The sequence below is a fragment of the Pseudanabaena sp. UWO311 genome (assembly GCF_006937785.1).
Taxonomy (GTDB): domain Bacteria; phylum Cyanobacteriota; class Cyanobacteriia; order Pseudanabaenales; family Pseudanabaenaceae; genus Pseudanabaena.
The window spans coordinates 113945-170326 of sequence record NZ_SJEE01000002.1 but is presented as its reverse complement, the minus strand read 5'-3'; the positions used below and the strand labels follow the sequence as shown (position 1 = coordinate 170326).

The 56382-nt window shown below is 42.5% G+C and carries 60 protein-coding genes (2 of these 60 only partly in view); 33 read left to right on the top strand and 27 right to left on the bottom strand.

Going from position 1 to position 56382, the window contains the following annotated elements:
* From PseudUWO311_RS02575 to PseudUWO311_RS02565, 3 genes are all read left to right on the top strand, one after another.
* Window positions 1-333: the final stretch of a DUF3386 domain-containing protein gene (locus PseudUWO311_RS02575; RefSeq protein ID WP_142653524.1), read on the top strand. It extends 384 nt beyond the left edge of the window; only the last 333 of its 717 coding nucleotides appear in the window; its start codon lies off the left edge, out of view; the stop codon is at window positions 331-333.
* Window positions 334-428: 95 nt separating this feature from the next.
* Window positions 429-1265, top strand: a complete 837-nt coding sequence (locus PseudUWO311_RS02570; RefSeq protein ID WP_142653523.1) for a hypothetical protein — start codon at window positions 429-431, stop codon at window positions 1263-1265.
* Between the two features lie 98 nt (window positions 1266-1363).
* Entirely contained in the window at window positions 1364-1654 is a 291-nt protein-coding gene (locus PseudUWO311_RS02565; RefSeq protein WP_142653522.1) for a hypothetical protein, read from the top strand.
* A gap of 40 nt (window positions 1655-1694) precedes the next feature.
* Here the strand turns inward: PseudUWO311_RS02565 and PseudUWO311_RS02560 are convergent, their stop codons facing one another.
* On the bottom strand, window positions 1695-3590 hold the full coding sequence (locus PseudUWO311_RS02560) for an AAA family ATPase (RefSeq protein ID WP_142653521.1): 1896 nt from the start codon (window positions 3588-3590) through the stop codon (window positions 1695-1697).
* A gap of 144 nt (window positions 3591-3734) precedes the next feature.
* Between PseudUWO311_RS02560 and PseudUWO311_RS02555 the strand changes: the two genes are divergently transcribed.
* Window positions 3735-4157, top strand: a complete 423-nt coding sequence (locus tag PseudUWO311_RS02555) for a gamma-glutamylcyclotransferase (RefSeq protein ID WP_142653520.1) — start codon at window positions 3735-3737, stop codon at window positions 4155-4157.
* 38 nt (window positions 4158-4195) lie between these two features.
* Here the strand turns inward: PseudUWO311_RS02555 and ilvD are convergent, their stop codons facing one another.
* Window positions 4196-5881 carry a dihydroxy-acid dehydratase gene (ilvD, locus tag PseudUWO311_RS02550; protein ID WP_142653519.1) on the bottom strand — a complete coding sequence of 562 codons (1686 nt, stop codon included), beginning with the start codon at window positions 5879-5881 and terminating at the stop codon, window positions 4196-4198.
* Window positions 5882-5973: 92 nt separating this feature from the next.
* On the opposite strand from ilvD, the gene PseudUWO311_RS02545 reads away from it, so the two are divergent.
* Window positions 5974-6435 (top strand): hypothetical protein, encoded by a 462-nt coding sequence (locus PseudUWO311_RS02545; RefSeq protein WP_142653518.1) that lies wholly within the window; start codon window positions 5974-5976, stop codon window positions 6433-6435.
* 44 nt (window positions 6436-6479) lie between these two features.
* On the opposite strand, the gene PseudUWO311_RS02540 is transcribed toward PseudUWO311_RS02545, so the two are convergent.
* On the bottom strand, window positions 6480-7508 hold the full coding sequence (locus tag PseudUWO311_RS02540; RefSeq protein ID WP_142653517.1) for a DUF6709 family protein: 1029 nt from the start codon (window positions 7506-7508) through the stop codon (window positions 6480-6482).
* Between the two features lie 272 nt (window positions 7509-7780).
* Window positions 7781-8257 carry a nucleoside deaminase gene (locus PseudUWO311_RS02535; protein ID WP_190303368.1) on the bottom strand — a complete coding sequence of 159 codons (477 nt, stop codon included), beginning with the start codon at window positions 8255-8257 and terminating at the stop codon, window positions 7781-7783.
* A gap of 125 nt (window positions 8258-8382) precedes the next feature.
* Here PseudUWO311_RS02535 and metG point away from each other — a divergent pair, with 125 nt between their 5' ends.
* Both metG and PseudUWO311_RS02525 read left to right on the top strand, forming a co-directional pair.
* Window positions 8383-9951, top strand: coding sequence for a methionine--tRNA ligase (gene metG / locus PseudUWO311_RS02530; protein WP_142653516.1), 1569 nt, complete (start codon window positions 8383-8385; stop codon window positions 9949-9951).
* A gap of 436 nt (window positions 9952-10387) precedes the next feature.
* A complete protein-coding gene (locus PseudUWO311_RS02525) occupies window positions 10388-11032 on the top strand; it encodes an NYN domain-containing protein (protein ID WP_142653515.1) in 645 nt (214 codons plus the stop codon).
* Between the two features lie 119 nt (window positions 11033-11151).
* Here PseudUWO311_RS02525 and PseudUWO311_RS23870 read toward each other — a convergent pair whose 3' ends face one another.
* The gene (locus tag PseudUWO311_RS23870; protein ID WP_190303367.1) at window positions 11152-11304 is read right to left on the bottom strand and encodes a hypothetical protein; all 153 of its coding nucleotides are present in this window, start codon (window positions 11302-11304) and stop codon (window positions 11152-11154) included.
* A gap of 36 nt (window positions 11305-11340) precedes the next feature.
* On the opposite strand from PseudUWO311_RS23870, the gene rpsM reads away from it, so the two are divergent.
* The 7 genes from rpsM to rpsI all read left to right on the top strand — a co-directional run bounded on the left by rpsM (window position 11341) and on the right by rpsI (window position 15588).
* Complete coding sequence (gene rpsM, locus PseudUWO311_RS02520; RefSeq protein ID WP_009628987.1) at window positions 11341-11724, top strand: 30S ribosomal protein S13; 384 nt, start codon at window positions 11341-11343, stop codon at window positions 11722-11724.
* Between the two features lie 21 nt (window positions 11725-11745).
* A complete protein-coding gene (gene rpsK, locus PseudUWO311_RS02515) occupies window positions 11746-12141 on the top strand; it encodes a 30S ribosomal protein S11 (protein ID WP_009628986.1) in 396 nt (131 codons plus the stop codon).
* Window positions 12142-12275: 134 nt separating this feature from the next.
* Window positions 12276-13229 carry a DNA-directed RNA polymerase subunit alpha gene (locus tag PseudUWO311_RS02510; RefSeq protein ID WP_103669337.1) on the top strand — a complete coding sequence of 318 codons (954 nt, stop codon included), beginning with the start codon at window positions 12276-12278 and terminating at the stop codon, window positions 13227-13229.
* 64 nt (window positions 13230-13293) lie between these two features.
* Window positions 13294-13728, top strand: a complete 435-nt coding sequence (gene rplQ, locus PseudUWO311_RS02505) for a 50S ribosomal protein L17 (RefSeq protein WP_103669336.1) — start codon at window positions 13294-13296, stop codon at window positions 13726-13728.
* 21 nt (window positions 13729-13749) lie between these two features.
* A complete protein-coding gene (truA, locus tag PseudUWO311_RS02500; protein WP_142653514.1) occupies window positions 13750-14589 on the top strand; it encodes a tRNA pseudouridine(38-40) synthase TruA in 840 nt (279 codons plus the stop codon).
* Window positions 14590-14694: 105 nt separating this feature from the next.
* The gene (rplM, locus tag PseudUWO311_RS02495) at window positions 14695-15162 is read left to right on the top strand and encodes a 50S ribosomal protein L13 (RefSeq protein ID WP_142653513.1); all 468 of its coding nucleotides are present in this window, start codon (window positions 14695-14697) and stop codon (window positions 15160-15162) included.
* Between the two features lie 12 nt (window positions 15163-15174).
* Complete coding sequence (rpsI, locus tag PseudUWO311_RS02490; RefSeq protein WP_103669333.1) at window positions 15175-15588, top strand: 30S ribosomal protein S9; 414 nt, start codon at window positions 15175-15177, stop codon at window positions 15586-15588.
* A gap of 89 nt (window positions 15589-15677) precedes the next feature.
* Here the strand turns inward: rpsI and PseudUWO311_RS02485 are convergent, their stop codons facing one another.
* Both PseudUWO311_RS02485 and PseudUWO311_RS02480 read right to left on the bottom strand, forming a co-directional pair.
* Entirely contained in the window at window positions 15678-16211 is a 534-nt protein-coding gene (locus PseudUWO311_RS02485; protein ID WP_142653512.1) for a hypothetical protein, read from the bottom strand.
* A 401-nt stretch (window positions 16212-16612) separates the two neighbouring features.
* Window positions 16613-16975: an Hpt domain-containing protein gene (locus tag PseudUWO311_RS02480; RefSeq protein WP_142653511.1), complete on the bottom strand. Its 363-nt coding sequence runs from the start codon at window positions 16973-16975 to the stop codon at window positions 16613-16615.
* A gap of 308 nt (window positions 16976-17283) precedes the next feature.
* Between PseudUWO311_RS02480 and PseudUWO311_RS02475 the strand changes: the two genes are divergently transcribed.
* Complete coding sequence (locus tag PseudUWO311_RS02475) at window positions 17284-18465, top strand: TRC40/GET3/ArsA family transport-energizing ATPase (protein WP_142653510.1); 1182 nt, start codon at window positions 17284-17286, stop codon at window positions 18463-18465.
* A 41-nt stretch (window positions 18466-18506) separates the two neighbouring features.
* On the opposite strand, the gene PseudUWO311_RS02470 is transcribed toward PseudUWO311_RS02475, so the two are convergent.
* The 5 genes from PseudUWO311_RS02470 to PseudUWO311_RS02445 form a co-directional block, all read right to left on the bottom strand.
* Window positions 18507-19715, bottom strand: coding sequence for an EcsC family protein (locus PseudUWO311_RS02470; RefSeq protein WP_142653509.1), 1209 nt, complete (start codon window positions 19713-19715; stop codon window positions 18507-18509).
* Between the two features lie 707 nt (window positions 19716-20422).
* Complete coding sequence (locus PseudUWO311_RS02465) at window positions 20423-20839, bottom strand: cupin domain-containing protein (protein ID WP_142653508.1); 417 nt, start codon at window positions 20837-20839, stop codon at window positions 20423-20425.
* 188 nt (window positions 20840-21027) lie between these two features.
* Complete coding sequence (gene pstS / locus PseudUWO311_RS02460) at window positions 21028-22149, bottom strand: phosphate ABC transporter substrate-binding protein PstS (protein ID WP_223807419.1); 1122 nt, start codon at window positions 22147-22149, stop codon at window positions 21028-21030.
* Between the two features lie 37 nt (window positions 22150-22186).
* Entirely contained in the window at window positions 22187-24118 is a 1932-nt protein-coding gene (gene pstA / locus PseudUWO311_RS24305) for a phosphate ABC transporter permease PstA (RefSeq protein WP_223807418.1), read from the bottom strand.
* Window positions 24111-25352, bottom strand: coding sequence for a metallophosphoesterase family protein (locus tag PseudUWO311_RS02445; protein WP_142653506.1), 1242 nt, complete (start codon window positions 25350-25352; stop codon window positions 24111-24113). The genes pstA and PseudUWO311_RS02445 overlap by 8 nt, the downstream gene beginning before the upstream one ends.
* Before the next feature lie 354 nt (window positions 25353-25706).
* Here PseudUWO311_RS02445 and PseudUWO311_RS02440 point away from each other — a divergent pair, with 354 nt between their 5' ends.
* From PseudUWO311_RS02440 to PseudUWO311_RS02430, 3 genes are all read left to right on the top strand, one after another.
* Window positions 25707-26438, top strand: a complete 732-nt coding sequence (locus tag PseudUWO311_RS02440) for an SIMPL domain-containing protein (protein ID WP_142653505.1) — start codon at window positions 25707-25709, stop codon at window positions 26436-26438.
* A gap of 171 nt (window positions 26439-26609) precedes the next feature.
* The gene (locus PseudUWO311_RS02435) at window positions 26610-27239 is read left to right on the top strand and encodes a precorrin-8X methylmutase (RefSeq protein ID WP_142653504.1); all 630 of its coding nucleotides are present in this window, start codon (window positions 26610-26612) and stop codon (window positions 27237-27239) included.
* A gap of 122 nt (window positions 27240-27361) precedes the next feature.
* Window positions 27362-28066 (top strand): precorrin-2 C(20)-methyltransferase, encoded by a 705-nt coding sequence (locus PseudUWO311_RS02430; RefSeq protein ID WP_190303387.1) that lies wholly within the window; start codon window positions 27362-27364, stop codon window positions 28064-28066.
* A gap of 44 nt (window positions 28067-28110) precedes the next feature.
* Here PseudUWO311_RS02430 and PseudUWO311_RS02425 read toward each other — a convergent pair whose 3' ends face one another.
* The 4 genes from PseudUWO311_RS02425 to PseudUWO311_RS24725 form a co-directional block, all read right to left on the bottom strand.
* The gene (locus PseudUWO311_RS02425) at window positions 28111-28584 is read right to left on the bottom strand and encodes a hypothetical protein (RefSeq protein ID WP_142653502.1); all 474 of its coding nucleotides are present in this window, start codon (window positions 28582-28584) and stop codon (window positions 28111-28113) included.
* A 168-nt stretch (window positions 28585-28752) separates the two neighbouring features.
* Entirely contained in the window at window positions 28753-28998 is a 246-nt protein-coding gene (locus PseudUWO311_RS02420; RefSeq protein ID WP_142653501.1) for a GlsB/YeaQ/YmgE family stress response membrane protein, read from the bottom strand.
* Window positions 28999-29097: 99 nt separating this feature from the next.
* Window positions 29098-29583, bottom strand: a complete 486-nt coding sequence (locus PseudUWO311_RS02415) for a CsbD family protein (RefSeq protein ID WP_142653500.1) — start codon at window positions 29581-29583, stop codon at window positions 29098-29100.
* A 166-nt stretch (window positions 29584-29749) separates the two neighbouring features.
* Window positions 29750-30040 (bottom strand): CsbD family protein, encoded by a 291-nt coding sequence (locus PseudUWO311_RS24725; protein WP_142653499.1) that lies wholly within the window; start codon window positions 30038-30040, stop codon window positions 29750-29752.
* Between the two features lie 243 nt (window positions 30041-30283).
* On the opposite strand from PseudUWO311_RS24725, the gene PseudUWO311_RS02405 reads away from it, so the two are divergent.
* Both PseudUWO311_RS02405 and PseudUWO311_RS02400 read left to right on the top strand, forming a co-directional pair.
* Window positions 30284-31759: an alpha-amylase gene (locus PseudUWO311_RS02405; protein WP_142653498.1), complete on the top strand. Its 1476-nt coding sequence runs from the start codon at window positions 30284-30286 to the stop codon at window positions 31757-31759.
* 231 nt (window positions 31760-31990) lie between these two features.
* The gene (locus PseudUWO311_RS02400) at window positions 31991-32425 is read left to right on the top strand and encodes a BLUF domain-containing protein (protein WP_142653497.1); all 435 of its coding nucleotides are present in this window, start codon (window positions 31991-31993) and stop codon (window positions 32423-32425) included.
* A 55-nt stretch (window positions 32426-32480) separates the two neighbouring features.
* Here the strand turns inward: PseudUWO311_RS02400 and PseudUWO311_RS02395 are convergent, their stop codons facing one another.
* Window positions 32481-32993 carry a dihydrofolate reductase family protein gene (locus tag PseudUWO311_RS02395; protein ID WP_142653496.1) on the bottom strand — a complete coding sequence of 171 codons (513 nt, stop codon included), beginning with the start codon at window positions 32991-32993 and terminating at the stop codon, window positions 32481-32483.
* Between the two features lie 362 nt (window positions 32994-33355).
* Between PseudUWO311_RS02395 and atpD the strand changes: the two genes are divergently transcribed.
* Together atpD and atpC are read left to right on the top strand one after the other, a co-directional pair.
* Window positions 33356-34789 (top strand): F0F1 ATP synthase subunit beta, encoded by a 1434-nt coding sequence (atpD, locus tag PseudUWO311_RS02390; RefSeq protein ID WP_142653495.1) that lies wholly within the window; start codon window positions 33356-33358, stop codon window positions 34787-34789.
* Window positions 34790-34792: 3 nt separating this feature from the next.
* A complete protein-coding gene (atpC, locus tag PseudUWO311_RS02385) occupies window positions 34793-35197 on the top strand; it encodes an ATP synthase F1 subunit epsilon (RefSeq protein ID WP_142653494.1) in 405 nt (134 codons plus the stop codon).
* Between the two features lie 49 nt (window positions 35198-35246).
* Here the strand turns inward: atpC and PseudUWO311_RS24720 are convergent, their stop codons facing one another.
* Both PseudUWO311_RS24720 and glp read right to left on the bottom strand, forming a co-directional pair.
* Complete coding sequence (locus PseudUWO311_RS24720) at window positions 35247-36521, bottom strand: RNA polymerase sigma factor SigF (RefSeq protein WP_223807417.1); 1275 nt, start codon at window positions 36519-36521, stop codon at window positions 35247-35249.
* Between the two features lie 323 nt (window positions 36522-36844).
* Entirely contained in the window at window positions 36845-38098 is a 1254-nt protein-coding gene (gene glp / locus PseudUWO311_RS02375; protein ID WP_142653493.1) for a gephyrin-like molybdotransferase Glp, read from the bottom strand.
* Between the two features lie 59 nt (window positions 38099-38157).
* Between glp and trmD the strand changes: the two genes are divergently transcribed.
* Complete coding sequence (trmD, locus tag PseudUWO311_RS02370) at window positions 38158-38826, top strand: tRNA (guanosine(37)-N1)-methyltransferase TrmD (protein WP_142653492.1); 669 nt, start codon at window positions 38158-38160, stop codon at window positions 38824-38826.
* Between the two features lie 144 nt (window positions 38827-38970).
* The gene (locus tag PseudUWO311_RS02365) at window positions 38971-39954 is read left to right on the top strand and encodes an SDR family NAD(P)-dependent oxidoreductase (RefSeq protein WP_142653491.1); all 984 of its coding nucleotides are present in this window, start codon (window positions 38971-38973) and stop codon (window positions 39952-39954) included.
* A 208-nt stretch (window positions 39955-40162) separates the two neighbouring features.
* On the opposite strand, the gene PseudUWO311_RS02360 is transcribed toward PseudUWO311_RS02365, so the two are convergent.
* On the bottom strand, window positions 40163-40858 hold the full coding sequence (locus PseudUWO311_RS02360; protein WP_142653490.1) for a DUF305 domain-containing protein: 696 nt from the start codon (window positions 40856-40858) through the stop codon (window positions 40163-40165).
* A gap of 121 nt (window positions 40859-40979) precedes the next feature.
* Window positions 40980-41702, bottom strand: coding sequence for a DUF305 domain-containing protein (locus PseudUWO311_RS02355; protein ID WP_142653489.1), 723 nt, complete (start codon window positions 41700-41702; stop codon window positions 40980-40982).
* Between the two features lie 256 nt (window positions 41703-41958).
* Between PseudUWO311_RS02355 and PseudUWO311_RS02350 the strand changes: the two genes are divergently transcribed.
* On the top strand, window positions 41959-42765 hold the full coding sequence (locus tag PseudUWO311_RS02350; RefSeq protein WP_411729371.1) for a Uma2 family endonuclease: 807 nt from the start codon (window positions 41959-41961) through the stop codon (window positions 42763-42765).
* A gap of 90 nt (window positions 42766-42855) precedes the next feature.
* Here the strand turns inward: PseudUWO311_RS02350 and PseudUWO311_RS02345 are convergent, their stop codons facing one another.
* Window positions 42856-44511 carry an NB-ARC domain-containing protein gene (locus PseudUWO311_RS02345; RefSeq protein ID WP_142653488.1) on the bottom strand — a complete coding sequence of 552 codons (1656 nt, stop codon included), beginning with the start codon at window positions 44509-44511 and terminating at the stop codon, window positions 42856-42858.
* 180 nt (window positions 44512-44691) lie between these two features.
* Between PseudUWO311_RS02345 and PseudUWO311_RS02340 the strand changes: the two genes are divergently transcribed.
* Entirely contained in the window at window positions 44692-45177 is a 486-nt protein-coding gene (locus tag PseudUWO311_RS02340) for a phycobilisome protein (RefSeq protein WP_142653487.1), read from the top strand.
* Between the two features lie 200 nt (window positions 45178-45377).
* A complete protein-coding gene (locus PseudUWO311_RS02335) occupies window positions 45378-46589 on the top strand; it encodes a glycoside hydrolase family 10 protein (protein ID WP_223807416.1) in 1212 nt (403 codons plus the stop codon).
* 212 nt (window positions 46590-46801) lie between these two features.
* Here the strand turns inward: PseudUWO311_RS02335 and menH are convergent, their stop codons facing one another.
* Complete coding sequence (menH, locus tag PseudUWO311_RS02330; RefSeq protein WP_190303365.1) at window positions 46802-47626, bottom strand: 2-succinyl-6-hydroxy-2,4-cyclohexadiene-1-carboxylate synthase; 825 nt, start codon at window positions 47624-47626, stop codon at window positions 46802-46804.
* 23 nt (window positions 47627-47649) lie between these two features.
* On the opposite strand from menH, the gene PseudUWO311_RS02325 reads away from it, so the two are divergent.
* On the top strand, window positions 47650-48402 hold the full coding sequence (locus PseudUWO311_RS02325; protein ID WP_142653485.1) for a leucine-rich repeat domain-containing protein: 753 nt from the start codon (window positions 47650-47652) through the stop codon (window positions 48400-48402).
* 375 nt (window positions 48403-48777) lie between these two features.
* Here the strand turns inward: PseudUWO311_RS02325 and PseudUWO311_RS02320 are convergent, their stop codons facing one another.
* Complete coding sequence (locus PseudUWO311_RS02320; protein ID WP_223807415.1) at window positions 48778-48966, bottom strand: hypothetical protein; 189 nt, start codon at window positions 48964-48966, stop codon at window positions 48778-48780.
* Window positions 48967-49186: 220 nt separating this feature from the next.
* On the opposite strand from PseudUWO311_RS02320, the gene queA reads away from it, so the two are divergent.
* Complete coding sequence (queA, locus tag PseudUWO311_RS02315) at window positions 49187-50245, top strand: tRNA preQ1(34) S-adenosylmethionine ribosyltransferase-isomerase QueA (protein ID WP_142653483.1); 1059 nt, start codon at window positions 49187-49189, stop codon at window positions 50243-50245.
* Window positions 50246-50290: 45 nt separating this feature from the next.
* Here the strand turns inward: queA and PseudUWO311_RS02310 are convergent, their stop codons facing one another.
* Window positions 50291-51085: a DALR anticodon-binding domain-containing protein gene (locus PseudUWO311_RS02310; RefSeq protein WP_142653482.1), complete on the bottom strand. Its 795-nt coding sequence runs from the start codon at window positions 51083-51085 to the stop codon at window positions 50291-50293.
* A 52-nt stretch (window positions 51086-51137) separates the two neighbouring features.
* Entirely contained in the window at window positions 51138-52241 is a 1104-nt protein-coding gene (locus PseudUWO311_RS02305) for a potassium channel family protein (RefSeq protein WP_142653481.1), read from the bottom strand.
* Window positions 52242-52411: 170 nt separating this feature from the next.
* Between PseudUWO311_RS02305 and PseudUWO311_RS02300 the strand changes: the two genes are divergently transcribed.
* From PseudUWO311_RS02300 to PseudUWO311_RS02285, 4 genes are all read left to right on the top strand, one after another.
* Window positions 52412-52954, top strand: coding sequence for a hypothetical protein (locus PseudUWO311_RS02300; RefSeq protein WP_142653480.1), 543 nt, complete (start codon window positions 52412-52414; stop codon window positions 52952-52954).
* Window positions 52955-53199: 245 nt separating this feature from the next.
* On the top strand, window positions 53200-53736 hold the full coding sequence (gene rsmD / locus PseudUWO311_RS02295; RefSeq protein WP_142653479.1) for a 16S rRNA (guanine(966)-N(2))-methyltransferase RsmD: 537 nt from the start codon (window positions 53200-53202) through the stop codon (window positions 53734-53736).
* A gap of 127 nt (window positions 53737-53863) precedes the next feature.
* Window positions 53864-54781 carry an alpha/beta fold hydrolase gene (locus PseudUWO311_RS02290; protein ID WP_142653478.1) on the top strand — a complete coding sequence of 306 codons (918 nt, stop codon included), beginning with the start codon at window positions 53864-53866 and terminating at the stop codon, window positions 54779-54781.
* A gap of 87 nt (window positions 54782-54868) precedes the next feature.
* A complete protein-coding gene (locus PseudUWO311_RS02285; protein WP_142653477.1) occupies window positions 54869-55120 on the top strand; it encodes a hypothetical protein in 252 nt (83 codons plus the stop codon).
* On the opposite strand, the gene pcrA is transcribed toward PseudUWO311_RS02285, so the two are convergent.
* Window positions 55083-56382 carry the 3' portion of a DNA helicase PcrA gene (gene pcrA, locus PseudUWO311_RS02280; protein ID WP_142653476.1) on the bottom strand. Its footprint extends 1076 nt past the window's final position, so 1300 of the gene's 2376 nt are visible here — the last part of the coding sequence; the start codon falls outside the window, past its right edge; it ends in the stop codon at window positions 55083-55085. The genes PseudUWO311_RS02285 and pcrA overlap by 38 nt on opposite strands.

Genomic DNA, 56382 nt, shown 5'->3' with positions numbered 1-56382 from the left:
GTAGAAATCTTGGTTACTGGTGATTCGATGGGATCAAACTACAAAGTACGTGGCAAAGAGATCTCAATGGTCAGTCGCGTCATGGGACGTATTGGCTTCGTGATTAATCATCTTGGACATTTAGACACTGGCGAAGGTTATATTTCTTCTCTCTATACGGCAGTATTCCGTAATCCGATGAATGATGAGATTGTTCGTCAAGCTCGTTTTGAAGATATATACGAAAAATTGGGTAATTACTATGTGATGACCAAGCAAATCGTTCAATCTAACGAGCAAGGCAATACCAAAAACTATGAAATTACTTTTAGTAATATTCATCTCCTAGGCTAAAGTTCAATCTGTGTAAAAACCTACTGAGCAAGGGTTTTACAAAGGCTGAATAAGGGGCTAAATTTAGCCCCTTGCCTGTTCTGAAAATAGTAATTATGGCGACAATTATGAGAGCCGATCTGGAACGGTTATTAATTTCGGAAGCGGAACTATTGCAGTTGACAGGGTTTAATCGCCAACAGATTTTGCCATCAATGGATTTAACCCCGCGACAGATCAAGATCCAGCGTGTAATCGCATTGGGAATTTCTGGGATTAACTTTATCTCATTTGCTAGTATTTTTGTACCGCCATTAAGGATCGCGGGAATTATCTTTTTGCTAGGGTTGACATTGGGGGCAGTGAGTTTAGCAATCGAATTTGTCGAAGTAACTGTACTTTTCTTTTGTGTTTCTTTAGGCGCAGCTATTTTTTCACTATATGTCTTAACAGGAGCACCATTAGGTATAGTTTTACTATGTCTTGGATTTGCGATCGCTAGTGGGCTTTTGGCTTTATTGCTGATCAGATTAATAGTTCAACAATGGCGAAAGTCAAAAAATGCTCATCGACAAAGAGGTATTCCATCAGTTATTTTGCGCCTATTTAAGGAAGTTGATAAATGCAATAAAACCATCTGCGATATTGATGTATTTGATCAGCTACAAGATGCAGGAAATCCGATTAAATTAGAGTCGAGAGAATCAGCGATCGCAGCTTTGAGAATGACGCGCAATGATATTGTGCGAGCATTAAAAACTGAACGGATTTTACGCGAACATCCAGACTTTCATCCTGATCGGTTTGATATTGATTTAAATGCATTTGAAGCCATCCAGATCAATAATCGTGCGAAGGAATATGGGCGGATTTTTGATGCGACTGTACAAATAGCGATCGATGTGCAGAAGGCGATGACTGAACTACAAGAATCAACCTCAGATTTTTATTAAAAGAGAGTTGCAGTACATCGCGCCACCACTCTCTTTTGGTTTTTTTGAGCTTTATTTAGTTAAAATAGGGAAATACCTACAAATGCCTAAATGTCTCTATGAAAGATACCAAAAATGAAAACGCTACTTTAGATGAAGATGAGCTATTTCGTTTGGGGGGTAAAAAGTCAAATTTTGTGATTACACCTGCGGAAGTTCGATATCACCATATTAAGGTTGAAGATTTGGATAAGCCTGTAGCGGCGATTACCTACAACAATTCCACTTATAGCCTATTTCGTGCTAGCTTTGACTGGTCAGAAGTAGAAAAAATAACGAATCGTCTTTCGGCTGCCTATGTGATTACAGTCATTAAAAAAGGTTGGGCAATTTGGGTGTTTGAATACTAAATAAACCAGGGGGCATTGTATCCTTAGGTTTTATTTTGATTTAACTGCGTTGTTCTTGAATTTCTGACAAAGCTTGTTCAAAATCCTCATTTGTAATTCGCAGATTTTCAATCAGATTAGAACCATCTCGCTGATGACGACGAATAGCAAAAATGGCGGCGCGGTTGCTCAGGAAGGCGAGATCGGCTCCGTTCCAATTGTCTGTATGTTCTGCCCAACCCTCTAAATTGAGATTTTCTGCAAGGGGGCGATCGCGGTTATGCACTTCTAAAATTGAACTCCGACTATCGCGATCGGGTAAATCCACCATCATATGCAGCTCAATGCGACCAGATCGCAATAGCGCAGGATCGATCGACTCGCGGCGATTGGTTGCGCCAATTACTAATAGTCCCTCAGCAGATTGCAAGCCGTCAAGTTCTGTAAGTAACTGACCAATTACGCGATCGCTTACGCCGCTATCGCCTTGATAGCTTCCTCTTGCAGGTGCAAGCGTATCGATTTCATCAATAAAAATCACGCAGGGAGCAGCCAGCCTTGCTTGGGAAAATAACTGTCTGATTGATTGTTCGGAAGCACCGACCCATTTTGTCATTAGTTCGGAACCTGCAACAGAAATGAAATTAGCTTGGGCTTGAGTAGCGATCGCCTTGGCGAGTAGAGTTTTGCCAGTTCCTGGGGGTCCATAGAGCAGCACGCCTCGTGGAGCCTTGGCGTGAGTATGGGCATATAGAGCGGGATCAACCAAAGCACCTGCTACGGCTTCTTGAAGGGTTTGTTTAATCTTGGTAAGTCCACCAATTTCTGACCACTGGACTTTGGGAACTTGAATTTGCAGCGATCGCAACACAGCGGGTTGAACTTGCTTGAGCGCAAATTCAAAATCATCACGATTCACATCTAGATGATCAGGAATATCGGCAACACTTGTCACCTGCCGACGCAGAGCATTAGTTGCCGCCACTTGGCACAATCCTTTAATATCAGCTCCTACATAGCCATAGGCACGATCGGCGATATCCTCCAAATCAACATCACTAGTCAAAGGCATTGATCGCGTATGAATTTCTAAGATTTCACGACGGGCTTTGCGATCGGGGATTGGGAAAATAATTTCACGATCGAATCTACCGGGACGACGCAGAGCAGGATCGATCGCATCTGGACGATTGGTGGCTGCTAGCACAATCACGCCTTTAGTTTCCGCAAATCCATCCATTAAGCCTAATAACTGCGCAACTAGTCGCTTCTCAACTTCTCCTTCTACATTTGCGCGATTGGGAACGAGAGCATCAATCTCATCGATAAAAATCAAACAGGGTGAAGATTTTACAGCCTTCTCAAAAACCTGTCTTAGGCGAGTTTCTGCTTCTCCATAGTATTTACTAATGATTTCTGGCCCAACGATCGCAATGTAATTTACACCCAACACATTGGCTAACGATCTCGCCGTGAGGGTTTTACCTGTCCCAGGGGGACCAACTAGTAATACGCCCTTGGGTGGTTCTAGCCCCAATTTTGCTAAGACATCGGGACGCTTGAGAGGAATTTCGACTAAATCGCGTAATTGCGCTAAGGTATCACCTAAGCCACCCACTAGTTCAGCGATCGCTAGAGGTTTTTCGTTGGGAGAAATATCTTTTGGCGGCTCAGGTTTGACGACATGAGGAGATGTAACTTCGCGATCTCCACCTGATGTAGTTGCGGCACGCGGCGATCGAGGAATATTACCTCGTCGGGGAATACTTGATAAGGGGCGCGAAGTAACATTTACCTCGGTATGAATTTCGCCAGATTTTTGCTTCTCGTCTAATTTTTGGGCAAGATCGATGAGTTGATCGAGATTGAGTAACTGCTTGACATCATCTACCAGAGACTCAAATCCCTCGACTTTAAAGGCAAATTTGTCTTTAAAACTATCTTTGTCATTACTCATCGATGCTGCTTCCTATTAATAATCTTCTATGCGGCGATTACATTCTATGTTAGCGCTGATTCTAACTCTGATTGAGGTGCGATCGCATCAGCATAAAGTAGAAGCGGAGGTAACTTCGCTCAAACAAGTAACAAAATAAAGATCATGATCGCCAATATCCCTACACCCAATCTATGCCATGTTTTCGTCTATGGCACGCTCAAGCCAAATGAAGCTAATTACGACCAATATTGTGCTGGCAAAGAGATCTCTGTACAACAGGCGATCGCCTATGGTGAATTGTTTGCGCTGCCGATGGGTTATCCTGCGATGATTTTAGGAGATCGGCAAATTCATGGATATTTACTCTCATTTCCTAATGTCAGCATTTTGAACTCACTAGATCAATTAGAAGATTATCAGTGCGATCGCGCTACTTCTGAGAATTTATATAATCGCTATGAGATAGAAGTTTTTGATTTGGAAGGGAATTCTCTTGGCTTTGCTTGGGCATATTTTATGACTTCGCTGCAAATGAGCGAATTTGGAGGTGTCGCTCAAATCGATGGATGTTGGAGTGGAAAATAAAGATTAGCGGCGCGAAGCGCCGCAAATCTTTATTTCTATTAGAACAAGTCTAAGTCAGTCACAGCACCTTTACTGCTTGTCGAAACCAGTTTGGCGTATTTTGCCAAAACTCCTTTGGTATATCGAGGAGCAGGAGGTTTCCAATTCGCACGACGAGTAGTCAGTTCCTCATCGCTGACATTGAGTTGAATCAAGCGCTGATGTGCATCAATCGTGATGGAATCGCCTTCATTTACTAAGGCGATCGCACCACCCACAAAAGCTTCAGGTGCAACATGCCCAACCACCATTCCATAAGTACCGCCAGAGAAACGCCCATCCGTAATCAGAGCAACAGAATCACCCAAACCAGCGCCAATAATCGCACTGGTTGGCGCAAGCATTTCACGCATACCGGGTCCACCCTTTGGTCCCTCGTAGCGAATTACTAATACATCCCCAGAATTAATCTTGTTAGCGAGAATTGCCCCAAGACAATCTTCTTCCGATTCAAAAACACGGGCTGGGCCAGTAATGATTGGATTCTTGACACCAGAGATTTTTGCGACTGCCCCTTCTAAGGCAAGGTTTCCTCTGAGAATCGAGAGATGTCCTTGTTTGTACATAGGACGATCCCAAGGACGGATAACATCTTGATCGGCACGAGGTTCAGCAGGAATATCTTTGAGAAGCTCTTCGACAGTTTGCCCTGTGATCGTGATGCAGTCGCCATGAAGTAATCCATGAGTTAAGAGCATTTTCATCACCTGAGGGATCCCCCCTGCTTTATGGAGGTCAGTTGCAACGTAACGCCCCGATGGCTTGAGGTCGCAGAGAACAGGAACATTCTCACGGATACGCTCGAAGTCATCAAGGTTCCACTCCACACCTGCGGAATAGGCGATCGCTAAAAAGTGCAAGACCGCGTTCGTCGAGCCGCCTACTGCCATGACCACAGAAATCGCATTTTCAATCGATTTACGGGTGATGATGTCACGGGGTAACAAATTATTGCGAATCGCGTTGACTAAAACAGTGCCAGCCAGCTCGGTATTAGCGGCTTTTTCGGGTGCAACAGCCGACATGGTCGAGGAATACATCAAGCTCATGCCCATGGCTTCAAATGCTGAAGACATGGTGTTAGCGGTATACATGCCACCACAGGAGCCAGCTCCAGGACAAGCATTGCGCTCAACTGAGTTGAGTCTGACTTCGTCAATTCGACCAGCACTATATTGACCAACGGCTTCAAAAGAACTAACTACAGTCAAATCTTCACCATCAAGATGTCCAGGTTCAATTGTGCCACCATAGACAAATAAAGCGGGAATGTTCATTCTTGCCATTGCGATCATCGCCCCTGGCATATTCTTGTCACAGCCCCCGATCGCCAAAACGCCATCCATACTCTGACCAGTGCAAGCAGTTTCGATTGAGTCTGCAATCACATCACGGGACACAAGTGAATATTTCATCCCCTCAGTTCCCATGGAGATCCCATCACTGATCGTGATCGTGCCAAAAACTTGGGGCATCCCATTAGCAGCGCGAATTCCTGCTTCAGCGCGGATTGCTAAAGGTGCAATCCCCATATTGCAAGGGGTAATTGTGCTGTGGGCGCTTGCCACACCGACAATAGGTTTAGTAAAATCTGAGTCTTGGAAACCAACAGCGCGTAACATAGCGCGGTTAGGCGATCGCTGAACGCCTTCGGTAATTGCACGACTTCTGCGATTGTCGGACATAATTCACATCTCTGTTATTAGCTTAATCAACTAAAACATTTTAGAATTTTTAGACACTAGAATAATCATCTTGGACTATCGGCAATTACCAAATGCAACTTCAAACGCAATTTCCCAAGCACTTGTCGGATCGTTTGCCAACTCGTTTCAATCGTCGTGCTGCCCTTGGAGCTACTGTCTTGACCATCGGACTTGTTCTCCATGGTTGTGGAGAAAGTAAAATTTCCCAATGTAACAAAGTTGTTACTATTGCCAACAAAACCACTGCTCTGGCAATTCCTAAGGATATTGCTGGCTTTGTGCCATTAGCCTCAAATATTGATCAAATTCGTACAGAAATTCAAGCGATCGCAGTTCAAGATGCAAAGCTTAAAGAATTGCAAACACAATTATCAGGAGTTTATGGGGATACGTCTCAAGCTTTAAAGGGTCAAGTCAAAGCATCCGAGGCTAAAGATCCCAATGCGATGAATAAAGCTAAGCAAGATTTGGAAAACGCATCAAAGAAGGAAAGTGAGATTGTCGATCAGATCAATATGCTGTGTAGCAAATAATCGCCACAAAAAAACCGCACAAAATGCGGTTTTTTTGTGGAATTTTAAACTTGTGCTTGCCAAGCTTGATCGACGGACTCGAGCATTTTTTGCCGTTCTCGCTTCCACAATTTTTTTAGGTCATCACTATAGCCCAATATTAAATAAGGAAAGCGAGCAAAAAGTTCTTTTAACAGCAACTCTACATCATTCTCATTTGGACAAGGACAGGCATACTCTTTGCCTTGGCGATCGTGCAATGCCACACTATAAAATTTGCCATACTTAGTAGAAGTCACCTTTTTGTAAGCCCAAACTAACTGGTCGATTTTAATTGCGTTCATGTCAACGTTCTTAAGCTGTAGTAGCCAAGAGCGAGTTAGTTGGTTATTCCCAATCGTAATCGTATTAATTCCTGAACTTGCCTCTGTATCTATTTCTTGGATCAGAGTTTGCCAATCACCCAGCTTTGCTAGACGCTTGCTAATTGGGTGATTGCCAAGATTCGATCGCCAGCGTATTGCGGATATGATTTTCCACAGGCTAAATAATGAGATCGGCACTCCAAATAGCAAGGCAAAATAACCAACAGCACGATAATCACCTGTATCCAGAATAAATGGCAGAAATGTTCCCTTGAGTGTAGAACTCTGAGATTCAATTGGATCGACAATTCTACTTTTAACTTCGCTGGAAATATCTGACAGACCACCAGTAACTTGAGTGCTGTTGGCACTGACTCCAGACTTCACCAAAAGAATGCGTTTGTTTAGTTTCAGCGTTTGATACTTAGCAGACACAGACTCACTAACAGTTTGACCAGTGCTACGACGCACTCTTTTGGTAATTTGTTGAACACCAGTATCATCGATTGCATTCCCCTTGACTGTAATAAACTGTTGCAAACTATCATCGAGGGATTTTATCTCCTCTAATTTTTTTACATCAACTGGAAAAGGTCCAAGAGCAAAGTTATACAAGTAGCGATACTGCCAACCTGCAATGCCTATCAAAGCTGCCATTAATATCCCATTAGATATTAATAAATTGCGGCTTTTTAGCAGCACTTGTTTGCCGATAATAGTATTGAACATGATTATTTTCTCTAACGTTTAGTTACAGCAAATTGAGGATTAACTAACTTCAAGATCTTTTATTCCAATGCAAAGCACCAAAACAATTAAGTCTTTTGTAATGGCTTTTATCTTGCTGACAACTTTAAAACTTATTGGTATTAAAGTTGGAGCTGAAATTAATTATTTTCGAGTGTAAGACAACTCGTAGAAAAACAAATCTGTGTTGCAAATTTTGAAACAGCTCCCATCATAAAACTGTGGGTTTGGGGCAAAGCCCCAAACCCACAGTTTTATGATTCGGTATAACGGCGAAGATTTTCAAACCAAGTAAGTAATAATTCCTGACATTCTCGTTCGCGAACACCCGCGATCACCTCCAATTTATGAAAGGAAACAGGACTATCGGGCAAATTTGCTACTGTGCGAATGGCTCCTGCCTTCGGTTCATCAGCACCATAGACCAAAGTATTGACCCGCGCTTGCAAAATTGCCCCCGCACACATCGGACAAGGCTCTAAAGTCACATATAATGTGCATCCGTTCAAATGCCAATCTTTCCATCCCCGCGCTGCCTCACGAATTGCCACAATTTCCGCATGGGCAGTAGGATCTTGATCGCGCTCTTTGCGATTTACGCCAGTCGCGATCGCCTCTCCCAGACTATTCACAATTACTGCCCCCACAGGTATTTCTCCCGCCGCCCCTGCATCTTTGGCGAGTGCGATCGCCCGATCCATCCAAATTTGATGTAATTCTAAATTTTTCATTGCACCCAGATTATCAAAACCCCACACTAACGGCCGCACTTTGTGCCGCCGATAATTTTTGGGTTTAATGTTACATTTGCTGCCATTCTTTTGCAAAATGGTATTAGTCCTGAATTGAGTCTTCTATGTCCCTAGAACCGATCGCTTTAACCACACCACTTTTTTACGTCAACGATCGCCCACATATTGGTAGTGCCTACCCCACAATCGCTGCCGACGCTTTTGCACGGTTCTATCGCCTCAAAGGACATCCTGTCATGTTTGTGACAGGTACTGATGAACATGGACAAAAGATTCAGCGCACTGCCGAAAAAAATAATTTATTACCTCAAGAGCATTGCGATCGCACCGTTGCCGAGTTTTATTCACTTTGGGAAAAGTTTAATATTCGCTTCGACAGCTTTACACGCACCACTGCACCCAAACATCAAGCGATCGTTAATGAATTTTTTCAACGAGTTTATGATGCAGGTGATATTTACTTAAATCAGCAAAAAGGTTGGTATTGCGTTGCTTGCGAAGAATTTAAAGAAGAGCGCGAACTCCCCGAAAGCCATCATTGTCCGATCCATACCAATGTAGTCTGCGAATGGCGTGATGAACCAAACTATTTCTTTCGTCTCTCCAAGTATCAAGACGCACTTGATCAATTTCAAGTAGATAACCCTGACTTTATTCAACCCGAGAGTCGCCGCAATGAAGTTCTTGGCTTTATGAAGCAAGGGTTACAGGATTTCTCAATTTCCCGTGTCAATCTTGATTGGGGATTCCCGATCCCCACCGATCCCACCCATACAATTTATGTTTGGTTCGATGCTTTGCTTGGTTATGTCACTGCTTTGCTCGATCCTGATGATGAGCCGACCCTCGAAAATGCCCTCAAATATTGGTATCCCTTCAATTTACATATTATTGGTAAGGACATCCTTCGGTTTCATGCAATTTACTGGCCAGCGATGCTCATGTCGGCAGGATTGCCTCTGCCAAAGCGAGTTTTTGGTCATGGTTTGCTGACAAAAGATGGACAAAAAATGGGGAAAACCTTGGGCAACACCATTGATCCCTACGATCTTGTTGAACGCTATGGTGCAGACCCAATTCGCTACTATTTCCTCAGAGAAATTGAGTTTGGCAAAGATGGCGACTTTAACGAAGAGAGGTTTATTGCGATCGTCAATGCTGATCTCGCTAATAGTCTTGGCAATTTACTCAATCGTAGTCTTGGTATGGCAAACAAATATTGTCAGCAAACTATACCTACCTATGATCCTAGTGTTCGCACTGAATTTTCCGACCTAATCCGACCCATTATCGACCAAGCTACATCTTTAGGCGATCGCGTAGCAATTGATTATCAAAATCTCAACTTTCGGGCAGCGTGCGAAAAAATTCTTGAGCTAATCTGGAATTGCAACAAATTAATTGATGAAACTACTCCTTGGAAACAGTTTAAAGCTGGCAAACAAAAAGAAGTTAATGAAACTTTATATACCCTTCTCGAGTCTGTACGGATTGCTGTTTATCTACTTTCGCCGATCACCCCTCACCTGAGTATTGCAGCTTATCAGCAATTGGGATTAAATTTTGATGAAGCTTCTCCACCTGATTGGAGTCATACAAATTGGGGAATACTACAAGCAAATCATCCCTTATCAAACCCAACACCGATCTTCCAACGTATTGAAACTACTTAGGTTTTATCCATTTTGCTTATTAATTTTCAATGATTAAATTTCGAATCTTTTGACTCTTAAAACCACTAAAGCCTACTCCTCTGAGTATATTTACTTATGGTGTATAATATTTGTTAAGTCATAGTGATAAATTGTTTATTATTATCGCTTTATTATAAAAAGTCGCTTTATATTTTTAAATTCACTTTATATTTATTGTAAATTCATTTTTTTTAATATCCTTGGGATAAGGCTAACTTTCTTATTTTAAAGATTACTTTTAACCTCCGTCGTTAGTCATAAATAAACTACGCGACAGTTTATTAAAAAGTTTTAAGAGGTTCTTCTGAATTAGGTAAACGAATTAGGTAAACACTTAGGACGGTTTTAAGTATCAATGCTAATACCAAAGCTTCATCCCACGGCACTAGATAATAAACGTTCTATAGGAAAAAACATGTTACCTTTTGAGCAAGATTCGGGCTTTAAAGCGGATCAGATTTTAGAAAATCGAGGGCGAGTTGCTATTTTCATTGATGGCTCCAACCTTTTCTATGCCGCTCTCCAACTGGGGATCGAAATCGATTATACCAAGTTGCTATTATGTCTTACCGATGGCTCGCGGTTATTACGAGCCTTCTTCTACACAGGTGTTGATCGCACTAATGAAAAGCAACAAGGGTTCCTGTTGTGGATGCGTCGTAATGGCTATCGAGTCATTTCTAAAGAACTTGTACAGCTACCTGATGGCTCCAAAAAAGCCAACCTTGATGTTGAAATTGCTGTGGATATGATGGCCCTAATCGGCTCCTATGACACGGCTGTACTGGTAAGCGGTGATGGGGATCTTGCCTACGCAGTTGACGCAGCAAGCTATCGAGGTGTTCGCGTTGAGGTTGTCAGTCTGAGATCAATGACCAGCGACCATTTGATTAACGTTGCCGATCGCTATGTTGATCTTGAAGCAATCAAAGAAGATATCATGAAAATATCGCGACCTCAATCGCCCAGCAATATGCCCAATGCCTCACCATCGATCGCTAATTACAACTATCGTCCGATCTCTGGAGTTGCATCCATAGACAGCGATCGGGACAACTAGCTGTCATCTATAATTCATCTTTGCAAATTACTAGCAATTTAGGAATAATCTTAATCAGTTCTAAAAAATATTGACAGAAGTTGCCATTGTCAATATATTATAGAGTTCGCTGTAAAATATTACGTCTTCGTAATTTGCTTCTGTCGATTGTAGCTAACCCACTGCATAGAACTAATGCTCTCGCGAAGATCGTGTTGTACAGCCATCCGCCCAAAAAGTTGCTGACGAGATTCCTGAAAAGGATGATCAGCAAGTGCTTTTAGGGCAAACATAACATTGAAAACTGACAACAAATTGGGAGACTTATAGTGGCTCGCATTGCAGGAGTAGACCTTCCGCGTGACAAGCGCATCGAAATAGGACTAACGTACATATACGGAATCGGTCTAACTAGCGCCAAAAAAATCTTAGCAGCTACCAAAATAAACCCTGATACACGGGTTAAAGAACTTACTGATCCTGAAGTAACAACTTTGCGTCAAGAGGTAGAATCCAACTTTCAAGTTGAAGGCGATCTGCGTCGTCTCGAAGGTTTAAGCATCAAACGCCTAGTAGACATCGGTTGCTACAGAGGTCGTAGACATCGTATGGGGCTTCCTGTCCGTGGACAACGTACTCGCACCAATGCGCGTACACGCCGTGGCGGTCGTCGTACTGTCGCAGGTAAGAAGAAGGCTCCAGGTAAGAAGTAAGTTAAGGATTAATACGAAACAATGGCTCGTCAAACAACTCGTAGAACTGGCGCACGTAAGAATAAGCGCAATGTCCCTAATGGAGTCGCTTACATCCAGTCTACTTTTAACAACACTATCGTCACGATCGCAGACACCGTAGGTGATGTCATCTCTTGGTCTTCGGCTGGTGCTAGCGGCTTTAAAGGCGCAAAGAAAGGCACTCCATTTGCAGCGCAAACTGCGGCTGAATCCGCTGCTAGAAGAGCAATGGAACAAGGAATGCGTCAAGTTGAAGTAATGGTTACAGGTCCTGGATCTGGCCGCGAAACCGCAGTGAGAGCTTTGCAAGCTGCTGGTCTAGAGATCACCCTCATTCGTGACATTACCCCAATCCCTCACAATGGCTGCCGTCCTCCAAAACGCAGACGTGTGTAATCAATTACGAATTAGAAATTACGAATTAAAACAATAAAACTGTAAAAAATTCGTAATTCGTAATTCGTAATTTTTCAATTCTCTAATTTCACCTTTGATTTTCGTTTACTCTTGCAGACTAAGTCGGTACAAATATGGCACAGTTTCAGGTTGAGTGCGTTGCATCCCACACAGAAAAAGACAATAGCCAGTACAGCCAATTTGTTCTGGAACCACTAGATCGGGGGCAAGGCATTACCATTGGAAATGCGCTCAGACGGGTATTGCTCTCCAATCTTGAGGGTGCGGCCGTCACTGCTGTTCGCATTGCTGGTGTCAACCATGAATTTGCGACGATTCCTGGCGTACGGGAAGACGTTTTGGATTTGATGCTCAACCTTAAGGAGCTAGTGCTGAAGTCTTATAGCTCAGCACCACAGATCATCCGTTTGGTAGAGCGCGGTCCAAAGCTAGTTACGGCTACCAGTTTTCATTCTTTGCCATCGGATATCGAGATTGTTAATCCTAACCAATACATCGCCACTCTTAGTGAAGGTGCAACATTGGAGATGGAACTTACGATTGAGCGTGGTAAAGGCTATCGTTCGGTAGATCGTTCTAAGGAAGACCATAGTTCTCCTATTGATACGCTCAAGATCGACGCTGTGTTTATGCCTGTGCGCAAGGTCAAATATGAGATTAAGGACGCTCGGATCGGTGATGCGATCAATAAAGAGAGTCTCTTAATTGATATTTGGACAAACGGCAGCATTACGCCTCAAGAAGCGCTTAGCCAAGCCGCTAGCGTATTAGTGAATTTGTTCTCACCCTTGCAAGAAATCACTCTTGCGCCCTCACTGCCTCAAGAACGTGATGAGCAAGATGAGACTAAGCAAATTCACATTGAAGAATTGCAACTGTCAGTCAGAGCATACAACTGCCTCAAACGAGCACAGATTAACACTGTTGCTGATTTGTTGGAATATACCCAAGACGATTTACTGGAAATCAAAAACTTTGGGCAAAAGTCGGCTGAGGAAGTTATGGATGCCCTCAAACAGCATCTTGGTTTAACCTTAACTGAGTCCAAGGCTTCTAAAATTCTGTAGAAAGGCTATCTTTTAAACTCTTTTACATAAAGAGTTTGGTTTCATATTCATCTAGTACACACCTATGCGTCACCGTTGTAAAACCCCCCAGCTTAACAAGGCTGCCGATCAGCGCAAAGCTCTCCTACGGGCTTTGACCACTGAGCTAATCCTCAGAGGCGAAATTAAGACAACCAGAGCTAAGGCTGATGCTGTTCGTTCCAATGTCGATCACATGATCACTTTGGCTAAAGACGGCTCTCTTCACGCTCGTCGTCAAGCGATCGCCTATTTATACGATATTTCGGTTAAAGATGGCGAACCAGTTAGCGATCGCCCTCAAACCAAGACCAAGCAAGAACAATTACCTGAAGAAGAGCGCGTAACTACCTTGGTTGACTTGTTGTTCACCCAAGCGAAAGATCGCTATGCTGAGCGCAATGGTGGCTATACACGTATTGTCCGCACGGTAAGCCGTCGCGGTGACAATGCTGAAATGGCAATCTTGCAACTCGTATAAAAGACCTGAAGAGGCTTGAAGATGTTCTCTGCTGACTCTGAGTCTCCCCGTCGAATTGCTTTAGTTATTCAATATCTAGGCACTCATTTTTACGGGTGGCAAAGACAGCCAAATCATCTCAGTGTGCAGCAAACGATTGAAGAAGCGATCGCTAAGATTTGCGGAAAAGCAACCGTTTTGCATAGTGCAGGTAGGACAGATACTGGCGTTCATGCTGCGGCTCAAGTAGCCCATTTTGATACGTCAAGTTTGATACCTCCTCATCGTTGGGCAAAGGTACTTAACAGTTATTTGCCCGAAGGCATCTTGATCTGTGGTTCTACGGAAGTGGCTGCTGACTGGCACGCAAGATTTTCGGCAACATGGCGACGTTATCGTTACACGATTTACACTGCTGCGATTCCGAATTTATTTGTCAAGCCGTTTAGCTGGCACTACTACCACGATCATCTTGATGAAAAGCTGATCCATCAAGCCTTACAGCCAATGTTAGGCGAACAGGATATGGCAGCATTTCAGAGGGCTGGTTCGAGTCGTCCTCATAGTCGTCTTGAGCTTCAAGAAGCTATATGTTGGCGAGATGGAAATTTTGTCCATGTGGAATTCCAAGCAAGCGGCTTTTTGTACGGCATGATTCGTTTGTTAGTAGGGCAATTAGTCGATGTTGGACGTTCTCGTCTAAGTATCGAAGCCTTTACGAGCATATGGAAAGAAAAACGTCGTCTTGAAGTCAAGTATGCCGCTCCACCGCAAGGACTATGCTTATTGGCGATCGGCTATGCTGATCATCCGTTTGCTGAGTTCGCATCGCGCAAGCAAACATTAGGCTTAAATGACAACCATGTAATTACATTGGTTTGAAGTTTAAAGGCTAATGTGCTGCAATCTTACAAGTTTGATAGAAATATTTCATGAAAATATTTCACAGATAAATCTCATAGATAAATCTCGTTTGTAGAGAAACTAATGACTACAACTACACTTACTCCCAATAAAAGCTACTTACCTAAAGATCCTGATCGCAAATGGTATGTCATTGATGCGGAAGGTCAACGCCTAGGAAGACTTGCTAGCGCGATCGCGATTATCTTGCGCGGCAAAAATAAGCCCATCTATACGCCCCACCTAGATACGGGTGATTTTGTCGTTGTCATCAACGCCGAAAAAATTGAGGTGACTGGGAAAAAGTCCACCCAAAAGTTATACAGAAGACATTCTGGTCGCCCAGGTGGGATGAAGGAAGAAACCTTTGATAAGGTAATCGCTCGCGTTCCTGAACGTATTCTTGAACATGCTATCAAGGGTATGCTGCCTAAGAATACTCTTGGTCGCCAGCTTTTCACCAAGCTCAAGGTCTACAAGGGTGCTAGCCATCCTCATGAGGCACAGCAGCCTGAAACCTTGGTAATCAATACCATTCCATCTCAGAAGTAGGAGAAATAACCGATGTCAGATACTGAACGTTCAAATCGTGCTGTGTACTGGGGAACTGGTCGTCGTAAAAAAGCGATCGCCCGTGTCCGTCTTGTTCCAGGCGAAGGCAAAGTCGTAATCAACGGTAAAGCAGGAGATTTGTACTTGCAATTTAACCCCACATATATTGCTGGCGTTAAAGCTCCTTTGGAAACTTTGGGCTTGGAAAATGAGTACGATGTTTTGGTCAATGCTCATGGTGGCGGTGTAACTGGTCAAGCTGACGCAATCCGCTTAGGTGTTGCTCGTGCATTGTGTGAACTTGCTCCCGAAAATCGTAAACCTCTCAAGGTTGAAGGCTACATGACTCGCGATCCCCGTTGTAAGGAACGTAAGAAGTATGGTCTTAAGAAAGCTCGTAAAGCTCCTCAATACTCGAAACGGTAATCGTTTACCTCAAATAAAAAGCCTCGCAATGCGAGGCTTTTTATTTATAAGGATATGAGATGCGGCGCTTCGCGCCGCATCTCATATCCTTATAGTTTTTCAATGCCGCGATCTAAAACTTCGTAATAAAGGGGCAAATATCCTGATTTAATGCCGCCATCTTCCTTTGCTTTGTCTAAATTACCGCGCAAAGTATGACTATTGTGTACGCTGTAAATTTCATAGCGATCGCCTATAAATACATAATCAGCAACATCGGTAAACTCTTCACCTTTGACTAGCTGCCAGAGATCATTGACATAAACAAAATGATAATCTGCTAGATCTGGACTTGAAGATGGACGCTCTACAGCCGCAGAGATTTCAGCAGTATAGTGGGGATTATTATTTGTTGGGGGGACAACTTTACTAGTGACGTTGCGATAGAAACAGCTTTCGTTGTAGCAAAACCTGAGTTTTGCCATTTTGTTTTTAATGTTTTCAAAGCGCTCAACAATCTGAGATGAGGAAGGTTCGGTTGCCGCTGATACTTTGAGTGCAAAAGCACTTGAGAAGGTTATGCCAAGGCAAATTAGGCAGACAAAAAAAATATTGGCAAGCGATCGCCATTGTTTACTGGACATAAAGCGCATTGTTATTAAAACTATATAGCAATCCTAATTCATTTGTAGTTTTCTGTGTTTGAGAGAGAGCTAACACCAATTTACAAAATTGTGGCGACGCTTTCGAGAATTAAAAACCAAACCCAGTAAGTGTTATAGCAAAACGCTTTGGCTACGATATTTGTCAAAACGTTTACAACCCTTATCACTGAAATCCGAAACACAAAGAATCTATTGAACGTGTTCAAACATAACAAGTTCAATAGATTTTTTGTGGTTTTAAAACCTAAAATATATACAGCATATACAGCTATAGCCTTTTGCATATTGGCAACTAAAAAATAATCACAGTAAAACAAAAGACGGGTGGCGGTGCTTTGCACCGCCACCCGTCTTTTGTTTTTTTTCTAAGATTTATATCTCTAAGATGATAGAGCTGCTGACTTTTTGGCTATGAATAGCTCAACTTCTTTCAATTTCAAAAACATTTCGTCAATAAGCTCTAATGCTTTTTTTGAATCTTGCGAGTGATTTAAGTCTTCAAGCTGTAGTGCCAAAGCCTGCACTTGAAAAGCACCAACATTGCTACTAGCACCTTTAAGGTGATGAGCCTCTCCCATGATTTGAGCCCATTTATTGCCAACGATCGCAGCTCTAATTTTGTTTAAACGTTGAGAAATATCTTCAACATAAACCTTTAGAACCTCAATCTCAAACTCTATATCTCCCTCAGATATCTGGTGAAGTTGCTCTAAGTTAATAGGTGATTCTGGTTGATGAGTCATATAGGTAAAAGCTTTACAGCTATTAACTAAGCTAATTTAAGTTTGCTTCAGGCTAAATTACCATGTATACAATCCAAAAAACCAATAAGTAGAAAAAGCATTTACATCAAAACTGATATTTATCCTAAGGTTAAACGCTGAAGCATTTCAAAAGCACTTCAGTCGATCGCGATATCGATGTTAGAATGAGAAACAATTGTAAAGATTTGCAAAGCAATCTATTTATTCAAAATTTATTAGGCTTTATAGAGCAAAGCGATGTTCAGCCTAGTCTCATCAAAATTTAAACAAGACGAGTCATATTGACCATGCGTATTATCTTAATGACAGGAAAAGGCGGAGTTGGTAAAACTTCTGTCGCCGCAGCCACAGGTTTGCGCTGTGCTGAATTGGGTTATAAAACTCTGGTTTTGAGTACCGATCCTGCTCACTCCCTTGCCGATAGCTTTATGGTCGAATTGGGGCATGATCCCAAGGAAGTTCGCCCAAATCTATGGGGGGCAGAGCTAGACGCATTACGTGAACTCGAAGGTAACTGGGGCGCAGTCAAGCGTTATATTAGTGAAGTTCTCCAAGCAAGGGGGCTGGAAGGAGTTCAGGCTGAAGAATTAGCAATCTTGCCAGGGATGGATGAGATTTTTGGTTTAGTACGTGTCAAACGTCACTATGACGAAAAGGAATACGACGTATTAGTAATTGACTCTGCACCCACAGGAACAGCTCTTCGACTCCTCTCACTACCTGAGGTTGCAGGTTGGTATATGCGGAAGTTTTATAAACCTTTGCAGGGGATTGCCCAAGTTCTCAGTCCTGTATTTCAGCCAATTTTTAAGCAGGTGACTGGCTTCTCTTTGCCGAATAAAGAAGTAATGGATGCGCCCTATGAGTTTTACGAAGAACTGGAAGCTTTAGAAAAAATCCTCACGGACAATACGACCACAACGGTCAGACTGGTGACTAATCCAGAGAAGATGGTGATCAATGAGTCCTTGAGAGCGCATTCCTATCTCAGTCTCTACAATGTAGCAACTGATATGGTGATTGCCAATCGCATCATTCCTGCGGAAGTTCAAGATCCTTTTTTCAAGACTTGGAAGGACAATCAGAAGCAGTATTGCGAACAAATTCATCGCGATTTCCATCCTCTGCCAATCAAGGAGATTCCTCTCTATGCTGAAGAGATGTGCGGAATTGCTGCCCTAGAAAGACTAAAAGAGACTCTATACGGGAATGAAGATCCATCTCAGGTCTATTACAAGGAAAATACGATGCGTGTAGTCCAAGAGAACAAGCAGTATCGTTTGGAATTGTATTTACCAGGAGTACCGAAAGAGAAGATTGAGCTATCCAAGACTGGTGATGAGCTGAATATTCGTATAGGTAATCATCGCCGTAATTTGGTGTTACCGCAGGCTCTATCGGTTCTTCAAACTGCTGGTGCTAAAATGGAAGATGACTATCTGAAAATCCGCTTTTCAACTCCTGTTTAATGTTATTTTAATTACCGAAAATGTAGTCACACTTTCGGTAATTAAAAAACCAATTTCTTCTCGATCATCCTGAGCAATTCTGATTCCTCAGGAGTGATGACACCGTCTAATATGGCGAATTTCTGACATTGGACAAACAAGGATAATGCAAACTCTGGTTTGATATCGCTTAATAAAATATCAAGAGGAATCGGTGAATCCATATGCTTTGCGATCGCATTGATAGATTCTGATTTGAGATTGGCTGACCTCAAATCAGTTAAAATATTTTCCTTACTTCTACCCTGATTTCCTGCCAAGATCACATGAACAAGAATTTGATCAATGATTTCTTCCTGTGGAATTGCACTTTTTAAGATTTCTTCGCTATCTTTTTGAATAGCTTCTAACTGCTCCTCAAAGTTGGCGGGGTTGAGCTTTGCTTCATAAAACGCGCAACTAGCTTGCCCCAATGTATAAAGAATGACCGCATTGGAACTTACGGCAATAACTGAGCCTGCAATCGGAATGTTCCTGAGCATTCCTAATCCTGCTTTGATCGCCATTTTGCCACCAAAAGCTAATCCAAATACTGCGACAATCTCACCTTTCCTTGTTGGATCTTTAAGATCCATTCCATAGGCACTGGCAATTTGATAAACCATCTCGGCTTGAAGTGAAGTTGTAGCAATAAGATCACCTGCGAAAAATACTGCCGCCGCACCAGGTATAATAGAAGTTGCAAATCCAGTTGCACCAGCAAATACTGCCTTTTGTTTGATGATTTTTTGGGAGATTTGATTGGGAGAATCGTTAGGATGTTTTTGTTGTAGTCGCTTGACCTCAGCTTCTGCATTGTTAACATCAACTTGATCTAGTATTTGCAGCAGCCAATCAGCCTTAAAGGTTTGAGCAATTTTCTTCATCAAAAGACTGTTACTGATCTCGTTGATTGCATATCCTGTTCCACTGGTTGCTGTTGAAATGCCACCAACTACTGCGCCGCCAACTGTTTTAGTCAACGCACCAACTGCGTCGCCAACTGCTCCTGCTGCATTACCGATGGAACCTCCTGCAACAACAATGGAGCCACTAACAGCTCCTGCAGCGCCACCGACTGCGTTCCCAACTGCTCCTGCAGCGCCAGAAACCGCGCTAAATGCTTTGCCCCATCTTCCTTTCTTCTGATCTGCTTCAGATGGAATAATTGAAGATTCAATCTTAGGGACTTCATCACTAGGTTCAGATTGCTCAATAGGATCGTTTGTCATAGTCAGTAACTTTTTACAATTTTGCTTGAATTCTTAGGGCTAAGTATATTAAAGGATAATGAGATCGCCTAAACAGGTGCAAGTAATTTCGCGACTTGGTTAATGATAGTGATAGGCGATCGATCGCCTATCAAATTCTTAATCTTTAAGATCGCCAATAATTTCTCGAAATTCATCAACGATGTAGAGCGTTTTGTAGTGCATACAAATTGCTAAGTCAGGTTTACTGAGATCAAACAGAAAAATGCTAATAATCACGTTAGCATCAAAAAACTATCGCACTTTACTCACTGAACAAATTATTTGAAATTTCTGGGATTAACTATCTAGCTTGGACTTTACGACTGATATCACTCAGCACAACCTGAAAAGCGATCGCCTATTTCCATCAAGTTCTCTCAGTCTTAAGCTAAGAAGTGCATCAAGCTTATGAGATCGCCAATATAGCCAACTCATAATTTTTTGCTGATATGTCCAATAACTTCCCGAAACTCAACAATGAAACAAATCATTTTTGAGTGCAGATTCTTGGTTGAAAACCGATAACTCTGACGGGTTTTTCGGTTTGTTATAACGATTGAAATCACCCGCTGTCACTGACTTTGAAAGACATGGGCAGTTTAGCATACGGTCGAGTGCAGTGATTTGTCATGCATTACTTGAATGCGATCCTTGCGTATTGAAAGACTTGTTATGCCCACACTGCACTAAATGGCTTTATTTTGGGTGTCTTGCCCTGGTGTAATAAACAGTAACTTTACGTAATCTTGGGTTTTAGCTGTGTGCCAAACACCTTTTGGAACGATTACATATTGCCCCAGATATGACAAAATTACTCTAACTTCATCCCCTTCAATTTTTAAGAGAAAAGTAGTAGTTCCAGATAAAAGCACAACTATTTCGTCACCATACGGATGAACTTCCCAGCTTGTCCAATCTGACGTAAATTCATGACACGATATGAGTTCATGACCTGCAAATCCATTATATTTTGCATTAAGTCGCTCGTAGAGACCTGAATTAAAATGCTCGGTATTCGCTTTCTTGTCTGGACTCAATACAACAAAGTCACTTATTATTGACAGCGGTGATTTCATTTCAATGCTCTCATATTTGGTTTGCATAACTATAAATTATCTTACAAATGGCAGTATAAATACTTATATACAGGTAATATCATACGACTTGTCAGATAATGCAACCAATGAGTGTAATAACTATACGCTTGAAGGATAATGCGCCTGAACAGAGTTTTATCTAGCAAAATGCAGTATAAAATCCCTGAACCTGTGCTGAAAACTTATCTGATCGCTTACTTCTTTCCGCTACCGATTTTATCTAAAGCCGCGATCGCTTTTTTGACGATCGCTTCTGGAAGTGGAACGTAACCTAATTCCAAGCCCATCGCTTGCCCCTGCGTCAAGCCCCATCTCAGCACATCCTTTAGAGCCTGAGCCTGTTTCGGATCGTCGTATTGCTGATAGGCTAACACCCAACTGTAGGTGACGATGGGATAGGCATCCGCAGCATCAGGATCGGCATTGGAGCCGCGCAAATCTTCTGATAGTTTGATTGTGGCGATCGCCTTTGCAGTTGCATCTTCAGTCGGTAGCGCGAACTGTCCCGATTTATTTTCTAGGGCAGCCGTGGCAAGTTTTAACTGCTTAGCAAACGCATATTCCACATAGCCGATGACACCTTCCCCTTGCTGGACTTGAGCGCTAATACCCGCATTGTCCTTGATGCCAGTGCCAGTCTTCCATGACACATTCAGCCCCGTTCCCACCTCGCTCTTCCATTCGGGACTAGTGGCACTCAGGTGGGCGGTAAATGCTGCGGTCGTACCGCTTCCATCGGAGCGATGGATTACCGTAATTGGGAGGTCGGGAAGGGTAACATTGGGATTAAGAGAAGCGATCGCGGGATCGTTCCATTTCTTAATCTTCCCTAAAAAGATCTCAGGCAGAACTTTTCGCGACAGTTTCAGTCCCGACTGCACTCCTGCAATGTTGTAAACCACGGCAACGCTTCCCGCCGCCGTGGGAATCATCGCTGCGCCGCGAGTAACTTGAGCCAATTCCTGATCGGTTAGCGCCAGTTCACTAGCGCCAAAATCCACTGTTCCCGATAGAAATTGCTGAATTCCTGCGGCACTGCCGACGGGCTGATAGCTGATTTGGATATTAGGATTTTGTTTGTTGTAATCTTTAAACCACCGCAGATAGAGGAAAGATGGGAAGGTCGCACCCGCGCCATAGAGGGAAATTTGAGCAGAATCGACAGTGGCGCTAGGTTTTGCAGGGGTTGCGCCTTCGGTCGCCTGTGGTGCTTTGGGATCGGGGGGATTGCCTTGACAGGCTTTCAGCGCGATCGCAAGGGGAACGGCGGACATCAACAAAAACTTACGGCGGGATGCGACAGATTTCAACGACACAAATAACCTCATTATGGGCAGTAGGGTTAATTGAGATTCAGTTTAGCCGATCGCGGGTCAAAAATCTGGCGGCGACACTGATGCTTAAAATTAATGCAACAACTACCAAAGCAGCCGTCCATGCTAGAGCCTGATCGTTAGGATAGGGCGATAGGGCAAAGTTGTAAATCAGCACCGACATCGAAGCAACGGGTTTCCACAATCCATTCAATCCATATTGACTGAAGAGAGCAGTAAACAACAAAGGCGCAGTTTCGCCAGTCGCACGGGCGATCGCTAGCACAATGCCAGTGACGATCGCAGGTGTGGCAGCAGGAATAATGATCAAAGTAATTGCTTGAATTGGACTCGCACCGATCGAGATCGCACCTTCGCGTAGTTCTGGAGAAACCGCTTTTAATGCTTCTTCTGAAGTTCTAGCGATCGTCGGTAGCATCACCGCCGCAAGAGCCACGCCTCCTGCGATCACCGAAAAGGTTCCTGATGTGAGTACGACCAAGCCATAGGCAAATAAGCCACAAAGAATTGAAGGAACTCCACTCAACACGCCATTAAAAAACCTTACCCATTGCGATAGAGGTTTGTTTCGTCCAAACTCGACTAAGTAAATGGCAGCCCCAAGTCCTATGGGAGCGCTCAGTCCTGCGCCAATTCCCACCATTAACAATGTGCCAGCAATGGCATTGCGAAAGCCTCCGCCCGATTCCAATGGTGGCGGAGGCAGTTCGGTAAAAGCGGCAAGATCAAAACGTGACGCTCCTTTGGCGATCAGACTAAAAAGAATCGAGCTAAAGGCAAAAATGGCGATCGCTGTCCCCAAAAATATACCTGTAGTCAAAATCATAGATACAATTTTGCGCTTGATCGGATTTGGTTTCCATTTGGGACTAATTTCAAGTGTGATCTCGGAAGGAGTAATCAACTCATTTTCCATGGATGGAGAGGATAATAGGCTGCTTTTAAGCTCTGTATCAAGAAGATCGCGGTCTTGCTCTATGAAATTGGGTGAAACGTCTCTTCTCTTTTGTGTGGATGAATGGAAATAAGTAATAAAACTATTGGCAAAAATATTCACGATTAGCGTTAATGCCATCAACACCAACGCCGCATATAGCAAAGCCGACAACTGAAGCTCTTTCGCTTCTGAAAACTGACTGGCGACTAATGAAGCGATCGTGGAACTGGGAGCCAGCCAAGACCAATTAATTTGATTAGCATTGCCAATCAACATCACCGCCGCCATCGTTTCGCCGATCGCCCTTCCTAGAGCCAGAACTGCCGCACCGATAATTCCCGACATACTTGCAGGAATCGCAATCCCTGAAATAAATTCCCACCGATTTGCCCCGATCGCCATTGCTCCCATTCGCAACTCCATCGGCACTGAAGCGATCGCATCCCGTGACAGCGCCACCACAATCGGCAAAATCATCAATGTCAACACTAATATTGTCGGCAATAGCGATCGATTGGCGGGAAGGGTGCTAAAAAAAGGAATCCATCCTAAGTTTTGATGCAGTCCGCGCATTAATGGTCTCAGCGCTGGCAACAATACAGAAATCCCCCATAGTCCGTAAACAACGCTGGGAATCGCCGCTAGCAATTCGATTGCAAAGGAAATCGGTACACGAACCACTTTGGGAGCGATATCTTCATTGAGGAAAATCGCAATGCCCACGCCCAAGGGCATCGCCAGAGCGATCGCCACTAGCGAACTGACCAGCGTTCCATAAATCTGCGGCAAAATCCCATAGATATTTTTAACAGGATTCCATTCCATCGTCCAGAGAAAGCCCAAACCAAATTCTTTCAGTGCTGGTACAGCCGCGATCGCTAGTTCAATCACAATCGCAGCAACCAACAAGAGGATGGAGATCGCTAGCCCTTGTGAGGTTTTCTGAAATATCGAATCTAGCCAGAGCGATCGCCTTGAACGACTGAGAACTTGCTCACCAGAAATCTTAGGCACTACAGAGATTCGCTCCCAATTGTTTCTCGCAAGTAGCACGCTCGGAAGCACTCAAATCTTTCATTTTCAGATCCCGCCGTAATACCATACCGTTATGTCCATTAATTGAGCGTGGCAGTTCGTCATATTTGATCGGCTGCATCGTTCTCATGTCATAGGTGGTGTAGGTGGTCAGTTCGGGCGACGCAAAGTTGATATCAATTACTGTCATTGATTTGCGCGGCGGCATCCGACTGTCGAGATAGGGGCGTGGACCCGCTCCGAGAATGCCCATGTGCAGCAGTTGGAGTTTGCCCTTGTGGGCGGGATAGTAACCGTGATGATGTCCGCTAATGTAGGTATGGACGTTATTGCGCTCTAGCATGGCGCGTAACTCTTCCGTATTTGACATCACTTCCCCAGCGCTGTCTCGTCCCACCGTAACTGCATAGAGCGGCAAATGTCCTAGCAAAATCTTAATTTTCGCCGCCTTCGCTGCGGGGCTTTGCAATGCCTTCTCCACCCATGCCAATTTGTCTTTGGGAATCAAATCCGATGAACCATCCCAAGTCAAAAAGAAGACATCCTTATATTTAAAAGTATAATAAAAGGGAAACTCAAAGCGATCGACAAATTCCACACCTGGATCGTGCGTTGGATCGTTCCAATATTTTGAGGCAACGTCCCTTTCGCGGGAGAATAGGAACTTTCCAGAAACACTTCTCGCACTGGACGCGTCGTGATTCCCCATCGTAAACCCATAGGGCAGTTTAGCTCTCCGTAAAGGCGCAGCCACACGATCGTCAAAGGCAGCCCACATCGCTTTCATCTGCTCTTCCGTCAGCGATGGATATTGACCCGCCACCATATCGCCACTACAAGCCACCATATCTGGTTGCCAAAATGGAAGTAAGGCGATCGCTTTATCCACTTCTGGTTCGTAATCGGTGGAACCATAGGCACTATTCAAATCGCTAATTACCGCCAGTCTGATATCACCCCGTGGCGGGTTGTATAATCCATTGGGAACACTATCAACGATCGCTTTAGTCGCTGGCGGCAATACGACTGTTTGTTTAGGTTTATCTTCAGGTTTAGAAGGAACGACTACTTTATTCGCCTCTGAATTCGGAGTAGCATTAGGACTGCTAATAGGTGCATTCGGCTCGGTTTGGCAAGCGTGGAGTGAAATCGTAGCGACCAAACCTACGATGATGCCAAGAAAAGTTCGTAACAGCGATCGCCAAGAGAGCATAATTTAAAGTGAAAGTTCGGTACGAACTACATAATGATTTCAAGTTAAATTAAGCATACAATCACCCGCCTTGCAACTTATTGAAATCGCAAAGTGTTGCAACTTTCTTTTTCGCTTTTATATGGGAACCCACTTATAGCAGTTTTCAATTGAGTGCAACATAAAAAAGGTAGTGGCAATTCATTAATTGCCACTACCTTTTTTATGCTTTTTGTACAGATGTCATTTAAGAACCTTTGCAATTGGCTGTTTCCAAAAATGTAACCGCATTAAATCTTGTTTTATCTAGGTGATATCTTCAAAGCAGTAAAAATTTAAATACCATAGAACAAAAGTTTTCGAGGATATAACAATATGCGTCATGTAACTACATTTATTCTTAGTCTTGCTTTTTGTATTCCCTCCATAACCGCCATCGCCCCATCCGCAAAAGCACAGGACAACTTACCAAGAACTCAAGAAATTAAAAACGAGCGCATTCTGACCGTGACGGGGCGCGGTGAAAGGGCTGTCAAAACCACTAAAGCAAGAATTCAGCTTGGTGTAAATGTGGAAGGTAAAACTGCGATCGCCGTTCAAGAAGAAGTTGCGCGTCAAGCTAATAGCATTGTCTCGCGCTTGCAGCAACTAAACGTTGAGAAATTGCAGACCAACAGCATCCAGCTTAATCCCAAGTATGTCTATGAAAATAATCGCCAACGCCAAGAAGGTTTCACAGGACAGACTAGTGTGAGTTTTGTAGTAGCGATCGATCAAGCGGGCTCAGTCCTTGATGCTGCTGTTAACTCAGGTGCAAATCAAATTGAGCAAATCAGCTTTATCGCCACCGATACCGAGTTAAATGCCGCTAAGCAACTCGCTCTTCAAGATGCCATTAAAGATGCTCAAACTCAATCTAATACTGTTTTAAGTGCCTTAGGTTTTACACCCAAAACCATCAAGACGATTAATATTAGTGATTCAGCGATCGCGTATCCAGTTCCTCAACCCCGCATGGACGCATTTGCAAACAAAGCTTCTTCTATGCCAATTTTGGCTGGCGAGCAGAAAGTCGAGGCTTTAGTGACTTTACAAATTACTTATTAACTCACCTTACGCAGAAGCACTGCACTCAAGTGCGGGCTAAAAGCTAAAACCCGTTGAAACAGGTTGCTTAGAAGTATTTTGTAGTCCACTTCAGTGGACTTGAGCTTTTAGCCAAGAACTTGAGTTCTTGGTTTATTTGCGTAATACTTGAGATCCCCTTTAACCAGTTACATGCTTGACTATATCCGTGATGGCAATGAAATTTATCAAAAGTCCTTTGCCACAATTCGCGCTGAGGCGGATTTATCAATTTTGCCACAGGACTTAGAAGTAGTTGCTGTACGCTTAATTCATGCTTGTGGGATGACGGATATTATCAGAGATCTTGGCTATTCCGAAGATGTGGTGAAAATTGGCAGGGCAGCGCTGAAAAATGGGGCAAACATTCTCTGTGACGCACAAATGGTAGCCAATGGAGTCACCCGCAAGCGCCTACCAGCCAATAATCCTGTAATTTGCACCTTAAATGAGCCTGAAGTGCCAGAACTTGCCAAAACAATTGGCAATACGCGATCAGCCGCCGCGATGGAACTGTGGCGATCGCATATTGAGGGATCGATCGTCGCGATCGGTAATGCCCCGACGGCCCTATTTCGACTATTAGAAATGCTAGATCAAGGTTTGCCTAAACCAGCCGTTATACTAGGATTCCCCGTTGGTTTTGTCGGTGCGATCGAATCAAAGGCGGCTTTGGCGGCAAACAGTCGTGGCGTGCCCTTTTTGACTATTCATGGTCGGCGGGGGGGTAGCGCGATGGCAGCCGCAGCATTGAATGCATTAGCGATGGAGAATGAGCTATAGCAATGTACTTGATTTGTCAGTCAAGGCAATTCATGAATTGTTGCTACTAGTCAAGCTATACAAGGAAAAGATTCTCTCACAAATGATTTAGGATTGTTAGTATGAACCCAGTTGAAGAAGTGATTGCCAAAAAAGGAAATTTGTATGGCTTAGGAATTGGACCTGGCGATCCAGAGCTATTGACGATCAAGGCACATCGCATTTTGACTTCAGTTCCCGTGATTGCCTATCCCACTATGGAAAGTGGCAAAGTTTTGGCAAGGGCGATCGTTGCTGATTTTATTCGTCCTGAGCAGATTGAAGTGCCTATGCCACTTCCCTTTAGTGTCGAGCGCTCTTCACAGCCATACTACGATATTGCCGCCGAAAAGATTGCCGAACATTTAGAAGCAGGAAGGGATGTGGCGGTATTATGCGAAGGCGATCCGATGCTTTACGGCTCATTTATGTATATTTTCAATCGGTTATCTGACAGGTTTCATACAGAAGTCATTCCAGGCATATCTTCGACTTTTGCCAGCGCTGCAATGTTGGGCGCTCCTCTTACTTATCGCAATGATGTGCTGAGTATCATGCCTGCAACTTTAGAGGCTAATATTTTACGCGATCGCCTTGCCGTTGCTGATGCGGCAATTATTATCAAATTAGGTAGACATTTCGCTAAAGTTAAGTCGGTTTTAGAAGAATTAGGGTTATTTTCACGTGCCTTATATATTGAACGTGCCACGATGCCCAATCAAACGATCAAGCAAATATCCTCAGTCGTTGCTGATGAAGTTCCTTATTGGGCGATCGTGATGATTCCCAGTCAAACTAATCCCCAATAAAAAAGAGGCAGTGCAAAGCACTGCCTCTTTTTTATTGGAATTGGTTAATTATTAGGAGAACCTGTAGTAGGCGTTGGGTTTGCAGAGGGAGTCATAGCTTTTGGGGTCGAAGCTGGTGTTGCTGTCGGTTGCGCTGTTACGGTTACTGCTGGTGCTGGTGCTACAGGCTGAGGCTGGACTGTGATCTCAACTTTGGGGGTTGGTTGCAAAGTCGCAGGACTTACTTCTCTAATAGTTGTGTTATTCCGTTCAATTATTGTTGATTTGTTTTCTTTTACCGTATCAACCGCACTCGGCACTAAGATTGGCGCTAGAGCGGGACGATTGTTTAGGTAATATGCAACTGCTCCTGCGCCTACAGCTAAGAAAAGCAGGACGAAGACAATAACAGCGTTAGAACTGCCATCATCCTTGACTTTAGTCGTGCGTTCTTCAGAAGTGCTGTATCTGTTCAAAGGAGTATTAGAGTTAGATATAACTTTTCTACTTGTGGTTTCTTGATCTCTTTCGTCAGACATAATTTTTAATCGAACTCTTAATTAATTGTTAAATACCAATTCACAAAAGTGTGGCTACACTTCTGTGAATTAAAAACCAAACCCTGTAAGGGTTTTACAAACACAAAATGGCGTAGGCATTGTGTGTTTTGTTATAAGCTAGGTGTTGCAACGTATCGCAAGTAAGAATTAAGCAGATTTAATCAGGCGTAGCCCAAATAAGAGGACAACAGCGCCAATCGTGGCAACAATCAAACTACCAAGCAGTCCGCCGCCAGTAGATACACCAAAGGTGCTAAATAAGAAACCACCTAGCAATGCGCCAATGACACCGACAACGATATCTCCCACTAATCCAAATCCGCCACCTCTCATCAGTTGTCCCGCTAGCCAGCCAGCAGCTAAACCGATCAAAATAAACCAAATAAAACTCATACAATTCCATCCTTTTGTTAGTTAAGTTCGGAAGCTTTCTATTGCAGATTTCTCTATAAAAATCTCTACATCACAAGCTAAAAAGAGCTAGAAAGAAACTTACTCAACCTTTCCTTTAACTTTATCTTTCGCATCTTCCATCAAAGTACGAGCTTTTGACTCCAATTGCTTTGCCTTGCCAGCAGTCTGATCTTGGCGATCGCCTTTCAAATTCCCGAACGCTTCCTGTGTTTTTCCTTCTAGATTTTTGGCATTCGCTTTCAATCGTTCTGGCAATTTCACCCCATCTTTAATATTTTCAGTTACTTTCCGAGCATCAGCTTCAGCCTGCTTTGCCTTTCCCATGATTTGATTTTTTGCATCACCTGTGAGATTGCCGATCGCTTCTTGCGTTTTACCTTCAAGATCCTTGGCAGTTGCTTTAATGTTCCCCATTGAGGCGATCGCTGTATGAGGGTTATTAACTAGCTGCGTGAATGATTGTGCTGCCGAACTGTTCTTAACAGCAAGCCCAAAGACTAGGGTAAGTGAAAGGATTGAAATTAATCCAATGTTTAATAATGATCGATAAACTTGTAAAATCATTTTAGTTCTCCAATTACTCTCAAAAAGCATAGTTTTGGATTGAATCAATTTAGTTAAAAAATTAGTCCGTAAGGAATAACTTACATCTATAAATACTAGAATAAAGGTAGATTTTTGATGGTTAAAATGTCAAAATCTTAAATCTTAATTTTTTAGTTGATCAGATTTAATTAATAGAATTTTTGACATTTTTTGCTTTCTTCTCTACAGATTCAGCTACATCCTTAGCTTTTTCTTTGACAATGTTGGCAACATCTTTAGCTTTTTCTTTGACAATGTTGGCAACGTCTACAGCTTTGTCTTTAGCCTCTTCAGATGCATTACGAATATTTGCTTCAACTTGCTTTGCTTGTCCTTCAGCTTGCTTTGAAGAATCATGAGTGATATTGCCTATAGCCTCTTCAATTTTACCTTCAATATTTTGGGCTGCTGCTTTAGCTCTTTCTTGTAAACTCATAATTTTAATTTTCTTTATTTTTTATTTTCCAAATTCACTTTTGCAGTCTCATGAGTGATTTATTGAGTGAAATGAATAACTTGATTAAATACAACATAAAACTTAATACAGGGTATTTTGCCAATGTATATGGATATCACCAGCTTTTTTAAAATATTTATTGCTCAATTAGTCTCTTAAATTAAGCAATAATTTCTTTACTACTAGTTTGTCTTTTAATCTTAATGTTGGGCAATGTTAACTATGTCTAATCAGAATGGTGTGATGATGCAGTATTTCCACTGGTACTTGCCTGATGATGGCAGTCTGTGGAATCAGGTAGCAGAGGAGGCTGAGGAATTAGCAAAAATTGGAATTACGTCTTTATGGTTGCCACCTGCCTACAAAGGAACGGCTGGAGGCATGGACGTGGGTTATGGCATTTATGACTTGTTTGATCTTGGAGAATTTGATCAAAAAGGCTCAGTCAGAACCAAATATGGGACTAAAGACGAATATATTCGCGCCATTAAAGCCGCCCAGAAAGTGGGAATTAATGTTTATGCTGATGTAGTGTTTAATCATAAACTAGGAGCCGATCGCGAAGAACAAATGGAAGCAACGCCATTTAATACGGAAAATCGGAATCAGGCAATCGGCGAATATCAACATATAAAAGCTTGGACGCACTTTACTTTTGAGGGTCGCAAAGGCAAGTATTCGACGATGGAATGGCATTGGTGGCATTTTGATGCGATCGATTACAACGTTTATAATGAAGGTGAAGACGCAATCTATTTGCTTAAGGGTAAATCCTTTGATAAGGACGTTGATCTCGAAAAAGGGAACTTTGATTACTTAATGGGTTGCGACCTTGATATGCGAAATTCTGAAGTGCAAGGAGAACTCAAATATTGGGGAGAATGGATTTATGACACGACCCATGTCGATGGCTTCCGATTTGATGCGGTTAAGCATGTGTCAGCAGGATTCTTTCCAGAATGGTTAGAGCATGTGCGCCATCATGCCAAACGAGATCTATTTGCAGTGGGAGAATATTGGTCTTACGAAGTGGAAGCTTTAAATAATTTCATCGCTGTTACAGAGGGCAAGGTCGATCTATTTGATGCACCTTTGCACTTAAATTTCCATCTCGCCAGTCAAGCAGGTCAGGATTATGACCTCAGCCAAATTTTTGAAAACACCTTGGTCAAAGATCAGCCGACCCTCGCGGTTACCTTGGTGGAAAACCATGACTCTCAGCCATTGCAGTCCCTAGAGTCAATCGTCGAGGCTTGGTTCAAGCCCCTTGCCTACGCTTTGATTTTGCTAAGGCAAGAAGGATATCCTTGTATTTTTTATGGTGATTACTACGGCGCACATTATAAGGATCGGGGTAAAGATGGCAATGAGTATGAGATTTGGATGGAGAGCCACAAATGGTTACTTGATAAGTTCCTTTTTGCACGGCAAACTTATTGTTATGGCGAACAGTTAGACTATTTCGACCATCCTAATACGATCGGTTGGACAAGATTGGGCGATGAAGAGCATTCTGGTGGTGTGGCAGTAGTACTTAGTAACGGCGAAGACGGACGAAAATGGATGAATGTCGGCTATCCAAATAGTACCTATATCGATATTACGGAGCATGTTGATGATCCTGTGACCACCAATGACGATGGCTGGGCGGAGTTTTGTTGCAATGGTGGCTCAGTCTCTGTATGGATCAAAAAGTAGAGCTAATACCAAAACACAAAAAGGCTACGCCTTTTTGTGTTTTTAAAATCCTTACAGGGTTTGCTTTTCAATTCATAGAAATATCGTCACACTTTGTGAATTGCGATAAGTAGCTAGAGCCCAAAGAGAGCAGCAGCGCGAAGCACTGCTGCTCTCTTTGGGATTAATTGTGTACGACACATTGGCGATTTTTGGTAGTCTTATATACATTACTCGGCAATGGATAAATCTATGGCTCTCTATCGTTTAATCTATGTTAGTCAGGCGATCGCAGGACTAGAATATCCCGACTTGGTTGAAATTTTGGAGAAGTCCGAACGTAACAACAAAAAAGTAGGAATTACGGGAATGTTGAGTTTTGGTGATTCGATGTTTTTGCAGGTACTAGAGGGCAGTCGGCGTGTGATTAGCCAAACCTATAATCGTATTCTTTTAGATAAGCGTCATGTTAATGCTGAGCTGATAGATTTCTCAGAAATTGAGCATCGTGATTTTGCTTTATGGTCAATGAAGGTTGTCCAACTTGGTAATCATGCCGAAGTGCGCGATATTATCTTGAAATACTCAAGTTCGGATATATTTTCTCCAATCTCGATGACTGGTAAGCAGAGTTTAAATTTTTTGCGTGAATTGACTGAACTTTATCAAAAAGGATTAGTTTCCTAGATTTATCGGACTTTTCCCAAAACACAAAATGGCTCCGCCATTTTGTGTTTTGGGATTAACCATTGGAATAAGTAAGCTGCACTAAGCCTGTCTCAAAAGTCTTGCTATGCTCCAACTTTAAAGACAAAGTTGGCAGAGTCTGAGGGAACAAAGCGAGCCCTTCGCCTAAAATTATGGGATGGATCGACAGAATAAACCTATCGATAAGATTGTTTTCTAAACAAGTTTTAGCGATCGCGGCTCCACCAACTAGCCAAATATCTTTGCCATCTTGCAATTTTAAATTTTTAACAAAGCTAACTAGATCACCCGCAACAAAATTCACATTTTCATCGCGATCTCGTTGGATAGTTCGGGAAAATACAAAACCCTGCTTGCCAGAATAAGGATATTCCCCAAAAGTTAGCAGCTGCTCGTAGGTACTGCGCCCCATCAAAAGGCGATCAATCGACGCGAAAAAATCTGTATAGCCATAGTCTTGATCAGTAAATAGCCAGTCAACCTCTCCAGAAGTTCTTGCGATATAGCCATCCAGACTCGACGCAATATACAAAATTAATTGACTCATAGTAGAAAATCTAAGCCTTTTCAGGACAGCAATTCTCATTATGAAACCAATTTTGGAGTGTGCTGCGCCTTCGGCGCAGCACACTCCAAAATTGGTTTTGTTGAAAGTCCGCCTTTGACGAACTTTCAACAAAACCAATTTTTATAATGAGAATTGCTGTTTTCAAGAAACCAACGATCTTTAGAGCCCCATTAAATGATATTTTGAGAAGCGGTTAGCTTTATATCTGAGTGTAAAAAAGTTAAACTCGTTAGAGTTTGATCTTGTATGGTGTACTGCATTTTCTTGCGTATATCTTCTTGCACGTCATTTCATTGCAAATTTTTTAGATTCTGAGTTAGAGGCTGGAGTAAACAGCAAGCATGGTAACAACCGCAGAGAAAGTATCCGTAGGTAGCATCACAAAGGTCATTGGTCCTGTTGTTGATGCTGAATTCCCCAGTGGCAAAGTCCCCGAAATTTATAACGCCGTAATCGTAACTGGTCGTAACTCCGCAGGACAAGACATTAATGTCACCTGTGAAGTTCAGCAATTACTAGGTGGAAATCAAGTTCGTGCTGTTGCCATGAGTACCACTGACGGCATCGTTAGAGGTATGAGTGTAACCGATACAGGCGCAGCAATTAGCGTTCCTGTTGGACCAAATACCCTAGGTCGAATTTTTAACGTATTGGGCGAACCTATCGATGAATTAGGTCCCGTTGTAACCGAAGAAAAATTCCCGATTCACCGTCCATCTCCTGCATTTACATCTTTAGAAACCAAACCAAGCACCTTTGAAACGGGCATTAAGGTAATTGACCTTCTCGCACCCTATCGTCGTGGTGGCAAAATTGGCTTATTCGGTGGTGCTGGCGTAGGTAAAACCGTATTAATTCAAGAATTAATTAACAACATCGCTAAAAAGCACTCTGGTGTGTCGGTGTTTGGCGGTGTCGGCGAACGTACCCGCGAAGGTAATGACCTTTACCATGAAATGAAAGAATCGGGCGTACTTCAGTACCTCGCTCTCGTTTATGGTCAAATGAACGAGCCACCTGGAGCGCGTATGCGTGTCGGCTTAACTGCTTTGACCATGGCAGAATATTTCCGTGATGTCTCCAAGCAAGACGTATTGTTGTTCATTGACAATATTTTCCGCTTTACTCAAGCTGGTTCTGAAGTATCAGCACTACTTGGTCGGATGCCATCAGCTGTAGGCTATCAGCCCACACTCGCAACTGACATGGGTGCTTTACAAGAGCGCATTACATCAACCACCGAAGGTTCGATTACCTCCGTACAAGCGGTTTATGTACCTGCGGATGACTTGACTGACCCAGCTCCTGCAACCACATTTGCTCACCTTGATGCAACCACCGTGTTGTCTCGTGGTTTGGCTTCTAAGGGTATTTATCCTGCGGTTGACCCTCTTGATTCTTCCTCGACGATGTTGCAACCAGGTGTCGTCAGTGACGAGCATTACCGCGTTGCTCGTGGCGTACAAGCAATTCTTCAGCGTTACAAAGAACTTCAAGATATCATCGCGATCTTGGGTCTAGATGAACTTTCTGAAGATGATAAGTTGGCTGTAGCCCGCGCCCGTAGAATTGAGCGTTTCTTGTCTCAGCCATTCTTCGTTGCTGAAGTATTTACAGGTTCTCCTGGTAAGTATGTCACCCTCGAAGAAAGCATCAGTGGATTCGATCGCATCCTTAAGGGTGAACTCGATGATCTTCCTGAGCAAGCGTTCTACCTCGTTGGCAACATCGATGAAGTAATCGAAAAAGCTGAAAAGTTAAAAGCTGGTAAGTAGATCATGACCCTAACTGTAAAAGTAATTGCCCCAGATCAAACGATTGTGGATACTGTCGCAGAGGAAGTGATTTTACCTAGTTCTTCAGGGCAATTGGGTATTTTGACTGGTCACGCACCTCTGATTTCGGCACTGGAAACTGGCGTGTTACGTTTTCGTAAGGATAAAGCTTGGGCTGCGATCGCTCTTACGGGTGGTTTTGCTGAAGTTGAAGAAAACGAAGTAACTGTCTTGGTTCGTAGTGGCGAATTAGGCAGCACGATCAATGCTGATGAAGCTCGTAAAAAACTTGAAGAAGCAGAGCAAGCTTTGGCTAGTATTAAGACTGAAGATAAGCAAGGCAAAATTCAAGCTGAGCAAAATTTGAGTATTGCTCGCGCTAGATTGCAAGCTACTACTGCTATCTAAAATAAGGAAAACCTTATTAGAAAAGCGCTCACCAAAGGTGAGCGCTTTTTTATTCGATAGGTGTAGCCAAAATCTTTTTTAGGGCAATTAAGCCTTTTTTGAGTTGTCGTGAGACAGTAACCGCACTAATGCCTAAAGTCTCAGCAACTTCTCGGTGGGTGAATTCTTTTAGAAATACAAACTCAACAACCTCACGGGTGCGATCTTCTAATAGATCAAGAGCTTGTTGGAGCCGAATATTATCTTCTTGGGCAAGTTGAAAACTTTGATATTTGTGATCAGTAACTAGATCGCCAATAGATGTCGAGCTATCCTCGCTTTGATCGATCGGTGTATCGAGACTGATTGGCGATCGGTTTTGACAGGCGAGTTTAATGTCATACCATTCATTAACAGTAATACCTAGCTCGTTAGCTACTTCTTGGCTTGACGGCTCCCGTCCAATTTCAGCACGTTTATTGCGGATGATTTTACAGCCTTGGTTATAGGTGGTCAGCCAAGCGCGAGGCATTCTCACCGTCGGGCTTTTATCACGGAGATAATGTTGGATTTCTCCTTTGATATATGGCACAGCAAAAGAGCTAAAAGCGTTTCCTTTACTAACATCAAATCGCTCGATCGCATTAATTAAACCAATCGACCCAACTTGCATCAAGTCCTCAAAGCTTTCTTGGCATTGATTTTTCCAATGATAGGCTTCGCGGCGCACCAATCCAATATTCAGGTTAACTAATTTGTTCCGCAGTTTGATGGATGGGTTAGCGCGATAGGCTTGCAAAATTTCCAGAGTTTCTTGTTTGCGCGTAATCGTAGTTTGCGAATCAGCTTCTTCAACCTCTTGAGGTTCATTCCGACTGTCGAGATACTGTCTTTGCAAAAAATTCTCTAAATGCTGATGAATATGCGATCGCGCAAATTCAGAAAAATTTGGATTTATCTCAGGATTAAATTGAGTTAACGCTTTTTTTAAGCCTTGTTTGCCAACTTCGAGCAATTCGCGATCGCTTGATCTGCGTTCCCCAACTCTGCGGTTTAATACTCGGCGCTCGTTTCTGTCTGGGCGATCGCTGGAACGACGCTCACCAATATTTTTTTGGTTAATTAAGGAGATTGGTAAAGAAGTGATCGTTTCACGGATCAAACCCATATGAATTTCAATTAGCTGCTGCTGTAAGGGCTCAGAGGGAGAAATTCTATATCCCCGCAAAAGTGTAACTATGTTTTCATTAGTTAAATTATTTTTATCTAATGGCATAAGAAGAACATCCTCAATGATGCTAGCAGCCAGAAAATATGCCCAATACATTAGAGGAGAACTTTGCATACATGTGCTTGATACCGATAGTTGTCAATGACACATAAACTTGTGATGTTGTCTTTTGTTGATGCCCCTAGATTATACAGTTACAAAGCTTCGCTCTAAAACCCGAACCAATAAATTTTAAAAAGTATTGTCTAGCAACACTTTTAGAATTTCATTGTGGTTCGTTTCAATGAAGTTTGCTGTAATCCCAATTCATAAAAGTGTCGGCATACTTTTGTGAATTAAAAACTAAACCTAGTTATAGTTTTAAACATACAAAATAGCCTAGCTATTTTGTGTATTGGTATAACTTTATAACCTAATGTCAAATTGGGAATTTATGATTAGATTAACATAATAATTGCTTCATCTCCCGCAGGTAAATAGGTTTGATTTACTCGCATTACCGCTAAAGCATTTGTACCGATCACACTAATCAGATTCCCAGAACTATAATTCTTCACAGGCTGAAAAATGGGGCTTCCTTTTTGATAAGTTAATGTTCCCCATAAATAGGTTTCGCGCCGTCCTTGTGAGTGTAAATCTGCTGTTGTGATAGCTTTGATAAATTGTGGATACCAGTGAGTTTTATGCGATCCATTTAATTTAGCGATCGCACCCCGAATAAATCTCCAAAAGCTCATCATTGCCGAAACAGGATTTCCAGGAACTCCGAAATAGAGGATTTTATCCTCACTTCTATTCACATTAAGAATAGATTCAATGGAAGCGACAGTTAAAGGCTTTCCTGGCTTAATTGCTACTGAACGCACATGAATATCAGCACCCATTTTTTCGAGTATTTCTTCGACATAGTCATAATCACCAACGGAAACGCCGCCTGTGGAGATGACAATATCAGCTGAGGAGATCGCCTCTTGCATGATTGATTCCAATTCTAATTTGTTGTCACATACTGCCCCAAAAGGAATTGCGATCGCGCCTGATTGTTCGATCAATGTTGATAATGCATATAGATTTGAATCAATAATCTGTCCTAACTGAAGCGGCTGGGAATCATTGAGGCGAACTAATTCATTGCCTGTGGAAATAATTGCTATTTTCGGTTGACGATAAACTTTGACTGTTTGACATCTTGCTGAGGCTAAAGCACCAATTTCTGTCGCGCCTAATTTTGTTCCTGATTTGATCAGAGTCGTGCCTGCTTGGATGAATTCTCCTTTGCGGCGCACATAATCGCCTTGATTCGGTTTGACTTTCAGATATAAAAAATTATCAATGCGTTCTATGTCTTCTTGCATGATGATCGTGTCTGCACCAACAGGCAACATGCCGCCTGTAAAAATCCTTACACATTCGCCTTGATTTAAAGATTGGGCGATCGCAACTCCTGCAGCAATTTCATCTGATGCGATCGCTAGTTTTAATTCCTGTAAATTATCTAAATCGGCATAGCGCAAAGCATAGCCATCCATCGCTGAGTTGTCCCAATGGGGAAAGTCGAGTTTACTGCTAATGTCTTCGGCAAGAATTCGATTTAGCACTTTCGTTAAGGGCAAAATTTCACTATCGATTTCAGGATCAAAAGGTTTGACCAGATCTAAAATTATTTTTTCAGTTTCAGCAACAGACAGCATCGCGATTTTAAAAGGTAGAGGGCAGCACGTAGCGCTGCTCTCTACTATAGAATTTATTTATGCGTATAGATATTGTCACCCTCTTTCCTGAATTTTTTACCTCGCCATTGCAAACAAGTTTGCTGGGTAAGGCGATCGCAAATCAAATTGCCGATGTATATCTGACCAATCCTAGAGATTTCACCACCGATAAACACCATCGTGTTGATGATGAACCCTACGGTGGCGGTGTGGGAATGTTAATGAAGCCCGATCCAATTTTTGCGGCGGTTGAGTCCCTACCGATTTTGCCAAAGCGCGAAATTATTTACTTAACTCCGCAGGGCGAGCCGATGAAGCAGGATCTATTTAAGGAGTTAGTAACATACGATCAGCTAGTTCTCATTTGTGGCAGTTACGAGGGAGTTGACGAGCGGGTATGTGAGCATTTAGTCACCCGTGAAGTTTCTCTTGGCGATTTTGTGCTTACCTGTGGGGAGATTCCTGCGCTAGCGTTGATTAATGGAGTGGTGCGGTTACGTCCAGGGACAGTTGGGAAAGAAGATTCGCTTAAGTTTGAGAGTTTTGAAGATGGATTATTAGATTATCCACAATATACAAGACCATCAGTATTCCGTGGTTGGGAAGTTCCCGAAGTATTGCGATCAGGCAATCATAAGTTGATTGCAGAATGGAGAAAGGAACAGCAAATTATACGAACTAAACAACGTCGTCCTGATATGCTTTAGCGATCGCTAGAGTTTCTACTTTGTGGTTAAGAAATGTGCGATCGCCAAACTGAAGCATAAGTTGCCGCAGCGTAACGCATTAATAATGAGTGCGATCGCCTATTAGACAAGCTCTCTTGTAGAGAACATTGGAGACAATTTTTCATGACAGAAAATTTGAATGGTAAAGTTGCGCTAGTAACAGGAGCATCGCGAGGAATTGGAAAAGGTATCGCCATTGGGTTAGGTGAAGTTGGGGCGCTAGTTTATATCACTGGGCGCAGTCTAAATAGCAATAATTCGACAGCTACTCTATCAGGAGATTTATTAGATACCAAATGCGCAGTAGAAAAAGTAGGAGGAACTTGTATCGCAGTTCCCACCGATCACAGCGATGATCAACAGATTAAAACTCTATTTGAGCGAATTAATAGAGAACAAAATGGACAATTAGATATCCTGGTAAATAATGCCTATGGAGGAGTGCGATCGCTTATAGAAGCAAAAGGTCGCCCTTTTTGGGAAACTGATGTCAGTCTCTGGGATGCTTGTAATGCAGTCGGATTGAGAAGTCACTATGTGGCAAGCCATTTTGCCTCGAAGATGATGACCCAACGCAAGCAAGGCACAATCATTACGATATCTTCTTGGGGTGGATTAGCGCCAATCTTTGGTGTCGCCTATGGAACTGGTAAATCTGGCTGCGATCGCCTTGCGGGAGATATGGCAGTTGAACTGAAGCCTTTTAATATTGCTTCGATTTCTCTCTGGCCAGGCATTGTCGGCACTGAACAATTTCATCAGTTGGCTGATGAAAGCATTAAAGGTACTGATCCAAATCTTGGTGTTGCCGCGATCGCAGATAAATTTAACTGGGAAACACCTTTGTTTGTCGGCAGAGTAATTGCGGCAATATGTAACGACGCAGATCTAATGCGGAGAACTGGTAAAGTTCAGATTGTTGCCGAACTCGCTAATCATTACGGAGTAGTTGATGAAAATGAATATCGTCCTGCTTCTTTACGTTCCCTCAGATTTTTATTACCGCAAGGTATACCCAATCTCAAGACCAAAGCGAAGTTCATCCCAGATCTTCGTGTCCCTTGGTGGGTAATTCTTCTAGCTGTTCTGAAGTCTCCGAAAATTTAAAGACAATTACGAATTATCAATTACGAATTACGAATTACGAATTATACCAAAGCACAAAATGGCTACGCCATTTTGTGCTTTTAAAACCCTTACAGGGTTTGGGTTTTAACTCACAGAAGTGTTGTCACACTTTTGTGAATTGTATTATGGGGGATAGACAAAAAACAAAAAGAGAGTTGCGGCGCAACTCTCTTTTTGTTTTTTGTCATCACTTGCGCAATTGTTTCATTTGATCGATTTCAGCTTGTTGAGAACTGAGAATATCTTGAGCCATTTTTTGGATTTCAGAACGTTTGGACTTAGCGATCGCATCTTTTGCCATCACTAAAGCACCCTCATGATGGGGAATCATCGCATCTAGAAACCGTAAATCAAATTTATCATCAGCTTTTCCCAAGTCCACACTCATCATCATATTGCGGCGAAATTCGGGAGTCATTTCCATCATGTGATTAGACTCAGAGTGCCACATCATCAACTTCTTTCCAGCATTGAGATACCATGCTTTGCGCCATTCTGCCATTTGCGCGATTTCCTTCTGTTGAGCTTGAATGATTTCCTTTGCCAACTTCTTTAATTCAGGACGCTGAGAATTTTTTAAGACATCCTCTGCCATCGCGATTGCACCTTGATGATGTGGTGTCATTCCATCGATAAAGCGCAAGTCATAATCAGCATCAGCAACACCTAAATCCATCGAACTATGAGACATGCCATGAGACATCATGCCATTTGAATTCTGCATTGGCGATGGATTTTCTGCTGCTTTTGTAGGCTGAGCCGTTGGAGTAGCAACAGGCACTGATGCAGAATTATTCGCTGTGCAAGCTGTCAATCCGCCACTTGTAGCCGCAGTGACTATTAGTATCAGGGTGGCAATTCGATGTTTTACAATATGAAACATATTTGAGAGTCAAGTGATAAGACGAGAAAATGATTTGACAATATCAATTTTCAAAATGGCAGCACCATTTTGAAAATTGGTATAAGAAGAGGCTTAATACAGCAACAAGTGCTGTATCTGGCTATTTATACCAAGTTTGATGCCACTGACGCATTTGCTCAATTTCGGTGCTCTGAGCTTTAACGATCGCATAAGAGAGCGTTCTCATTTCAGTGCGATCGCTATCAATGATCATGCTGGACATCATCAGCGCCATTTTGTGATGAGGAATCATCTCTTCGATAAAGGCTTTGTCAAAATCAGGAGCATTTTTGAGGGCTTTAAGATCGACTGCCATCATATTCTGCATTCCCATAGGCTTCTTGGTTAGTATTGGCTTTTTCATTCCCATCATGCCACTATGATCCATGTTGCCGTGATTCATGGTTGTCGCAGTTGGAACTTCTGTGCCATACCATTGCTTATACCAAGATTTCATTTGTACAATTTCGCGAGTTTGATCGCTCTTGATCGATTCTGCAAGTTTTTTTATCTCAGGACGTTTAGATATCTTGAGAGCGAGATCTGCCATTTGCACAGCGCCTTCATGATGAGGAATCATCATTTCGATGAAATGGCGATCGGTTTGCTCTCCTGCCATCATGCCATGCATCATCATGCCTTGCTGCGGCATCTGACTAATAACTAGGCGTGACGTTTGTTCTGCTTGGACAACATTAGTAGCAGCGATCGTAACGGCAGTGCTACCGACCAAAATGCCAACAATACCTAAGAGCAAAGCCTTGTAATTTTTGGGACTGGTCTGAGTCTCTCTGCCAGAGTTTTGAGCATCTTTAGAGTTCATAGATTTTCCCTAACTTTCTATTTCTATTTTACTTCAAGAAAATGAAATCAGGATGAAATATACTCTATGATATCAATTCTCAAAAGAGAGTTACCATTTTGAGAATTGATATCATAGTACTAGCGATCGACTGAATCTAAAAAATGCTAAAGACTTGGCGGGCGATCGCCCATTTAATCAATTCCGAAAATTAATGGCGATATGTTAAAGTTGAACCAACGGATCTCTCGGAATTACTATGCAAAGTACCCAAGCAATGATTTTGCCCGATGCTCCCACACCTCAAATTTCTTCCCCAAACAAAATTAGCCTCCCCGACCATACACAACTACCCGACACAGACGGAACCTTTGTGAAAAATTTTCAGGAACACCCACAAAGTATAATTTTAACCAGTTCCATTGAGCCAACCTTACAAAAACTCCATCCCGACGGATGTTACTGTATTGGACAGGATAGCGGTATCTACTGGCGGTTGACTGAGCCAGCCGAAAAAGGAGCTGAGGCTCCAGACTGGTTTTATGTTCCCAATGTATCACCACTTCTTAATGGAGAATATCGCCGCTCCTACGTGTTGTGGAAAGAAGTTGTCGCACCCTTAATCGCTATTGAGTTTGTTTCTGGAAATGGTTCCGAAGAACGCGATGCCACACCTCCTAGCGAAACCGACAAAGTAGGAAAGTTTTGGGTCTATGAGCAAGCCATTCGCATCCCATTCTATGCCATTTTTGAGGCTAAGAAAGCCTCAGTTGAGGTTTATCATCTGGTTGATGGACGATATGAGCAGTTATCACCTAACGATCGAGGACATTATCCGATCGCGGCAATGGGTGTTGAACTTGGCCTTAAGGAAGATGTTGGGATACCTTGGTTACGTTGGTGGGATCAGACTGGTAATTTGTTGCTAACTGGTGAGGAGAGATCTGTACGTTCCGACGCGATCGCTGATCAAGAACGTCTTGCTAAGCATCAAGCTGAGCAGAGACAACATCAAGCTGAGCAAAAAGCTGAACGACTTGCCGCAAAGCTTAGAGCGTTAGGAATTGACCCTGACGAAACATAAGTCAGATCTCATAATACTTTACCATTAAGAACAAAAGATAGATGCGGCGCTTTGCGCCTCATCTATCTTTTGTTCTTAGCTACAATGAGACTACCACCATAAGCCGATCAGGGCGAGATTAACCTCGGTGTAACTTGTGCCTTCCATTGGTTGTACTTGGTGCTGACTAGCGAGAATTTCCCGTAGAGCTTCCAATTCAATATTATTTTGCGCGATCGCCTTATTTAACTTATCCTTAATCGGCTTCAGAACTAAGCGAATCTGCATCGCCCGAATCGAGTCAGGAGCATGATCTTCGACAAGCACATGACTTTGCAATAAATTAATCGACTTGAGATTTTGTTGCATTGCGATCGCGGTGATTTCCTTGCTCACTTCATCTACAAATTGACGATTGACATATTTCAACACCACAGGCTCTAGTAAAAACATCACCTCATCCTGTTCTGAGACTTTCTCAATTAGCGATCGCCAGCGCAATGATTCCAGCGCATTGATTAATTCAGAACCAGAGGTTTGCAAAATCATTTCCGATCGCAATGTTGAGAGTGATACTGGGCGATGCTTGATTGCGAGCCAATACAGCACATCTTTTTCTAGTTTTGAGAGACGCTCAAACTGTTGATAGAGAAGAGTGCGTAATACATCCCCAAGCGCAAGGGCAGTCTGTTTAAGAAACTCCGAAACATTGCCATTAAATAATTCCTGAATCGTTCCAGCCACGATTCTTAAAGCTGAAGGATTGCCGCGATATTGTTGAACTAAAGCCTCTAAACCATTTTCAGTCCCTTTAAAACCTCGCGCTCTTAATAATTCAAAAGCATCTTGTCGCTGTAATCCATTCACTTTGTAATAGCGAATCGGCTGATCATCCCCCTGATGCATCGAGATTTCTTTCGGCTGTTCCCGCCCAATCAAAATTACTGAACTTTGATGTCGTTCCGAGCCAACACGCTGCAATAATTCCGCATGGGATTCGCAACCTTGGCGATAGGCTCCCACCAATTCCCCATCTTGGAGAGTCGCCTCAAAATCATCCAATACAACTAAACAACGCTTTTGACGCAAAATGTCTAACAGATCAGAAATGCCACAGCCAGTTTGTTGTGAACTATTGAGAAATTGCAACAGATCAGCGATTAATTGCGTAGTTGGTTGTGCGCCCCGCAGCGATCGCCAAATAAAGCAATCGAACTGTGATTGGATATTTTCGACCAGTTTTACTGCCAGTGCTGTCTTGCCGATGCCGCCCATGCCGCAAATTGCCAAGAGATGACAGCGATCGCGTACAACCCATTGCTCTAGTTTGGCTAACTCCTCTGTGCGCCCATAAAAAGTTTGAATATTTGGAGCCTCGCCCCAATCAGCTAAATTTGCCCGAGAACTAACTTGAGTGTTGGCGGTTGTATTGTGTAGACTTTGGCGTTGTGCTTTATATCCTTTAGCCTCTAACCATTCAGGCACTTTTTCCCAGCGTAGCGTATTGATTGGCTGATCTGCGATCGCCTCCAGCGATCGATACAGCCCCTTATTTAACTCAACCCGCAAAGCCCCCGATGTCCAAGCCAGCTTAAATGCAAGCTGACCTGGGCGATAACGACATAGCAACCCACGCAAGCAAGCCTTTTCAAATGGCTTAATTTCTTTGCCACTAGAAGCTTGTAAATCTGCATAGAGCCGATTTAAATCCCAATTTTGGGCAGCTTCAGGAAACAGCCCTTCAATGTGATCATTGTCAGATAACATGACAGGATACGGCGGCGAGCGATCGCATAGATGTGTGTCAGAAGTTTCGATTATTTATCGATTTATCTGAATCGTAACAAAAAAATGGCGATCGCTAGAGATAATGCTTGAAGTGGCGGATGGTTTTAGACTCAAATCCATATAAAATCATACATATGCAAACGTCGGGTAAAGCCAGCAATGTTAAGTAAGCTACAACAACTAGGAATGAACGCAGATGGTCGCTATGCGAGCGACGCAGAATTGCAGTTTATGGAAACCTATATCAACTCCTTTGATTCAAGGGTTGAAGCTTATATCCGCATCAAAGAAGTAGAAAAAGAAATAGTCGAAACTGTTTTAAAAAAACTACGTATATCCCATCCCAAATTGCTTTTACCTAAAGGTGAGGACTTGCAAGGCAAGTGGAAACAAGACACCTTAAGAGTTTTACGTCATTCGGCAATGACCGTTTTATTAGATGACACAGAGCTTTTAAAACAGCAGTTCTTGTATTGGTTCCAGACGATCATGCAAGCATTTGGGGCTCAGGAAGTTTGTAATATCACTTATTTGATTATGCAAGATGTGGTCAAAGCTCTGCTACCCAAAAATGTTGCCGATTTATTATGTCCAATTTTGGAGATAAATCGTGATTTGCTGGGAGCTCAGGCCAAAAGTTTATAAAAAAGGATGGAGACAGGAAGTATCTCTATCTTTTGTGTTTTTTTACATTGCTATACAATAAATTTACAAAAATTTGCAGCCTAAATGTGAGGAGTTAGAGCTTACCTAGCTCATTAGTAATTATGGGGAAAATTAATTCTGTCTCCTGGCGATCACGCCTCCGTTTCCTAGTTTTAACATTCTTAGGATTCGCGTTCTCAATGATGATCAATTTTCCTTTTTGGGCGATCGCTCAAACTCCTAATACAGCTAGCAACACAATTGATCAATCTCCACCACCTAATCAAGTTGATCAATCAGCCCCACCTAATCTCCCGCTGATCAGACCATTGAATGGTAATGAACTACGCGGCATCTGGCTTACTAATGTCGATAGCGATGTTTTATTTTCGGCTCAGAATCTAGAAAGGGCGATTAAAAGATTAAAGCGTTTAAAATTTAACACTCTATATCCAACGGTTTGGAATGGTGGATACACGCTCTACCCTAGTAAAGTTGCCGAAGCTAGTTTTGGTGTACCTGTTGATCCAGTACCTGAGCTTCAAGAGCGAGATATGCTTGCCGAAGCCATCAAATTTGGACATGAACAAGATTTTGCGGTAATTCCTTGGTTTGAATATGGCTTAATGACTGAAGAAGGCTCAGAGCTAATGCGCCAACATCCTGACTGGATAACCCAGCGTAAAGATGGCTCTCATGTTTTCCTACATGGCGAAAGAGATCAGCATCGTCTTGCTTGGTTAAACCCTGCCCATCCTCAAGTCCAAAAATTTCTCACAGATTTAATCGTTGAAGTTGTTAATAAATATGATGTTGACGGTATTCAGCTTGACGATCATTTTGGGATGCCAGCAGAACTTGGCTACGATGATTACACGATCGCTTTGTATAAAAAAGATCACTTCGGTCGATTACCACCAGAGGATATCAATGATCCTTCATGGATGCAATGGCGTGCCAAGTACATCACTAATTTAATGAGAAAGATCTCTAAATCAGTTAGAGCAATCAAACCAAACTGCTTAATTTCTCTTTCCCCTAATCCTAAGGATTTCTCCTATAAAAAGTACTTGCAAGATTGGTATAACTGGGTTTATCTCAAATATATTGATGAATTAATTGTGCAGGTATATCGCGATGATATTGACAATTTTAAGCGGGAATTAGAACAGCCAGAGTTGCAGGAAATTCGACTAAAAATACCAGTAGCGGTGGGTATTTTAACGGGTTTAAGAGTTCAAAATGTTGATATGCGACAGATCAAAGGTCAAGTAAAAATTGTGCGTGAACTTAACCTAGATGGGTTCTCATTCTTCTTTTACGAAACCTTAGGTAATCGTGATGCTTCCTTTGAGACACTCCTTTTTACGCCTGCGCCTCGTCCAGATTTAAGAAATATTGCTTCTAGCTAAAAATAAAAGCGTCGCAAAGCGACGCTTTTATTTTTAAGACAGTTGTATCGCTTGGTGTCGCAACTCTCTTTTGGTTTTTGATACACTTGGCGACAGTCCTATAGCTTGAACAAATCAAAACCCAAATACATAAAGTCGGCGCGAAGCGCCGACTTTATGTATTTGGGTTTTATGTCCTACAGCGCAAAGCGCTGTCAGTAAAACATGCATTGCTATAGAAGAAAAAAAGTTTTAATCTTCTCGATAAATAAATTTGGATTCTCGAAATGTATATTGTGACCACAGCTAGGTATCACTTCTAGTTGAGAGTTCCTACATAGCTGCTGCATCTGTCGATTTATTTGCACAAATTTAGAATCTAACTCACCTGAAATTAACAACAGTGGAATCTCATTTCTAGATAATTTTTCCCATAATGATGGTTGCTTCCCTGTACTGAGATTGCGTAAGGATTTGGCTAACTGCGCGGGAGAGTTGTTTAATCTTTGCTCTAGCATCTGAGAAAAATGTGGATGCGATCGCAGGTTAGCAAAAATAGGCTGCTGATACCAATTGTCCAGAAATAATCGAAAATCTCCAGTTTCTAACTTTGCGGCAAGCTGTCGATCCTTGACTAGGCGATCGAATCTAGCATCCACAGACGACAATCCTGCGGATGCAGATTCGAGGACAACCCGAAGAAAATATTGCGGGAAATGAATTGTTAAATATAAAGCCAACCTACCGCCCATAGAGTAGCCAACCAAGAAACAACAATCTATACGAAGTAAATCCAAAAATTTGATGACAAAGTTTGCACTGGACTGTATTGTGTAGGAGTCATCTTGATCAGTCCTTTGATCTATAGCGCTGGTCTGACCATGCCCCAGCAAATCGATCGCCACGCAGTAAAACTGTTTAGACAAAATCGCGATCGCTTGTTTGAACTCAAAGCGATTTCCCATAAATCCATGCAAAAACAAAATTGTGGGATGGTTGGCATCGCCCTCTGCGCAGTAGCTAAAACAATAATTTTCAATTTGCACCTTGAGTACCATATCCAAATAATGCAATCGAGACCATGAACGAACAGGAAATTCTGAAAGAAATTGAGAGCGCCAGAGCTTCAGAAGCCACGTCTCTTTATCTTAGTGAACTACAGATGGTGGCAGTTCCTGAAGAGATTGGCAAGTTGAAGCATTTAGTTTGGCTATATCTGAGCGAGAATGAATTGACTTCTCTGCCAGAGGCGATCGCAAATCTACAAAAACTAACTTGGCTGCATCTCGAATCTAATCAACTGCCGAAAATTCCTGATGCAGTCATGCAGCTAAAAAATCTTACAGTGCTAAATTTAGCTGAAAATTGCATTTCCAGTTTGCCTTTAGATATTGGCAAATTATCAAATTTGGCAAGATTTGCGGTTAACGATAACTCTTTAAGAGAGTTGCCAGCTGAGATTGGATTGCTTAAGTTTTTGACTTGGCTTGATTTAAGTGAAAATAAGCTGGAAAGACTACCGTCAGAAATTGTCAACCTCGCCAATTTAACCGAGCTAGATTTACGAAAAAACAATCTAACTACTTTGCCCGAAGAAATAGGCAACCTCACAGCACTTACAGATTTATATCTTGGCAACAATCAACTAACTAGTCTTCCCCCTGAGATTGGTAATCTCAGAAATATCACAGAACTAGATTTGTCCTACAATCAGCTAACGACTCTACCCCGTGAAATCTCCAATCTTAAGAATCTTGTGCGCCTAGATCTCAGAGGTAATTCTATTGAGGCAGCCTCTTTAAATAATTTAAAACATGGCATGATTTTAATCTAAAACCCCAAAAACTTTACCACCCGCGCAGCGGGCGGTAAAGTTTTTGGGGTTTTGTAGGCGATGCAAAGCCATGCCTATCATTGAATGACAAAAGAAAAGCAGCGCCAAGCGCTGCTTTTCTTTTGTCATTCAATGATGATATCTGAAGAGAACAAAGAAATACTCGTTTATATCAATGTATTGTCAATAGCTTCGATGATTCTCTCAGATTGATTTTGATAATTCCCTAGACTTATTTCTTACTTTCAATGTTTTGAAATAGTATTTTTAGCTAATACTTTTAGCTAGTGTGAGCAATGTACTTAGACCAACAAGTGAAAAATTACCAGACAATTAAGTTAATAGCCAAATTAACTACCTACTAAATTTAGTAAGTTAATGAGCTGCCACAGCTTCGCGAACAGGAATGACTGTTACTGACTTGACATCCTTACTCTTGTTGCGAGTGTCGTTAATGCTAACAACTGTATAAGTCTTGGTATTATCGGCACGAAATACATCGCCTACTGAGAGAGGCTTGTTGTAGTTCAATGCACCAATAAAACGTTGGTGAAGATCTGTCATTAAATACTGCATAAACTCCTCGTTTAATATTGAAAGGCTGAAAACGCGATCGCAACATATGCAAAACATATGTTGCTGCTGCCATCTGTATACCACTGTTTCCGCGATTGGTATATAAAATTTCTTATATTTTTTTGTAACTTCGTCACTTTTTATCAAACACTTAGAGAAGTGCTGCAAATTATTAAGTAGTGCCAATATCCCAAAGTGTAACTTTTCTATGACTTCATCGCCTGCGACTGAACTTGAGCCTGATTATGCTTTAAGCGCCTATGACTATGAATTGCCAAGCGATCGCATAGCTCAAGATCCAGTTACACCTAGGGATACATCGCGACTGTTGGTAATTGAAAGCGATCGCAATTTACGTCATCAGCACTTTTACGACTTGCCAGATTTTTTGCAGTCGGGAGATTTGCTTGTTTTTAATAACACCAAAGTCATTCCCGCGAGGATGTATGGGCATAAGCAATCGGGTGTGCCTGTCGAGATCTTGCTGATGGAGCCAGTTGGACACGATCGCTGGTTAGCATTGGTTAAGCCTGGTAAGCGATTGCCGATTGGAAGCACGATCATCTTTGCGGATAATGTCAAAGCGACGGTCGAAGGGATTGAGACAACCACCAGAGCAAGAGAATTGCAATTTCATATTCCTACTGGTGCTGACCTTGACAAAATTATCGATCAACTAGGCACAGTCCCCTTGCCACCCTACGTCACCGATTCCCATGCTGATCCTGATCGCTATCAGACGATTTACGCTGAGATTGCAGGAGCGATCGCAGCACCTACAGCAGGTTTACATTTTACCGAGGAGCTATTTGCAAAGCTCACTGATATGGGCGTTGGTAAAGCATTTGTGACTCTACATGTGGGAATCGGTACATTTCGCCCTGTAGAGACGGAGGACATCACCCAGCATGTGATGCATAACGAGTGGTGTGAAGTGCCTGAGGAGACGATCGCTAAAATCAAAGAAACAAAGGCAACCGGCGGACGTGTGATCGGCGTTGGTAGTACGGTGGCGCGATCGCTGGAAAATTCAAATTTTCAGGCTTTTAGGGGTAAAACGAATTTGATGATTTATCCTGGATATGAGTGGCGAGTTTTAGATGGAATGGTGACTAATTTTCATTTACCCAAGTCAACTTTGCTAATGATGATGTCATCGTTTTTGGGTGAAAATGGGCGCGAATTTTTAATGTCGGTATATCAAGAAGCAATCGCCAAAGAATATCGTTTCTATTCCTTTGGGGATGCCATGTTGATGCTGCGCTAAGAGACCCGTAAGGTTGTGCCCCGCAGGGGCGCAACCTTACGGGTTTTACAAGTACATTGCGTAATTAATTTCGGGCGGCGCGATCGCGAGGAGCATTTTTTGCGTAATGCTAATTAGTAATAATCGCTTGATCGCAATTTCATGAGGTACTCCAAAAATTCGACAGTGATCGTAAAAATGCAAAAAAGTTTCAGCTAGCGATCGTGATAATTTCTGTCTCTTCTGTCTATTTAAAGGCGAGCTATTCTCATCTGCTAAATAATCTGCGATCGCCAAATTTCGCATTAACAAACTAATTTCCACAGGTTCTAAATCGATTTCTAAATCAGTTTCTAAATGTAGGAGCAATTCATGAATTGCCCCTACATTTAAGAATTTTGATTGTTTTGCCAATCGCATAAGCGCACAGCATCGAGCATAAACATATTGCTCAGTTGAATTCCCTACAGGAATTAGAGCGATTTCACTTTTTTGCCAGAATCCATTACAAATTGTAATTCCTTCCATTCGCAAATTTTCCAGAAACAATATAATTTCAGCGATATATTGCTCTCTAAAAACAATATTTAACCATCCTTTCCCAAATGCTCCGATTTGCGATTGAGCGGATATTTCTGGATTTTGTGAACAAGTTTGCGCGATCGCATCAGCAATCTGTGCAGGATTTCGCTGTAAGCGATTGGCGAGCGACAACGCGATCGCTGATGTGTAATGAGCATCATATTTTGGATAGCAAATCTCTAGCGCTATTTCTCTAGAATCTAGCAAAAGCTCAAATTCTGAATTAATTGCTGAGGCGATCGCAATTTGGATAGTTCGAGATGGAGAAATAAACTTCATGATCAACAAATGTTAGGTTTGCGCCCCTGCGGGGCGCAAACCTAACTTATACCTATTTCATGCGTGGTAACCGTAACACATTTGTTTTTTTGGAAAGCGGACTCAGGATTTGATTCAGTGCCCTTAACTGCTCAGGTGTTCCCATGGAGATCAATACATCACCTTGCAAAATTTCCGTATTACCATCAGGTCCCGCAATTACATCGCCATCAGCCCGACGAATTGCTAATACTAAAGCCCCAGTCTGCGATCGCAAACTTGCCTTTTTTAAAGTGACTCCAACATAGCTAGAATCATCAATGCGATATTCCTCAATATAAAATGATCGATTAGCTCCAGCAATAATGCCATCCACAAAATCCATCACCTGCGGACGCAACGCCACAGCAGCCATACGCTTGCCACCAGTAATATATGGCGAAATTACTTCATCTGCTCCACCCCGCCGTAACTTTTGCATAGACTCCTCTGTACTTGCTCTAGCGATCGCCCTAATCTCAGGATTTAAGGTTTTTGCCGATAATACCGTATAGAGATTTTCAGCATCCGATGGCAAAGCTGCCACAATACAGACAGCCCGTTCAATTCCCGCAAGAAGTAAGGTGTTATCAAGAGCCGCATCTCCTTGCAAAGCTGGATGACCCTCTAGCTCAGCTTGCTCAATTGCAATGGGATCACTATCAATCACTACAAATGTAATACTTCCCTCCGCCGCAAATTCTGCTGTAACCTGTCGCCCCGTTCGACCAAATCCACAAACTATGTAATGTTTGTCTAATGAATCCATGACCTTTCGTTGTCGCCTCGCTTGAAAAATATTGTAGATATGACCATTTGCGATCGCGGCTGTAAACTGAGCAGCAATATAACTAATGCTTAAAACGCCCATCACGATTAAGGTAAGCGTAAAAATACGCCCCTCAAAATCAAGGGGATTAGTCTCACCATAGCCAATCGTGGCAAGGGTAATAATCGTCATATAGAGAGCATCAAACCAACTCCATCCTTCGATGAAGCGATAGCCCAATGTTCCAAATGCAGTCAGACCGAATAAAATTCCGACATTAGCAAACAAAGTACGCTGATATTGCAGCAACTCACGCTGTAAATAAATTGGTTGCAATTGTTGGTAGTTAAGCGAACTTTTAGAAGGCATACATGTCTGTACAGTTATAAGCGATGAGTAATTTAACCAAGAACTTCCATAAAAGAATGTTAAGCTGCTTATAGATATATAGCTTCAGCTTTTAAGCATTTTTAGTAAGATTGTTGTTTATTGCATCGGTCTAGTTTTTGCAAATAAATGCTGTCACTCATGGGACAAGTATGACATCAGAGCAACCTTCAGAAAACACACAAATTAACCGCGCTGTAACTTCTCCCTATCGTTCGGCAGTTGATATTAACGACGACAATTTAGAGAGATTTCATGCTTGGACTGGGTATAACACCCATACAGATATGAGTAGTAACACGAAATTCCAAATGCGTGACTTCCATATCGATCTGGGTATGGCTGTGATTGGCTTTGGTGTGTTGTGCAGTTGGGAGGTGCGATCGCGCAAAATTGATTTCAAAGGAAAAACTCACATTATTTACGAGTTAAGAGGGGATACGGAGCCACAAGTTGTTCCGATGTTGCGTCAAAACTGTAGTGATGAAATGGCAACATTTTTGCATAGCCGCCTAATCAGAACTTTAGATTTTTTACGCTCCTGCTCAAAATTTTCTGGCATTCCTCACGTTCACATCATTTCAATTCGTAATCACTATGTCATGAGTGCGGTATGGAGACCATACCAAAATAAGATTTGGATGGTTCCTATTGATCAGATTGAAGGTTTATCTTTTTCTAATCATTTAATTTAAATGGTTTATAACAACAAGCTTGTAGGGGTTTAGCATTTGCGGCAATATTTTTATATTCTCCACTCCAATCTTGAATTGCAAATGCTAAACCCTTTTCGCTTTCATCGATAAATTGTGCCTGCGTTACGAGTCTAGGGCAAAGCATTCCCATTTTAAAACAATCTAAAAAAACATGGATTTCTATGGGAATGCTTTGCCCCTACATAGGGATCACGAATAAATAAAGACACCAACTGGATTTCAATATGTCTATTCGTATCAACGGCGCTGGTACGCTCAAAACTTCAACTGATCTTTCAACTCGACCAACGGCAAGTAAGGTTAGGGCAGCAGTTTTTAATATTTTGCAAACTCGCATTAAAGGCGCAAATTGGCTAGATATCTGTTCTGGGTCAGGCGCTATGGGAGCAGAGGCGCTAGTCAGGGGCGCAGCTAATATCGTAGGCATCGAGTCGTCAGCGATCGCCTGTCAGATTGTGCGCGAAAACTGGCAGAAATTTGCGAAGCAAGATCAAAAATTTGAAATTATTAAAGGCGATGCGGTCAAGACATTACGAAAATTACCACCCAAATATTTTAATTTAGTTTATTTTGATCCGCCTTACCAAAGCGAGCTATACCTACCAGTGCTTACAGCATTATCGCCATTGCTTGCTGATGGAGCGCTAGTAATTGCTGAGTGCGATCGCTTACGCCTACTTCCTGATGTGATGGGCGATCTCATCTGTTGCGATCGCCGCCAATATGGACAAACAGCCCTAGTCTTTTACGAAAAAGAATAGGGTCAACTCTAGGTATGATGACGCTCTGAATAAATCATCATAAAATAAATTTAGAATCTAGATGCGCCTCCCGCATAGCGGGAGGCGCATCTAAATTCTATGATATTTCCCAAAAAGAGTCACCGCCGTGCTAACCACAGAAAACCCCGAAACTCGCGATCGTCCTCAAGATCTATTGCAAAGTACTTCACAAACTTGGACATGGCGTGGATATCAAATCAAGTATGCAGTCACAGGTACTGGTAAGCCTCTTGTCCTAGTTCATGGTTTCGGCGCATCGATCGGTCATTGGAAAAAGAATATTCCTGCATTTGCTGAGGCTGGCTATCAAGTATTTGCAATCGACTTGCTCGGCTTTGGCGGTTCGGCGAAACCTGCTTTAGGTTACTCATTAGAGCTTTGGGAAGAACTGCTCAAGGATTTTCATCAAGAATTTGTGCAGCAACCCGCTATCTTCATCGGTAATTCCATCGGTGCTTTGCTAGCTTTAATGGTAGTAACTAATAGTCCTGAAATTGCGATCGGAGCAGTATTGCTAAATGCCGCAGGTGGATTAAATCATCGTCCTGAAGAGTTGAATTTGCCTTTAAGAGTCGTGATGGGTGCTTTTGCGAAATTAGTAAGCTCTGAAGTAACAGGTAAGTTTGTCTTCAATCAAGTTCGCAAAAAACGCAATATCCGCAATTCTCTACGGCAGGTTTATCGCAATCATGAGGCGATCGATGATGAGTTGGTAGACATGCTCTATCAGCCATCCTGTGATGAAGGCGCACAAAAAGTATTTGCTTCAATTTTGACAGCTCCTGCTGGCCCCCGCACTGCCGATTTATTGGCTAAGTTAGAGAAGCCTCTATTAGTTCTTTGGGGTGATGCTGATCCTTGGACTCCAATTAATGGAGCGAAAGTTTATGAAGAAGCTGGCAAGACTAAAGATATTCAATTAATAGCCATTCCCAATACAGGGCATTGCCCCCACGATGATCGCCCTGAGATTGTGAATGCTCTAGTGATTCACTGGTTACAGAAGTTGGCTTTGGACAGTTAATGAGTGATGGATACTGAAACATCCATTTCATGCGGACAAAAAAGATGCAAATACGTCGATTCCGTTTTACAGCTCGTTTTATAGCTAATGTCACTTATCTTAGGACTAATCAAAACCCAAGAATTGATTGGCGGCGCGGAGCGCCGCCAATCAATTCTTGGGTTTTATGTTCTAGTTCATTTGACCACAGCTATAGATGTCCAGTGCCTCAAGCCAAAGAGTATCAATCTCACCTTTGCGATCGCGCAAATTTATCGACGACTTACACTGAAAAAGAAACTGAGTAGATGTAGCTCCACAGCTATATTTTCTGTATTGGAGCAAGTTTGGGATCGATGATTTTTTTGCCTTGACCTGAGAAGGCGACGGCTAAATACATCTTGTCACCAGTGCCAAGCAAGTTAGAAACTTGTCCTTCGCCAAACTTGTCATGCATCACGCGATCGCCCACTTGCCAATCAATACGAGGCTTGGGCTTAACCGCATTTACCTTGACAGGAGGGGCAGACCTGAGCGAACCTTTAACACTAGTGGCTTCAGCCCTCTGACTCGCCTTGCTGATAAACTTATCGATGCCATGTCCCGTGAGATATTCTTTGGGAAGCTCTGCAAGGAATTGCGAAGGAATAGCATATTCACGGTTGCCGTAGAGACGACGGGCTTGAGCATGGCTGAGGAAGAGCTTCTCTTGGGCGCGAGTGATACCCACATACATGAGGCGACGTTCTTCTTCTAATGCCATAGGATCGTTAATGGAACGGAAGCTTGGAAATAAGCCTTGCTCTAGACCAACTAAAAAGACTACGGGAAATTCTAACCCTTTAGCAGCATGGAGCGTCATCAAGGTGACTTTTTCCGCATTCTCGCCACTGTCATCAAGACTAGAAGCAAGAGCCGCATTAGCTAAGAAAGCATCAAGGGAAGCATCTTCATTCTCTTCCGCAAATTGTAACGCTGCGTTATAAAGTTCTTGTAAGTTAGAAATGCGATCGTTGGCTTCATCATTACTTTGAGCTTTCAGTTCATCGACATAGCCCGATTCGGCGAGAATGCCCTGAATGATATCTGCTGCTGGCGTAACTGCTACTTTCGCTTGCCATTTTTGCATCAATTCCACAAAGGAGAGAACACCCCTAGCCGATCGCCCAGCCAGAGTCTTGACTGTTGTTTCATCGCTGATGATTTCCCAGATGGGGACGCTGAGTTCTTGGGCGGCTTGTTGGAGCTTATCGAGAGTTGCCTTGCCGATACTGCGCTTAGGAACATTGATAATTCGCATTAAGCCGAGAGTATCAGATGGATTGGATAACAGTCGCAAATAGGAAAGAACATCTTTAATTTCTTTGCGATCGTAAAAGCGTAAACCGCCCACGACTTTATACGGAATATTCCATCGCACTAGCATTTCTTCAAAAGGACGGGACTGGGCATTAGTCCGATAGAGAATTGCAAAATGTCCGAGATTAGCGCTAGGAGTTTTGGTCTTAACGCGGCGAATCTGCTCGATCACAAACTGGGCTTCGTCAACTTCGTCATCAGCACGGAATAACTCAATCAAGTCGCCGTCGGGTCTGGTAGCTTTCAGGACTTTATCGATACGC

Excerpts from the sequence above, each read along its gene's own strand:
- PseudUWO311_RS02300 (WP_142653480.1), top strand. The coding sequence starts at position 52,412 with ATGACATCAGAGCAACCTTCAGAAAACACACAAATTAACCGCGCTGTA.
- PseudUWO311_RS02440 (WP_142653505.1), top strand. The coding sequence starts at position 25,707 with ATGCGTCATGTAACTACATTTATTCTTAGTCTTGCTTTTTGTATTCCC.
- rplQ (WP_103669336.1), top strand. The coding sequence starts at position 13,294 with ATGCGTCACCGTTGTAAAACCCCCCAGCTTAACAAGGCTGCCGATCAG.
- queA (WP_142653483.1), top strand. The coding sequence starts at position 49,187 with ATGACTTCATCGCCTGCGACTGAACTTGAGCCTGATTATGCTTTAAGC.
- PseudUWO311_RS02525 (WP_142653515.1), top strand. The coding sequence starts at position 10,388 with ATGTTACCTTTTGAGCAAGATTCGGGCTTTAAAGCGGATCAGATTTTA.
- PseudUWO311_RS24720 (WP_223807417.1), bottom strand. The coding sequence starts at position 36,521 with ATGCAAAGTTCTCCTCTAATGTATTGGGCATATTTTCTGGCTGCTAGC.
- PseudUWO311_RS02415 (WP_142653500.1), bottom strand. The coding sequence starts at position 29,583 with ATGATTTTACAAGTTTATCGATCATTATTAAACATTGGATTAATTTCA.
- rpsK (WP_009628986.1), top strand. The coding sequence starts at position 11,746 with ATGGCTCGTCAAACAACTCGTAGAACTGGCGCACGTAAGAATAAGCGC.
- PseudUWO311_RS02425 (WP_142653502.1), bottom strand. The coding sequence starts at position 28,584 with ATGTCTGACGAAAGAGATCAAGAAACCACAAGTAGAAAAGTTATATCT.
- PseudUWO311_RS02355 (WP_142653489.1), bottom strand. The coding sequence starts at position 41,702 with ATGAACTCTAAAGATGCTCAAAACTCTGGCAGAGAGACTCAGACCAGT.
- PseudUWO311_RS02475 (WP_142653510.1), top strand. The coding sequence starts at position 17,284 with ATGCGTATTATCTTAATGACAGGAAAAGGCGGAGTTGGTAAAACTTCT.
- atpD (WP_142653495.1), top strand. The coding sequence starts at position 33,356 with ATGGTAACAACCGCAGAGAAAGTATCCGTAGGTAGCATCACAAAGGTC.
- PseudUWO311_RS23870 (WP_190303367.1), bottom strand. The coding sequence starts at position 11,304 with ATGTTTGCCCTAAAAGCACTTGCTGATCATCCTTTTCAGGAATCTCGT.
- PseudUWO311_RS02395 (WP_142653496.1), bottom strand. The coding sequence starts at position 32,993 with ATGAGTCAATTAATTTTGTATATTGCGTCGAGTCTGGATGGCTATATC.
- PseudUWO311_RS02305 (WP_142653481.1), bottom strand. The coding sequence starts at position 52,241 with ATGCCTTCTAAAAGTTCGCTTAACTACCAACAATTGCAACCAATTTAT.
- PseudUWO311_RS02485 (WP_142653512.1), bottom strand. The coding sequence starts at position 16,211 with ATGTCCAGTAAACAATGGCGATCGCTTGCCAATATTTTTTTTGTCTGC.
- PseudUWO311_RS02365 (WP_142653491.1), top strand. The coding sequence starts at position 38,971 with ATGACAGAAAATTTGAATGGTAAAGTTGCGCTAGTAACAGGAGCATCG.
- PseudUWO311_RS02285 (WP_142653477.1), top strand. The coding sequence starts at position 54,869 with ATGTCACTTATCTTAGGACTAATCAAAACCCAAGAATTGATTGGCGGC.
- ilvD (WP_142653519.1), bottom strand. The coding sequence starts at position 5,881 with ATGTCCGACAATCGCAGAAGTCGTGCAATTACCGAAGGCGTTCAGCGA.
- rsmD (WP_142653479.1), top strand. The coding sequence starts at position 53,200 with ATGTCTATTCGTATCAACGGCGCTGGTACGCTCAAAACTTCAACTGAT.
- PseudUWO311_RS02310 (WP_142653482.1), bottom strand. The coding sequence starts at position 51,085 with ATGAAGTTTATTTCTCCATCTCGAACTATCCAAATTGCGATCGCCTCA.
- PseudUWO311_RS02320 (WP_223807415.1), bottom strand. The coding sequence starts at position 48,966 with ATGACAGATCTTCACCAACGTTTTATTGGTGCATTGAACTACAACAAG.
- PseudUWO311_RS02400 (WP_142653497.1), top strand. The coding sequence starts at position 31,991 with ATGGCTCTCTATCGTTTAATCTATGTTAGTCAGGCGATCGCAGGACTA.
- PseudUWO311_RS02325 (WP_142653485.1), top strand. The coding sequence starts at position 47,650 with ATGAACGAACAGGAAATTCTGAAAGAAATTGAGAGCGCCAGAGCTTCA.
- PseudUWO311_RS02420 (WP_142653501.1), bottom strand. The coding sequence starts at position 28,998 with ATGAGTTTTATTTGGTTTATTTTGATCGGTTTAGCTGCTGGCTGGCTA.
- PseudUWO311_RS02565 (WP_142653522.1), top strand. The coding sequence starts at position 1,364 with ATGAAAGATACCAAAAATGAAAACGCTACTTTAGATGAAGATGAGCTA.
- PseudUWO311_RS02540 (WP_142653517.1), bottom strand. The coding sequence starts at position 7,508 with ATGTTCAATACTATTATCGGCAAACAAGTGCTGCTAAAAAGCCGCAAT.
- PseudUWO311_RS24725 (WP_142653499.1), bottom strand. The coding sequence starts at position 30,040 with ATGAGTTTACAAGAAAGAGCTAAAGCAGCAGCCCAAAATATTGAAGGT.
- PseudUWO311_RS02360 (WP_142653490.1), bottom strand. The coding sequence starts at position 40,858 with ATGTTTCATATTGTAAAACATCGAATTGCCACCCTGATACTAATAGTC.
- PseudUWO311_RS02445 (WP_142653506.1), bottom strand. The coding sequence starts at position 25,352 with ATGCTCTCTTGGCGATCGCTGTTACGAACTTTTCTTGGCATCATCGTA.
- metG (WP_142653516.1), top strand. The coding sequence starts at position 8,383 with ATGTCCCTAGAACCGATCGCTTTAACCACACCACTTTTTTACGTCAAC.
- rpsI (WP_103669333.1), top strand. The coding sequence starts at position 15,175 with ATGTCAGATACTGAACGTTCAAATCGTGCTGTGTACTGGGGAACTGGT.
- PseudUWO311_RS02535 (WP_190303368.1), bottom strand. The coding sequence starts at position 8,257 with ATGAAAAATTTAGAATTACATCAAATTTGGATGGATCGGGCGATCGCA.
- PseudUWO311_RS02570 (WP_142653523.1), top strand. The coding sequence starts at position 429 with ATGGCGACAATTATGAGAGCCGATCTGGAACGGTTATTAATTTCGGAA.
- rplM (WP_142653513.1), top strand. The coding sequence starts at position 14,695 with ATGACTACAACTACACTTACTCCCAATAAAAGCTACTTACCTAAAGAT.
- PseudUWO311_RS02560 (WP_142653521.1), bottom strand. The coding sequence starts at position 3,590 with ATGAGTAATGACAAAGATAGTTTTAAAGACAAATTTGCCTTTAAAGTC.
- PseudUWO311_RS02345 (WP_142653488.1), bottom strand. The coding sequence starts at position 44,511 with ATGTTATCTGACAATGATCACATTGAAGGGCTGTTTCCTGAAGCTGCC.
- PseudUWO311_RS02435 (WP_142653504.1), top strand. The coding sequence starts at position 26,610 with ATGCTTGACTATATCCGTGATGGCAATGAAATTTATCAAAAGTCCTTT.
- atpC (WP_142653494.1), top strand. The coding sequence starts at position 34,793 with ATGACCCTAACTGTAAAAGTAATTGCCCCAGATCAAACGATTGTGGAT.
- PseudUWO311_RS02405 (WP_142653498.1), top strand. The coding sequence starts at position 30,284 with ATGTCTAATCAGAATGGTGTGATGATGCAGTATTTCCACTGGTACTTG.
- truA (WP_142653514.1), top strand. The coding sequence starts at position 13,750 with ATGTTCTCTGCTGACTCTGAGTCTCCCCGTCGAATTGCTTTAGTTATT.
- glp (WP_142653493.1), bottom strand. The coding sequence starts at position 38,098 with ATGCTGTCTGTTGCTGAAACTGAAAAAATAATTTTAGATCTGGTCAAA.
- PseudUWO311_RS02510 (WP_103669337.1), top strand. The coding sequence starts at position 12,276 with ATGGCACAGTTTCAGGTTGAGTGCGTTGCATCCCACACAGAAAAAGAC.
- PseudUWO311_RS02350 (WP_411729371.1), top strand. The coding sequence starts at position 41,959 with ATGATTTTGCCCGATGCTCCCACACCTCAAATTTCTTCCCCAAACAAA.
- trmD (WP_142653492.1), top strand. The coding sequence starts at position 38,158 with ATGCGTATAGATATTGTCACCCTCTTTCCTGAATTTTTTACCTCGCCA.
- PseudUWO311_RS02340 (WP_142653487.1), top strand. The coding sequence starts at position 44,692 with ATGTTAAGTAAGCTACAACAACTAGGAATGAACGCAGATGGTCGCTAT.
- PseudUWO311_RS02465 (WP_142653508.1), bottom strand. The coding sequence starts at position 20,839 with ATGCAAACCAAATATGAGAGCATTGAAATGAAATCACCGCTGTCAATA.
- PseudUWO311_RS02545 (WP_142653518.1), top strand. The coding sequence starts at position 5,974 with ATGCAACTTCAAACGCAATTTCCCAAGCACTTGTCGGATCGTTTGCCA.
- menH (WP_190303365.1), bottom strand. The coding sequence starts at position 47,626 with ATGGTACTCAAGGTGCAAATTGAAAATTATTGTTTTAGCTACTGCGCA.
- PseudUWO311_RS02470 (WP_142653509.1), bottom strand. The coding sequence starts at position 19,715 with ATGACAAACGATCCTATTGAGCAATCTGAACCTAGTGATGAAGTCCCT.
- PseudUWO311_RS02335 (WP_223807416.1), top strand. The coding sequence starts at position 45,378 with ATGATGATCAATTTTCCTTTTTGGGCGATCGCTCAAACTCCTAATACA.
- PseudUWO311_RS02480 (WP_142653511.1), bottom strand. The coding sequence starts at position 16,975 with ATGACTCATCAACCAGAATCACCTATTAACTTAGAGCAACTTCACCAG.
- PseudUWO311_RS02555 (WP_142653520.1), top strand. The coding sequence starts at position 3,735 with ATGATCGCCAATATCCCTACACCCAATCTATGCCATGTTTTCGTCTAT.